The sequence below is a fragment of the Halopiger djelfimassiliensis genome, assembly GCF_000455365.1.
Classification (GTDB): domain Archaea; phylum Halobacteriota; class Halobacteria; order Halobacteriales; family Natrialbaceae; genus Halopiger_B; species Halopiger_B djelfimassiliensis.
Genome location: NZ_HG315686.1, coordinates 259,288 through 316,958 on the forward strand (window position 1 = coordinate 259,288; position 57,671 = coordinate 316,958).

A 57,671-nucleotide genomic window follows, 5' to 3' on the forward strand; every position below is an offset into this window, starting at 1 on the left:
TGTAACTCGGTTTCAGGCCCCGACGCAGCGAAAGGCAATCCAGCGAGCGACCCAGCGACGGCTACGACTGTGTCGGCGAGACGTCGGCAGGTCTTTATTTCGCCAGCGCCAATGGTGGATTGCTCCCGCTTCGCGGGGGTGACAGCGAGCCGGAGTGTATGGGTGGTGCTGTGCACTCCGGCTCTGCGCACTTTCGTGCGCGTCTCTGTGGTGCGCAATCTATCCTAAAGAACGTTAGGATATTGACCGGTTGGTACAGGAAGTGTTGCTCCGAGACGAGCCCCCCACGGAGCTAAATCGGGCGGTTCGATCAGAAACCAGCCAGCATTCGTCAGAGTGACGTGTAACCGTGAAGGGCTTCGATAGCGTCTGCGACGAGCGAGTTCGCTAGCTTCCCTTGCTGATCGTCGAGGTTTCGCCGTTTGATCGTCGTCACGTACCAGGGAGAAACGTACGCTTGCTTCTTCGATCCCCCTGAATCCACGCCTCGTCAGGAACAGCGATTCCGTTCGGATGGTTCTGGATCGTCATCCCGACGACGATACACTCTTCAGTCGAAACCGGGTGCGACGTGTCGCTTATTACGCAGCATCGGATTTGTGCGGCGCTGGCCCCCACCACACCTCCCCTTGGTTGCCGATCATCTACTGGTTCTCGCTCGCCGTATCGACGCCGGAGCCCCACTCATCAGGGTCTTCCGAACCGAGTCGATCCGTCGCCGCACGAGCGGTTGCCATCGCGCTGAGTGTCTTCTCGATGTCCTCGACGTCGGCAATTGCCCAGTACTCTCCGCGGTGTCGGACGAGTCCGCGGTCTTCCAACCGAGACAGAACGACGCCGACGCTACCGCGTGCAACGTCGGTCGCTTCGTGGATTTCCTTCGGCGTGAACGCACGATCAGGGGATGATGCGAGGAAGGAGAGGATTTCCTCCGCGTTCGTTTGTCCGCTCGCCCGAAGCTCCTGGACCGGATCTTCCTCGAAACGCTCGATGTCGATGGGCATACTCGACGCTATGTAACCCGATGTAATAGATGTAACTGCGAAGATCCGGCGATACTGACCCCAGTTTCAGGGGCTCTTCGAACAAAAACCGCGTTCCCACCGACTGTTATTCTTGGGCCTGCGCCGCTTCGATCCACTCCTCGGCGCGGTCCTCCGAAATCTCCGCGGCCGAGGCGACTGTGTGTGCCTGCGCGTCGGCGAGATCGCCGACGGTCTCGATGCCCTGATCGGCCAGTCGGTCGGCGTAGGTCTGGCCGACGCCCTCGAGCGCCTGCAGGTTCTCCTGTGAGACGTCCATCCCCTGTTCGGCGGCCGTCTCGATCGCGTCGGTCGTTTCGACGGCGACCTCCTCGGTCGCTTCGGCGGCTTCGCCGACCAGATCCTGTGCGCTTTGCTGGGTGGTCTCCGCGACCGCTTCGGTCTGTTGCTGGGTCGTCTGGACGGCGGCTTCGGTCTGCTGTTGGACCGTCTCGGCGGCGTCCTCGGCGCGGCGGACCCCTTCGATGGTCTGCTGTTCGGTCTCCTGCTGGGCCTCGAGCATCGACTCGGTCGACTCCGCGAGGAGTTCCCGCTGCTGGTCGGTTAGCTCGCCGACCGCTTCGAGAAACTCCGCTTCGAACTCGTCCCACGCTTCGTCCTGTGTCCGTTCGAACTCCTCGAACTGTTCGTCGACGGTCGACTGGACGTCGAACCCGTCGCCGTTCATCGCCGACTCGAGTGCGTCGAACTGTGCGTGCAGCAGTTGCTGGACGAGGTCGGCGGACTGCTCGAACTGCTCGTTCAGCAGTTGCTGCGTGTGGGCCGTTCCGTCCTCGAACTGCTCGTCGACGGTCGACCGGACGTCGAACCGGTCCTCGTCGAGCGCCGACGAGATCGCCTCGAGCTGTGCGTTGAGGAACTGCCGGGCGAGTTCGGTGCCCTGACGCTGTGCGCTTCGTTGGGCTGCCAGTCCGTTGCGAAGGACCGTCTCCGTCGCGTTCTCCTGAAACTCGATACTCCGCTCGAACATTCGCTGGCCCTGTCTGATCGACTGGCGTTGCATCTCAAACGTGGCTTCGATCGGTGTCGTTGCGTTAGTCATGGATGGAATGGTCGCAGTGACGAAACGCCGTGAACGCTTCGCCGCTGGTTCTATCCCGACGAACAGGATACAACGGGATAAGTGTCCCCCCTAAATGGTTTGAGATGGTATTGAATACCTTCTAGTGGTAAACAGTGTTCGGTCAGCTGGACGACCGCCGAAACGGGGCGGTTTGGGGTCGTCCGCACTCGATTTGGGTCGACAGCCGGTTGCATCCGCTCGAGATGGCCGTCGCTGGCGCTTTGTTGACGACAAAACGGTTGCGGCCGCTCAGCGGCCGAGCCCGCCGCGCTCGTTGACTTCGAGAATGAACTTGACGTTGCGGACGATCTCCTCGGGGGTCGTCTCCTCGTCCGCGTCGTAGAGGTCGCTGGTCCGGTAGAGGATGTTCGCGAGCTGTTTGCTCTCGCTGGTTTCCCCGCGGACGTCGTCGGCGACCTCGCGGAGGGCGGCGACCCGCTCGGGATCGGGTTCGAAGCTGTCCCCCTCGTCGCCCGCGTCGTCGGTAGTCGTCCGTCGGTCCGCCGTCGCGTTCGTCGATTCGTGGGGTGCCGATTGGTCGTTGTTCGTCATGGTCGGATCACCGGTCGGAAGAGATCGCTTCGTTACGTCGACCCTGCGAGACGCTGCGCCGGTGGACGATGCCGGTGTTGTTCGCGACGTTCTCGGTGATCGTCCGGAACGCCTCGCCGGTCGCGCTGTCGTCCTCGAGGACGGTCGGTTCGCCGCCGTCGCCGCCTTCTCGGACGGCCGGATCAAGCGGGATCGAGCCGAGGAACGGCAGTTCGTGGGTGTCGGCGAACTCCTCCCCGCCGCCGGAGCCGAAGATGTCGTGTTCGCCGCCGCAGTCGGGGCAGGCGAACGTCGACATGTTCTCGGCGATGCCAAGGACGACGGTGTCGTGTTTGGCGAACATCTCGAGGCCCTTCCGGGCGTCGTCCAGTGCGACGTCCTGTGGCGTCGTGACGATGACGGCACCCGTGACGGGCATCGTCTGGAGCATCGTCAGCTGCGTGTCGCCGGTGCCCGGCGGGAGGTCGACCACGAGGTAATCGAGGTGGCCCCACTCGACGTCCTCGGTCAGTTGCGTGATGACCTTGTGGACCATCGGGCCGCGCCAGATAACCGGATCGTCCTCGCCGGTAAGGAAGGCCATGCTCATCAGCTTCACACCGTACTTCTCGGGGGGGACCAGCGTTTCGTCCTCGGTGGCCATCGGCGGCTCGTCGGCGTCGACCATCCGGGGGACGTTCGGCCCGTACACGTCGGCGTCGAACAGCCCGACGCGAGCGCCGAGCTGGGAGAGCCCGGCCGCGAGGTTGACCGCGACGGTCGACTTGCCGACGCCGCCTTTCCCGGAGGCGACGGCGATGACGTTTTTGACGTTCGGCAGGACCTGTTCGTCGGTCGTGAGGTCGTCGCGATCGGGAACGCTCGCCGAGAGGTCCGGCTCGAGTCCAGCGTCCTCGAGCAGTTCGCGGACCGTCGCCGCGATGTCCGATTCGGTTGGTGAGTACGGCGCTCCGAGCGCGAGATCGATGTCGACTCGATCGCCATCGACGGTGATCTCGTTGACGAGCCCGAGCGACACGATATCGTCGCCGAGTTCCGGGTCCTCGACCGTCCGGAGGCGGTCGCGAACGGCGTCTTCGTCCATGTCAGTAGGTACTTCCGGGCGTCGAAAAGGGTTGTGTTCGATCCAACAGCCGGGCCGAAGCGCTGCGCCTTCGTTCGACCGGGGATCACGTTCGGCGAACGCCCTGTCGCGTCACCGGATCGTCAATCCGGTACAGCTCCAGCGACGCCCCGTCACGGTCCTGTGACCGCACCGCGAGCGAGCGCAGTTCCCGATCCGATCGCACCGCGTCCGGACGGTCCCGATCGGACGGCCGGAGTCGTCGACCACCCGAGCGACCGATTACGCGTTGAAATCGAACCGCGGTCCGCCGTAGGTCGGGGGGTCCGGCTCGAGTTCGACCCCCTGTTCGTAGCGGACGAAGTTGAGGTAGAAGGGGCGGCCACAGCCTTCGATCTCGGTTCCGTCGCGGTCGGTGACGGGACCGTCCTCGCCACAGACGAATTCGATCCCGTCCGCGGCCTCGAGATCGTCGTCGGTCGGCTGGGCGTACTCCCAGCCCGGCTGGGGCCGCGTCGTAACCGACCGATCCGCGAGGTCGGGTGTCCGAGCGACGCTGACGACGGCTCCGCAGTGCGGACAGGTGTACCGGACGGTGACGCTCATCGACGGCCCTAGGGACGGCGGCGACGTAAGCGTACGGGAACCGGGGACTCGAGGGGACCGACCGCCGCCGGCACCGCCTCGAAAGCGTCAGTTCACGACGTCGCCGCCCTTGACGACGGTCTCGACGAGGTTGACGTCGTAGTTGTAGGGGAGATGCCGGTACGAGGGGGCGTCGATCACGACGAGGTCGGCCGGCGCGCCCTCCGAGAGCGTGCCGAGTCCGTCGTCGCGTTCGAGCGCCGCTGCGCCACAGCGGGTCGTTCCGAGGATCGCCTCGCCGGGGGTCATCCCGACGCCGACACACGCGAGCGTCGCCGCAAAGCCCATGCTCTGTGCGTGACAGTTGGGGTTGAAGTCGGTGGCGACCGCCGGAACCACGCCGCGTTCGCGGTAAGGCTCGAGGTCCGGATACTCGCCGCCGAGTCCGAACGCGGTTCCGGGCAGCAACACGGGCGTCACGCCGGCGTCGACGAGCGCGTCGATATCCTCGTCGGTCGACTGGAGGAGGTGATCGGCGCTTGCGGCCGACAGCTCCGCTGCCAGTTGCGAGCCGCCCAGCCGGGCGAACTCGTCGGCGTGGATCTTCGGCGTGAGTCCGTGTTCGGTCCCCGCTTCGAGGATCCGCCGCGATTGGGCGACCGAGAAGACGTCCTCCTCGCAGAAGACGTCACAGAACGTCGCGATCCCCTGCTCGGCGACGGCCGGAAGCTGTTCGTCGACGACCCGCTCCGTGTACGCCTCCGTCGTCGTCCCCTCGGGGACCGCGTGTGCCCCCATGAACGTCGGGACGACGTCGATCGGATGCGTCTCGGCGACGCGGTCGATCACCGAGAGCATCTCGAGTTCGGTCTCCGTGTCCAGCCCGTAGCCGGACTTTACCTCGACCGTCGTCGTCCCGTGTGCGAGCATCGTATCGAGGTGGGATCGGAGCCGCTCGGCGAGGGCGTCGGTGCTCGCCTCCCGAACGCTGTCGACGGTCCGGAGGATCCCGCCGCCGTCGGCGAGGATCTCCTGATAGGATTTCCCGCGGAGTTTGGCTTCGAACTCGTCGGATCGATCCCCGGCGAACAGCGCGTGGGTGTGACAGTCGACGAACCCGGGGAGGACACACCGTCCGTTCGCGTCGATGGCGGTGCCGGCGTTCTCGACCGGATAGGTTCGGGTAACGTCGTCGCTCGGTCCGGCCGCGACGACCGTCCCGTCTTCGACGACGACCGCGGCGTCGGATGCGGTCTCGAGCACGGGTTCGTCCGGCGGGCCGGACGACCGATCCGCGGCGTCGGTTCCGGTCGGCTCGTTCGACGTCCCGATACTCGTCGAAGTCGACGGTCCGATGACGACTTCCCTCGCGTCGTGGATGATGGTGTAGCTCATGCTGTTACGTAGCCTGTCAGTGCGTGAGCGATCGTTCGTGCTGCGGCGTCGACGGTTCGGCCCTGTTCGTCAAGCGGCGGCGAGCACTCGACGACTTCGAACCCCGCGAGCCGTTCGTCTCCGGCCATCGCTCTGACGAACGCGAACAGTTCGCGGGTCGTCAGTCCGCCGGGCGTCGGCGCGCTGACGCCCGGGGCCGCCGTCGCGTCGAGGACGTCACAGTCGACGCTGACGTAGAGCAGGTCGACGTCGGCCATCGCCTCACGGACCCGTTCGACGACGGCGTCGGTCCCGCCGTCGAACGCCTCCGCGGGGACGATCGTCCCGTCCTGCCGGTCGACGTACTCGACGTACGGCCCGGACGTCTCGAAGTGGCGCGCCCCGACACAGACGTACGTCTCGAGGCCGTCGTTCAACAGCTGTCGGTACGGCGTGCCGCTGGTCGGGCCGTCGTCCTCGCGGACTTCTCTGCAGTCGAGATGGGCATCGAGGTTCACGACGCCGACGCGGCCCCGCTCGAGCAGCGGGGCGACGTTCGGATACGTGAGGGAGTTGTCCCCGCCGAGGAAGACGGGCAGCGGCTCCCGATCGTGGACGTCGGCGACGGCTCGATGGACGTGGTCCTGAACCGAGGCGACGCCGGCGTCCGGCAGCTCGAGGTCGCCGCGGTCGCCGATCCGAAACGCCGGATCGGCGTCCGATCCGTCGGTCACGCAGCGGGCCGTTTTGACCCCGGCGAGCGAGTGCCGGATCGCGACCGGCGCGTGCCGTGCGCCGCGGCGGCCGATCACGGCTCCGTCGTACGGCTCCCCGACCAGAACGGCATCGACGTCGTCGCTCGAGCCCTCGAGCGGCGTCACGACGTCGCCGAACTGGCGGTCGTTGGGGTCACCGGACGGACCGTGCCAGCCGTCCCAGTCCGGTCGTTCGAACGGTGCAGCGTCGTCGGGCGAGTGCCGGGCCGTCATTCGTCTTCCATCGGAATCGTGACGTCCGATTCGCGGGCCTCGTCGATCGCGTCCTCGTAGCCGGCGTCGGCGTGTCGGACCACGCCCATCCCGGGATCGGTCGTGAACACCGCCTTGGCCTTTCGTGCCGCAAGCTCGGACCCGTCGAGGACGACGTGGTTGTTCGCGTGCAACGCGTTGCCGATCCCGACGCCGCCGCCGTCGTGGACGCTGACGATGTCGGCACCGGCGGCGCAGTTGAGGAGGGCGTTGAGGAGCGGCCAGTCCGCGACGGCGTCGGTGCCGTCCTTCATGGCTTCGGTCTCGCGGAACGGACTCGCGACGCTGCCGGCGTCGAGGTGGTCGCGGGTGACCACGATCGGCGCGGCGATCTCGCCTTCGGCGACCAGTTCGTTGATCCGAAGCGCAAAGCGGGCGCGCTCGGTCAGTTCCTCGTCGCCTTCGCCCTCGGTGTTGTAGCCGAGCCAGCAGACGCGGCTCGGCAGTCCCTGGAACTGGACCTGCTCCTGTGCGAGTTCGATCCAGCGCCGGAGGTGGTCCTTCTCGGGGAACAGCTCCAGCACGGCTTCGTCGGTGCGATAGATGTCCTCCGGATCGCCGGACAGGGCCACCCAGCGGAACGGTCCCTTGCCGCGACAGAACTGTGGCCGGATGTACTCCGGCACGAACCCGGGGAACTCGAAGGCGTCGTCCCTGTCGCGGTGTTCGGCCACCTGCCCCCGGATGTTGTTGCCGTACTCGAAGGCGATTGCGCCGCGCTCTTGCAGTTCGAGGATCGCGTCGACGTGGCGCTCCATCGTCTCGAGACTCTCCGAGCGGTACGCGTCGGGGTCCGAATCACGGAGCGCGTCGGCCTCCTCGACGGTGTAGCCGGACGGGTAGTACCCTTCGAGGGCGTCGTGGGCGCTCGTCTGATCGGTGACGACGTCGGGGACGAAATCGCGCTCGAGCAGCCGTTCGAGCATGTCCGCGGCGTTTACCTGCACGCCGACGCTGTAGGGCTCGCCGGCGTCGGCGGCCTCGAGCGCCCGTTCGATCGCGTCGTCGACGCCGTCGGCTTTCTCCATGCAGTAGCCGGTTTCGATGCGGCGGTCGATTCGCTCCTCGTCGACCTCGGCGGCGATACAGACGCCCCGGTTCATCGTGACGGCAAGCGGCTGTGCACCGCCCATTCCGCCCAGCCCCGCCGTGGCGACGATCTTGCCGGCGAGGTCGCCGTCGTAGTGGCGACGGGCGAGTTCCGCGAGCGTCTCGAAAGTCCCCTGAATGATCCCCTGCGTACCGATGTAGGCCCACGATCCGGCGGTCATCTGGCCGTACATGATCTTCCCGTCGGCCTCGAGTTCGTGGAAGTGCTCCCAGTTGTCCCACTTCCCGACGAGGTTGGAGTTCGCGATGAGCACCCGCGGCGCGCGCTCGTGAGTCCGAAACCGGCCGACCGGCTTGCCGGACTGGACCAGGAGGGTTTCGTCGTCCGCGAGCGTTCGTAACTCCTCGAGGATCGCGTCGTAGGCGTCCCACGATCGGGCGGCGCGCCCGGTGCCGCCGTACACGACGAGCGATTCCGGATCCTCCGCGACCTCCGGGTCGAGATTGTTGTTGAGCATCCTGAGGGCGGCCTCCTGTCGCCACCCCTGACACTCGAGGTCCGTTCCGGTCGGGGCACCCTGATACTCGCGCCACTGGCTGCTCGGCGTCGATCGGTCGCTCGACTGACTTCGTTCCGTTCCCATGTGAAAACGAAGCACGGGGAAACCCAATATCGGGAATGTTCCATTCGGTGCATGTTTTATAAGGAGTCGTCCCAAAGGGCGATCGTGTACGAGGCCACGTTCAGTATCGCCGACACGAGCGCCTACGCCGAGCCGACGGCGGAGTCCGACTGCCGGATCGAACTCTGGTGTAACGACCACTCCGATCTACTGTACGTTCGCGGCGAGGCGGTCGAGCGGGTTCTGGCGCAGGTCGAATCGGATATCGGGATCGCCGAGCAGCTCCGCGGCGACTCCGAGGCGGTCGTCATCACGAACGCCTGTCTGAAGTCCCGCGAGACGACCACCATCGAGAAGTACCTCGAGCGACACAACTGCCTTCTCCTGCCGCCGTTGCGGTACGAAGCGGGAGCGAAACACTGTCGCATCCTCGCGCTGGACTCGGGGAGCCTGACCGAAGTCTACACGGAGTTGCTCGCCGACGACTTCGCGATCGACGTCCGCTCGAAACGCGAGATCGAAACGCCGGTTCACTCCGCGCCGCTGGTGACGCTTGACGAGGTGTTCCCGGAACTGACCGCCCGCCAGCGAACGGTCCTCCGGACCGCCGTCGAGAACGGCTACTACGAACTCCCCAGAGCGACGACGACCGAAGCGATCGCCGACGAACTCGGCGTGAGTCGCCGCACGGCCGAAGACCACCTTCGGCGCGCGGAACAGAAGTTGATTCCGCCGCTTGTCTCCTATCTCTACTGATCGGATACTTCAGAGGAGCCCGGCAGCCGCCACGACGTGCGTTATCGCCGCGATCACGGGGACGAGAACGATCGTTCGCAGCACGAACAGCGCCACGAGATCGCGGAACCTGATCGGCACGTCGTGGAACATATCCAGCATCATCGGCCCGACCGCCGAGAAGAAGATCAGCTGGGAGATCGAGAGTACGGCCACGAAAAACCGCGCCATCGCGTCGGCTTCGGCGACCAGCAGTGCCGGAATGAACATCTCGGTGATGCCGATGATCGTCGCCGGCGCGACGACCTCGGCGTCCGGGATACCGAGCGCCGACACGATCGGCACCAGCGGACGGGAGATGATCTCGAACGTCGGCGTATACTCCGCGATGACCACGGCTGCCAGCCCGATCGACAGGATCGTTCCGAGGATGAGCACCGCAAGCTTGAGCCCGTCGACGAACCCGCGGACCGCCGAGCCGACGATCGTATTCCCCGATTCGGCCTTTGCCACCGCTTCCGACAGCCCGAACCGGACGTAATCGCCGGGGGTACCACGGAACGGCGTTTCCGGGTTCGGTTCCGTGATGTACTCGTCGGGGACGGTACTGAGCGGCGGGATCCGAACGAGGATGACCCCCGAAACTGCGATACAGATCAGATACGACAGGAAAATGATCGGGAACAGCTCGAGCAGATCGACGGTGGCGGCGACGACGCCGACGAACCCGATCGACACCGTCGCGAAACACGTACAGATCACGTAGACGTCCCGTTTCGAGTACTCCCCGCGGTCGAAGACGTTGCGCGTGACGTACAGCCCGACGCTGTACGAGCCGACCCACGACGCGACGCTGTCGAGTGCGGCCCGGCCCGGGATCTTGAACAGCGGACGCATGATCGGGCGGGCCATGGTACCCACGAACTCGAGACCGCCGAGTTCGACGAAGAGGTTGACGAAGATCGCACCGACGGGGATGATGACCGCGACGCTGAGGATGAGCGTTCCCCAGACGAGTCCGCCGGTTCCGGGTGCGAGAAGCCAGTCGGGGCCGATCTCGAGGAACACCAGCGGTGCGAGGACGGCACCGACGACCCGGAAGAACCAGAACGGGGCCGACGTCTCCCAGTACGGCAGCGCTAGCCTAGCTGCGATGTCGTCGTTCAGCGCGATCACGCCGCGGTCGCGAAGCTCCGCAAGCGTCGTCAAGAGTCCGCCCGCGACGATGAGAGCGAGCGCGTAGACACCTGCCATCGTCGGGAACGAATCCGTGAGCCAGCTGACCACGATGTCGAACGGCACCGTCACCTGTCCGTCCCAGGGGACCGGCACGAGGAAGAAGCTGAAGCCGACGAGAAACGCGAGCAGGAACTTCGCGACCGGTTTCGCTCGGATCGCCGTCAGCTCGACCTCGTCGATCGTCTTCGGCTCCGGCTCGGTTTCGATCCGTTTGGTTGACTGCTCGTCGCTCGACCAGACAGTTTCGTCGAACATGAGTGAAGATGTGTGGTACCAATGAACAAGGCACGGCTAGCCCCATACGGTGCCATATTTATACTGTTCGATAGGGAAGGACGGGGAATCGTCTGTCCCTCTTCGTTCGTGCTCGAGAACCGGGTGGCGTCGAGATGGCCGGGCTTTCGAGGAGTCGGCCGCCCCGTCCTCGAGCGCAGCCGAGTCGCTACTCGAACGGTTGCGTGTTGGGGGCTCGCCCTCTCGGTCGTTTCACGTCCGGAACTGGTTGGTTCCAATACTGATAACCGATTCTAATAAGAACGGGTTAGAACCATCTTTAATCAGCGAGGGAACCCCGGCCTTTAGGCCGGGTGGGGAATCGCGTCACTTGACTACGCTGTCCACCGCTCAATCGGCACTGCCGGAATCCAACTCCTTCTGGGCGTGGAGTAGCATCCCCCGCCACGTCAGCCCGTGGCGCTTCTTTGTCTCTTTCAGGCTCTCGTACTGCGATTCGTCCTCGAACTCTATCTTGACGTACTTCATGTATGGTGTTACACTAAAGTTACGTTTATGTGTGTCGGTCGCCTACCGGGTAGTGTGTCCGAGACGGTAACGAAAACGCTACAGGCCACGCTCGCAACGCCCACCGCGGGCAAAGAGCAACGCCTCCAGTGGCTCTTGGACACCTACCGCGACGCACTCCACGACGCCTTCGACGACGAGGCCGACACGATGGCCGCCGTCAACGACATCGTGACGCCCTACGACCTGCCCTACCAGGCCAAGGACGCGCTCAAGTCCTACGTCCCCAAACTCCGCGACACGTACGACGCCGAGGAGTTGGACGACGAGCATCCGGTTCGGCTGGTCAATCGGGCGGCCAAGTTCGACTACTCCGACGAGCGCGACTACGGCTTCGTGTGGCAGGTCCCGCAACCCGGACGCGGGACGAACTTCTGGATTCCGCTACGGATTAACCCCGAACAGGAATCGCTCTGGTTCGGCCTGCTTGACGAGGACGTGACGGCCGGCGAACTGCGCCTCCAGAGACACCGCACGTCGTGGGAGTTGCACGTCACCGTCGAATACCCGGTCGAAGAACCGACCGAATCGGACGACGAGACGTACATCGGCTTCGACGTAGGCGAGAGCGCGTTGATAACGGGCTGTGCCCTCAAACGCGACGTACCACGGAAGCCGATGCTCATCAGTGGCAGTCGAGCGCGACACCTCCGCAAAGAGATGCACACCACGCTCCAACGGCTCCAAGAGCGTGACGCCGCCGAGTGGCGTGTGGACGAACGATTCGACCACTACCAGAACGCCCTGACGGATATTGTCGAGAAGGCGTCTCGGCAAGCCGTTGAGTACGCTCGTTCCTTCGAGACTCCGGTTATCGTTCTCGAAGACCTGTCGTACATCCGCGAGCATCTCGACTACGGCAAGTGGATGAACAGGCGGCTTCACAACTGGGCGTTCGCCCGTGTTCACGCTCGAATCGAAGACAAGGCCACCGAGGCAGGGATTCGCGTCGAGTACGTCAACGCGGCGTACACCTCGCAGACGTGCCACGCTTGCGGCCGTCTCGGTCGGCGGACCGAACAAGCGGAGTTCGTGTGTCCACACGACGACTGCCACGTAACAGAGTTCCAAGCAGACATCAACGCGGCGGTGAATATCGCTCGTCGCGCTAACCCGTGGGGAGAGAGCGTCCGTTGGGAACCCGGCCGCGATGACTCGCCACGGGATGGGAGCGCCCGTGACAGCGCCACAGTCCACCGTGAGACGAGCGAGAAATCCTCGCAGATGACGCTCGCGGCCTACACGGACTGAAACCTGCCAGCCCGGATTCCCCTCGTAGGGGAAGCCCCGCCGTTCGTGGCGGGGAGGATGTCACGAGACGGAGAACGTTCATCAGGACTGGCGCGAGTATCGGCGTCCCTGCTCTCGGCGCTCTCACCACGGCGTCGACGGCATCAGCGCGGGCGGAAGCGAGTGCGACGGCCGCCACCGATCGGTTCGTGGTCGACACGGCGTCGGTCGATGGCGGCGACATCGAGGTCCTCCACCGTCTCGAACCGGTCGATCTGGCGGTGGTCCGCGGACGCGAACGCGATGTCGAGGCGCTGCACGCGTCGTTCGCTCGCGACGTCGAATGCCGACTCGAGATGCCGACCGAACAGCGATCGCTCGCGACCGATCCGGGAACGAACGGCTCCGACACGGCCGAGTCGTTGTACGAATACCAGTGGGACAAGCAAGACCAGGGAATCCGTGACGTCCACGAGTCGTATACGCGCGGCGAGGGCACCCGGGTTGCCGTCATCGATGGCGGGGTCGCGGCGACCCACCCGGCGCTCGAACACGCGGTCGACGAGGACCTGTCGAAGAACTTCACCGAGGACGAGTACGGCGTGCCCGGCCCGTACGCCGGCGGACACGGGACACACGTCGCGGGAATCGTAGCCGCCTCCGACGACGGGAACGGTCGCGTCGTCGGGACGGCACCCGACGCCGAGATCGTCGACTGCCGCGTGTTCTCGCCGATCCACGACCCGGACCAGTTCGTGTTCCTCGGGGACGTCCTCGCTGCGATCGTTCACTGTGTCGAACACGACGTGGACGTCGCGAACCTGAGTCTCGGCGCGTACCTCCGCCGCCGCGAGGAGGGCGTCGGACGGTTTTGGGGGCGGTCGATCCAGCGGACGACCACGTACGCAACCCGTGAGGGCGTGGTCCTGACCCACGCCTGTGGGAACTGGGGCGGAGATCTCACGAAGAACAAGGACTACGTCGACACCAGCATGAGCGCGGGCGGACTCACGGTAAGCGCCACGGGACCGGTCGGCTACATGTGGGGCAACGACGGACTCGAGGAGCCGGTTTACCGCCCGGCCTCCTATACGAACTACGGCGTTTCCGCCGTCGATCTCGCCGCGCCGGGTGGGGATTCCGTAGCCGATGATCACCAGTCCGACATGGTTCTCAACTGCCTCGCTGAACCCGAATTCGACGACGACGGAACGTATCTGGGTGCGAGCTACGAGTACGGGTATCTGGCCGGCACATCGATGGCATCGCCACAGGCTGCCGGCGCGGCCGCACTGATCCGAAGCGTCGCCCCCGGATCGAACGCGAATCAGGTGAAAAACACCCTCCAGCGAACCGCGACGGTTCCGACGGAATACGGAAAACAGTACTACGGCTCCGGCTACCTCGATACGCTGGCTGCAGTCGAGTCGGTCCGCTAGGGATTGGATTCCGGACGGGAGGGTGGCACGATTCGAGCACTACCCGGAACACCTTTTGCCCTCTCGGGAATCCATGCAGGTATGATCGACGAGACGGTCGAGGAGATCCAGGAGATGCAGACACACAGCTCCTCGGTAGTCGCCGTAAACGCGACGCGTGCGCTCGAGGAACTGCTCGATCGGGAGTTCGCCACCGTCGAGGAGTACGTCCGTGACCTCGAGCGAAACGGATCGGTGTTGCGCCGGGCAAATCCCTCGCACGCGTCGCTGCAAAACGCGGTTCGGGAGGTCGTCGAGGACGTTGCCGACGCCGATCCCGACAGCGTCGCGGAGGCGAAACGCCTGACACAGGACCGGATCGACGCAGTCGTCTCCCGGGTCGAGTCCGGCAAGCGGCTAGCGGCCGAAAACGCCGTCGACTATCTCGAGGACGGCGCGACGCTGCTGACACACGACTACTCGTCGACGGTGCTCGAGGCCCTCGAGCAGGCGACAGACGAGGGCAAGTCCTTCGAGGTGTACGTCACGGAGGCCCGACCGCGGTACATCGGTCGCAAGATGGCCCGAAGTCTCGCGGCGATGGACGGCGTCGAGCCGACGTTGATCACCGACAGCGCGAACGGCGTCTATCTGGCGGAGTGTGACCGCGTCGTCGTCGGGATGGACTGTATCGTCGAGGATACCCTCTACAACCGTGTTGGCACGTTTCCGATCGCGGCGACGGCAGCGCACCTCGAGGTCCCCGTCACCGTCCTCGGGTCGGCGTCGAAAGTCGTCGGTGAAGGGTTCGTCTTCGAAAACGAGTTTCGCACCGGGAGCGAAGTGATGCCCGAGCCCGCCGAAGGGTTCGCCGTCGAAAACCCCGCCTACGACGCGACGCCGGTGTCGCTGCTCGAGAGCGTCATCACGGACGAAGGCCGACAGGAGTTCTGATTCTGCCGCCCGATCGCTGGAACGGCTATCCTCGGTTCCGTCGTCCGGGTGTTCGTGACCGAACCCGGTCGCGGTCACTCCCGCTCGCCGAACGTCCGCGGTGCGCCCTCGGTCGGGCTGGCCCAGTCGACAGCGTTGCGAAGTACCCGCCGAACCGCATCGTCCTCGTAGATCGGATACGTCTCGTGCCCCGGCCGGAAGTAGAAGATCCGTCCGTTTCCGCGCCGGTAACAACAGCCGCTTCGGAACACCTCGCCGCCCTCGAACCAGCTGACGAACACCAGCCGGTCGGGTTCGGGCACGTCGAACGGTTCGCCGTACATCTCGGTTTCCGGTAGTTCGATCGATTCCTTGAGTCCGTCGGCGATGGGGTGGCCGGGATCGACGATCCAGAGCCGCTCGGTGTTGCCGTCTTCCCTGTACTGTAGACTACAGCTGGTTCCCATGAGCCGCTTGAAAACCTTCGCGTAGTGGCCGGAGTGGAGGACGAGCAACCCCATTCCCTCGAGCACACGCTCGTGGACGCGGTCGACGACTGCGTCGGATACCTCGTCGTGTGCCCGGTGGCCCCACCACAACAGGACGTCCGTCTCCTCAAGGACTTCCGCAGTGAGCCCGTGCTCGGGTTCGTCGAGCGTTGCAGTGCGCACTTCGTAGCTGTGGCTGTCGAACGCGTCGGCAATCGTCGTCTGGATGCCGTCGGGGTACACGGCCGCGACGTCGTCGTCCTCGCGCTCGTGGCGGAACTCGTTCCAGATCGTCACTGCAGGTTCGCTCATCGGGAACGCATCCACGCTCGATACGTTTAGCTCGGCTGGTCACCACCCGTGACAGACATAGGTGAATATTAAATTCATCCAACTAATACTTGCAGTTGCAAGGTAAATCCATCATGAGTGGTGAAAGACAAAACGTTTGTATAGATTAATCGGTCACAACCCTTATTTTGGTCGCCGACTGCCTGTCTCTATGGACTGGGATCGTACGCAAACGACACTGAAATGGTTCGTTTCTCACTGCTCGTCCGCCACCATCAGTAAGAAATCAGGTGTTTCACGATGATCGGTGCCGGCATCGGCGTCGGCATCGTCGGGCTCGGCGGGATGGGACACCTCCACGCTCGGAGCATCGAGGACCTCGGTGCCGAGGTCGTCGCCGGGGCGGACCTCGTGCCCGAGAAACGACGGCAGTTCGCCGACGAGTTCGGCGCTCAACCCTTCGAAACCCACGACGAACTCGTCGTCGACGACAACGTCGACGCGGTGATCGTGACGACGCCCAACCGGTTTCACGAACCGATCACCGTCGCTGCTCTCGAGGCGGGGTGTGACGTGCTCGTCGAGAAACCCCTCGCACACACGCTCGAGAGCGCACAGCGGATCGCCGACGCCGCAGCCAGCGCCGACGGGATCTGTATGGTGGGCTTTCACAACCGCCACGCGGCGTCGATGGCGATGTTCGACGAATACAACGCTCGCGGGCGGTTCGGCGACATCACCCACGTCGAGGCCAACTACGTTCGACGGCGCGGCGTCCCCGGTCCGGGCTCGTGGTTTACCGATCCCGAACTCGCCGGCGGCGGTGCGTTGCTCGATATCGGCGTCCACGCACTCGATCTCGCCCTCTATACCCTCGATTTCCCCGAGATCACCGAGGTCTCCGGCGTCACCAGAACGACGTTCGGGACCGAACCGGAGGTTGCCGATCCCGAGGGGTTCGGCGACAACTGGGACGCCGAAAGCGAGACCTACGAGGTCGACGATTCCGTCAGCGCCTTCATCCGGTGTGCGGACGGCCGGACGATCTCGCTCGAGGCCGCCTGGGCGACGAACCGGGAAGAGAGCATGGACTTCAGGATTCGCGGGACGCAGGCCGGAGCCCAGTTCGACATCGGGGACACCGACATGACGATTCTCGAGGCGGGCACGGCGGGCTGTGATCACTACGCCGATGCCGCGCTCAGTGGCGACTCGTCGGTGACCGGATACAGGGAACAGGACGAGCAGTTCCTCGAAGCCGTCGCCGCGGGCCGATCCCCGGAGACCAACACGATCGAGGAGGCACTGACGGTCCAGCGCGTGATCGACGCGATCTACCGCTCGAGCGAGACGGGGCGGGCCGAGCAACTCGCCAGCCCCGAAACCGACGGGACCCGGGCGGACGAACGCGAACAGGAACTGCGCTCACCGCTCGAGTAGCGCGGTTCGACTCGAGTTCTTCTGGCGGTGCTGTTCGAACGACGGAGAAAAACGAGACACGGCCGCTGCCGGCGATTAGATGACTTCGTCGAAGTCGTGGTGGCCGTGGATGTCGACGCCCTCGTCGGTGATCTCACAGAGGAAGACGCCGTTGCCGGAGCCGGTGTCGCGCTCGGCTGCGGACTTGATACCGCGGGCGGCGACCGTCGTCGCCTCGTCGTTGGACATGTCCTCCTCGTAGGCCTGTTCCAGGTGGCCGTACGCGAGTTGCATTCCGGAGCCGGTGACGGTGTAATCGTCCTCCATGACGCCGCCGGCGGGGTCGATACTGTAAACGTGGCTCCCCTCCTCGTCGACGCCACCCAGAATCGGGTGGATGGCGAAGAACGGGCCGCCGCGGGCGAAGTTACCCGCAAGCGTCGCCAGCGCATCGATGCTCATCCCTTCCCCGCGCCGGGATTCGTAGAGGTTGACCTCGGCACGGAGGCTCGAGATGAACGACTGGGCGCCGCCGACGCTGCCGACCATCGTCAGGGCGGCGGTGGGGTGGATCTGTTCGACCTTCTGGACGTTCTTGTTCGAGACGAACCGGCCCCCGAGGCTCGCGCGCATGTCCGTCGCGATGACGACGCCGTCGGCGGTGGAGATGCCGATCGTCGTCGTTCCGGTCTTGTTGACGTTGTCGAGATCGGCGCGCGTGAGATCGTTTCGGGGCATCGAACCCACTTCGGGCTCGTAGGGGTTCGGATTATCGGCCAGCTGGTCGACCGTACGGGAGAAATCCGAGTCGTGTTGCGGTGCTCGCATTGACCGAAGGGTACGACCGGCACGATATAAAACACCGGCGGTCACTGTCTTCGTTTCCGCTTCCGACGGTGGTCGTCCGTGCGCCGCTCGAGCGGCCTCAGCTACCGTGTCCGCGGCCGACTCCGGCGGCTCGACGGCTATCGGGATCGAGAAATCGAGTTACTTCATGGCTGGGCGGCTTCGTAGGCACCCTCGACGTTCTCGAGGAGCCGGTGGACGGGCAGGGTGAACCCGGCTTGCCGGGCGGCGATTGCGAGTGGCATTGCGGCGATACCGACCACAATGCACAGCTGGTACAGTGCGAACAGGGTCGCGCGGTACACGCGGGTTATCATCAGCGTACAGCCGTGGGTCAGACGCAGGGCGTATATAAGCTTTCTTGAAGCTCGATATTTATAATGTTTATTAATTATGTATTGGGACGACGCCGTCGTGCGATTCAAATCCAGTTTCGACCCGGACAACTGCAGGTGCACTCGCGGCGAAATCCGGCTATGCAGGCGGCAATCGACACGCCCGATTCCCGTAACTTATGCTAATTATTCGACTCGCGTGCGCGCTCCGCCGGACTGCTCGCCGACGTGTTCGATACCCAACCGGTATCGCCACCTCGAGGCGGGGACGAACCGCAAAGCAGGAAACCCCCCAGACCGACCACGACGTATGGGCAATTATCTCGTCGCGATGGAAGCTGCATGGCTCGTTCGTGACGTCGAGGAGATCGACGACGCGATCGGCGTCGCCGTCAGCGAAGCCGGGAAACGACTCAACAGCGAAGACATGGACTACGTCGAGGTCGAGGTCGGCGCGACGGGCTGTCCCGCCTGTGGCGAACCCTTCGACTCCGCATTTATCGCGGCCGACACCGCGCTCGTCGGACTCGCGCTCGAGATGGAAGTCTTCAACGCCGACGGCGAGGAACACGCCTCGCGGATCGCAAAGAGCGAAGTCGGCGGCGCGCTTCGGGACGTCCCCCTGACGGTCGTCGAAGTCGTCGAAGTCCCCGACGACGAGTAACGGCGGCCGGTTCGGGGATCGAACGCGACCCAAAGCTCTTTCTATAACCCGTGGTTATTGACACGTATGGAACTCCCAACGCCTGCCGACCTCCGTCAGCGCCGCACCGAACTCGGGCTGACCCAGAGCGAACTCGCCGATAAGGCCGACGTCTCCCAGCCGTTGATCGCCCGTATCGAAGGCGGTGACGTCGACCCACGCCTCTCGACGCTCCGGCGGATCGTCAACGCCCTGGAGAAAGCCGAAAGCGACGTCATCCGCGCCGCTGACCTGATGAACGAGGCGGTCGTGAGCGTCTCTCCCGACGATCCGGTTAGCGAAGCCGCCCGGAAGATGGAGGCGGAAGCCTACTCGCAACTGGCCGTCATTCAGGACGGGATCCCCGTGGGCTCGATCAGCCAGAGCGACCTCGTTCATCTCGACTCGGAAGCGCGGGACGAACCCGTCGAGGAACACATGAGCGAGAGCTTTCCGACCGTCTCGAAAGACGCCACGCTAGACGAGATCAGTAACCTGCTCGAGCACTACAAGGCCGTGATGATCACCGAAGCCGGTGAAACCGTCGGGATCATCACCGAAGCCGACATCGCCTCGCGATTCTCCTGAGCGTCGACCCCGTCCCAATACTGTCACGTTTCGGTTATCGGTCGAGAAGAGTGGTGCTTTTATCGATCACGGTATGGATTCGGCAGATAGAACTCGGCCGACGAAACGTCCTGTCTCCCGCGGAAGTACTTTTGCGGCGAGTGCCGGCGGTTGAGGGACGACGGCCGACCAACGCCGCTCGAGTTTCCAGCACTGAACCGCAGCGGTTCGTTCACTACTGGTGCTCGCAACGATAGTGTTGGTCGGCACCGTCGCGGTCGCGAGTATGGCTGTTCGGCGCGGACTCGAGCGACGCGACGCCGTTCGCCGCAATCTCCACTTTTTTCCACTCGTCGCGTCAAGTAGGCCCAGATGACCCAGTCCCTTGCAGAGATCGACCTCGACTTCGTCCCGCTCGGTCGTACCGGTATCCAGACGAGCGAACTCCAGTTCGGAACGTGGCGCTTCGGCCGGACGACGGAGGAGGGAACCCTCGAGATCAGCGAGGACAGGGCTCACGACCTGCTCGATACCTACGCCGAGGCCGGTGGCCGGTACATCGACACCGCGGACGTCTACGGTGGCGGTGACAGCGAACGATGGATCGGCGACTGGCTTGCCGACCGCGACCGAGAACGCTACACGATCGCCTCGAAACTGTACTGGCAGATCCGCGACGGCGACCCGAACAGTCGCGGCACCAACCGCAAGAACGTTCGCCACCGCGTCGACGCCGTTCTCGATCGACTCGATACCGAGTACATCGACGTCCTCTATATCCACCGGTGGGACGACGAGACGCCGACTCGAGAGCTGATGAAAACCCTGAACGGGATCGTCGAATCGGGGAACGTCCACTACCTCGGTGCCTCCACGCTGCGTCCGAACGCGTGGAAAGTCGCCCGCGCGAACGCGATCGCCGAGGCCAACGGCTGGGAGCCGTTTACCGTCCTGCAGCCGCGGTACAACCTCGTCGACCGCGAGATCGAGGGCGATTACCTCGAATTCGCTCGCCAGCGCAACCTCGCGGTCTGTCCGTGGAGCCCGCTCGGGCAGGGCTTTTTGACCGGCAAGTACGCCCGCGACGAGGACCTCCCGGACGAGTCGAAGGCCGCCGAATCGAGCCGGTTCAGGGACTCCTACCTGACCGACGAGAACTTCGACGTCCACGACGAACTCGAGGCGGTCGCCGAGGAGGTCGACGCCTCGCCCGCACAGGTCGCGCTCGCGTGGCACCTGCATCGGGACGGCATCTCCGCACCGATCGTGGGCGCACGGACCGTCGAGCAGCTTACGGAGAACCTCGCGGCCGCGACGATCGACCTCTCGCCGGCACAGGTCGACCGGTTGACGGCGGCGAAGCCGGGACCGTACGACACCCTGTAGACGCTCGCGGCGCTCGGCTGACACACAGCGACGCCGTTGCTCGAGCCAGAAGCAGACGCGACCGTGATTTCCTTCTGTTTTCGACTCGCGTCGTTACGCGTGTTGTTCGATCAGGCCCTCGAGCGTCGCCCGGTCCTGTGCGCCGACCACCCGCTCGACCGGCTGGCCGTCGGCGGAGAGGACGAGCGTCGGGACGCCGCGAGCGCCCAACTGCTGGGCGAGGCGCTGGTGGTGATCGACGTCGACTTCGGCGACCGCGGCGTCAGTGTCCGCAGCGAGGGCGTCGATCGTCCCCTCGAGAATCTGACAGGTATCACACCAGCCGGTATAGCAGTCCACGAGGACCACGTCGTGGTCGCCGATCATCTCGTCTAGGTGGCCCCAACTAATAAAACATATTTGACATAGAGGTCATCTCAATCATCGGCGCTTACGCCTACGAACAGATAATATACGGCGAGGAAGTAACCAAAATAAAAAATAATCGTCATAACAGTAGATAGTAGCGCAATCTCTTTATTCAGATACAGCGTTGAACTGAATCGGACGATTCGGTAACGACAGATGCGGTACTGAACGCACTGTTAGTGATGGACGAGCGGCGGTCATCGAACCGTCTCGTGGTTGGGCCAGTGAAATGGTTGATGACCGCCACTCTCTGAGAGGGGCTGGAGCCAGATGTGGGTCAGGGTTGTATGCACTACCACTTCCTACCGACAGTAGAATTCGACTACTCCAAACGGATGCTGAACGCTCCAGTCAAATATTCCGACACAAAGAAAGAATCGGGAAGCCGGTTGCAACCGGGACGATTCACCTGAGTGGGCGGAACTCTTCAGCTCCACATTCACAGGATTGGACTCCGATCGGGCGGATTCGTCCATCTGCGAGCACTCTCGCTGCGTATGCTGAATCACAGCATCTACAGACAGCCACAATCCGATTGTGGTCGCCCATGGCGATCACCCCACTATCTAAAGAGGGAGCGACATCTTCAACCCCCTCTGCTAAGTCCTACGGAGGTCGTCTGCGGAAGACATTCGTCTCCACACGCTATACGGGTACTGAACAATTCGATCTTAGCCAGCCAGATGAACACTCTGTCTGTGAACGTATCAAGTAATGGGTTCACTTCATCGTCACTAGTATCGAATACGCTTTTGCCTCCGAAGAGCTGAAAAATTGGTACTAGTATTTAAGTGCGAGTAGGAGTGTGCTCGGGGGTATCGGCCCTGTTGTTAGCGTAGGCATTATAGGCCGAGAGGGCAGCCGTAATCAGTCCGCCGGCGGCGGTGGTTGTCGCAAGTACGCCGCTTCCCATGTCGATGACCGCCGGCGAGACGAGCGCCCAGAGCCCGAGTAGCGTGGTCAGCGAGGCGATGCCGACGCTCGCCAGCCGGTCCCGCGACAGACGGACGAAATTGTAGCCGGCGAGCAGGAAGATTGCCGTGCCGGTGAGGGTATCGTTCCAGATCGCCGCCTCTGTGGCCTCGAACATGAACGGATAGGCGACGAGTCCCAGTCCGGCTAGGGCGACAATCGCGCTCACCCACTGCATCGTGTCCGTGTTGAGGGTGTTGTGGCGACGGTCGGTCTCAGTGGTCCGATTCGCTTCTGAATCGGTCGGTGTGTCACTCATAGTGGCCTCTACAACTCGTGAATCGGCTGGCAAACAAAGGGGCAGTGGCTGCGCTCGCCGGGACCACCCGCTAGTCGATTGTGCCTGCTGATCAATTCTTCACCTGTCTCTGAACGATACCTAGACGTGTGTATATACTGAGAAACCACCCAGATTTTGTTGACATCCAGGGTTTGTTCCCGTACCCTCTGGCCGTGATGATTCCCTCATTGTACTCTTCTGCCCACTCTATGAGGACGTGAAAGGTGGCAAACGACTGCTGAGATTCGTCGAGAACTGTAGCCTCAAGCAGTTCTGTATCGTACCCCGTGTCAATGAGCGACGCGTAGCCGCCGGCGATTACTCCGATCGCGTAGAGTGACCCAGTTTCGGTACGAGCCGGTTGCACAAACTCCAGTTCGAGTACTTTCCCCTCGCCGTGTGGTTCGTTTTCGATCACCTCAACATCCTCGCGCTCGATCTCTAACTTCTCCTCGATGATGGGCGTCGAAAATCTCGTCGTACCGGATCGTCGGCCGTTTCGCACTGCCGTTGTCCTCGAGTTCGACGAGTCCGTAATCAGCAAACTCGTTCCCAGTGGTTTATATTATTAGACACGGAGCGGGCGCGATACCATGACCTTCAGGCCGTGGGGGATGTCAATACGGGTGGCGCTACGAACGACGGTCTGAAAACGGCTCGGGAACCGGAAGCGGCGAGCCACACCCTCATTCACGGGTTCAGAGAACTCGGAACACCCGCACCGTGTCGCGCTTACCGGGTTCGCAGAGGAGTTGGGCGACGTTCAGGTCCGAGAACTCGTTTTTCCAGTCGCAGTGGTAAAGTGGGAAGTCGTCGTTGATTAGACTCACTTCGTGCCCCTCGCGGCCACACTGGGGGCTGTTGCCCTCGTTCTCGGCGGTTATCAGTAGCTCGGAAGAGACCCGCGCCAACTCCTTGAACACCCACTTGTTGTCGGGGTGGACGTGCTGGAGCGTCTCGACCGAGTAGATCACGTCGAACGCGTCGTCCGGGAACTCGGGCAGGAGGTCTTCGATAGCGCCGGTGTGGAAGGCTCCAGTCCGGGCCAGCCGGGGGTAGTGGTCGGCCATTACGTCAAACGACTCGTCGTTGATGTCGATGCCGGACAAGTTTTCGTACCCACAGTCCAAGAGGTGCGCGAGGTGGCGACCGGAGCTACACCCCACTTCCAGAATTTCGGCGTCGCTGGCCATGTAGTGGTCGAGCACTGCCGCGAGAGTTTCTGTGATCTCGTTCTGTCCGATTCCGGCGTAGTAGCCCGGCGAGAACTCACCGGAGCGGTTGGCCCAGTACTCGTGGTTCTCCTCGGGGACCACGGCTTCGTCGGTATCGTCTCCCGGTTTCATACGTGAACCCACGCGGTCGGCGAGTAAAGGGTTCGCGATACCGTCAGACGAGATTCCGATAACTCCCGTGGTCAGAAAATGTGCCTCAACGACCGTGTTCATGATCGACTTCGTCTCCGCCCCGCTCGCTCGGACTGCTCTCGTACCGTGAAGAGCTGAGGCAACCGAAACCGGCAGCGTGACTGAGAAGGGGGGTTTACCGCTCGAGTCGGCCGACGCACGTGAACTGCTTGCTGAGATCAGTGCAACCCGCAGCTGGGACGCAAACAGCTACGTCCAGCGGGTTCGCTCGCTTCTCGAGGATACCTGACAGCGACCGCGCCCCGACTCATCCGGTTGTCGAACCGGAGACCCTTCTCACGCGAGGCAACCGATTTCGCAGCGCGGATCTCACCCAACAAATCATGCGGTCGGTAGCTGTGTTGGGTACTACACGGAAGCGGGTCCCATCACACCTACTCCGGGCGTCGAGGGAGTCGTCTGGAACACTGCGAAGGTAACGACGTTCTCAGCAACTCAATATTTCAATCTCATAAGAGTTCGGTCGAACCCATGCAGGGACTCCGGACCGTTGGCCATATTGACATCCTCCCGCGCCTAAAGTCGCGGGAATCCGCAAAGCGGAGTCCAAGGTTGTGCGTTTCCTCGGGAGCGAAGTACGCTTTCGCGTCCTCCCTTCGACGGTGCCCGCCCAATTATTACCGAAGGCGTGGTGTACAGCGCGTACAGCCCTGTCAACGGGGCCTTCCCCCGGACGCGCCGGGCACTTCAACACGGAACACCGCGTTCCGTTCCACGGCAGGGTGTTCAGCCTGCTGGGTACCGCCATTCGCGTCCGACCCGTGGCGGGCTGGTTCGGTCGGATTTGTTACCACGCGAGAAGTCAGAGCGAAGCTCTGGTGTGGTCGAAGACCGCATTTCTCGACGTGGGAACTCCGGTACTGGCGTCTACGGGATACAGCCCAATCATGCTTACGCACGTATCCACGGTCTGAAGGCCGTGGCATTGTGCTGTTCCTCCTGTAACAGGATACAACTACTGTCCGACAACATTAGTAACGTTCATTTCTTTTTCTCTGAAGGAAGCTGGTGGCTATGAAGCTCAACCGACGACGGTTCCTCGAGACCGGACTTGTGGTAAGCGGAGTCGGACTCACGAAGACGGTGGGTGCGCAGGATGAGGACCACTACCGACCTGGCGGTCCATGGGCACCGAACGAGCAGGCTATCAATTACAACGGCTATCTCACCAACGACGAGCTCGGCAAGCGACTCCAACAAATCGACAAGCGTAGCGACCGTATCGCTCTCGAGCAAATCGGCGCGTCCGCGGGACGTGGTGATCCAATCTGGGAAGTGACTGTCGGCGATGGGAACGAGAACGTTCACATTATCAACCAGATTCACGGCGACGAGCCGACTGGTGCAGCGGCGATGGTGAAAATCCTACAGACACTCGCGAACGGCTCTGCACCAGCGATCGAAACGATTCTGGATAACCTAACGATCACGATCATCCCGCGGGTGAATCCCGACGGCGCGAACTTCGTCGGCGATGACGGAGTCGGAACGGATGGCGAACTCCGGCAGCGACGCCAGAACACGACGGAGTGGACCGAGGGGGATTCGCGGTATATCAATGCCAACTCCTACGGGCACGGTTTGGAGGTCCCCGGATACGATCTGAACCGGAGCTTCAGTATCGACCCAGACTACACGCCGTTCGACGAACCGGAAGAGTGGTGGTCGGTCCGCGATGAGGAAGCAAACCTCGCTGCGCTGAATATGCCCGTCGATGAGGTGCCGCTCGAGCCCGAGGACGGGATGCCCTACGATGAGCTCTGGAACGTCGGTCTGAACATCAATCCGGAGACGCAGGCGGTAACGAAGTCCTTCCTCGAAGCCGACCCCGACTGGGCGATCACGCACCATCACCAGAACGCGACCATCGATCCAGAGTCGGCTGCCCAGGGCGGCCCCGAATGGCAGTCGATCATGAGCGTGATGGCTCCGTTCGGACCGACGTACGCTGGGCTCGATGGCGTTGACTATCGATCGTACGTTGGGGAGGGGAATCCGTTCCTGTCCGTCGACACACAGACGCGCTCCCTGCAGCTTAGCGGGTTGGTTGCCGATCAGATGGAGCAATTCGGTCGGGGCCGATTCAATACGATCACGCGGTACGGCTACGGTCCCCTCTGGGGATCGTACCTCGACTCGCTCTGCCCGCAGACCGACGCTGCGGGGGCGCTCTATGAAGTCTCACATCAGAGTGACAGCCGCGGACACAAGGCCCGCGGGACGATGGTGAAGGTAACCGTCGAAGGGATCATGGCCACGTTCGAACGGATCGCAGACGGATCGATCCACGACGTCGACGAGATGACGTACTTCGATCTCCCGCTCAGCGAAGGGATCGAAAACCCACACGACAACCGCTAACGACCGTTCCACAAGGTTCGGCTGAAACTCCGGTTTCTTAGACCAGCACAGCCTGCACACGAATCGATTTCCGTCGACCGCCAATAGCCCTCTCCCCTCCCGGAGTCGACGGAACAGGAGAGCGAACGGATACTCGAGCCAGAATTACGGGCACCATGAGAGCATCGACAGGACTGCGTTTGGGAGTCGGGTGGGCCATCGTCGGTGGCTCGTTGTACGGAGCGTACGCGCTTCTCCCACCCCTCAAGGGGTGGGTTTCCGCGCTGTGCGACTGTGATCGCACGATCGTATTGAAAATAGCTGAAACGTGCTCGACGACTCGAGAACGCCGAATCCCCCTACTGAAAGACTTCACAGAGGGATCGAGGATCAGTAAGCGGCTCGATTCGGCCGGCGATCTCGCCGCCGGGATTCGCCTCAGTATGAACGTTGACGAACGCTTCGCCGGCTTCGATCTTGGCGAACAGGTCTTCGACGGTCTCCGATTCGGCCTCCGAAGCTCGCCCGGTGGCGATGGTGTCGTCGGTAATCGTACCGACGTCCAGCAGGCCCGAGAACTCGCCCTCGAGGAGCTGCTGGTCCTGTGTCGCGAAGTCATGGAGCCAGACGGCGATCGGGCCGAGCGGTTCGTCCTCGTGAATGTGGGCCTGGAATACGTTTTCGATCTCGACAACGGTAACGACGAACTTCAACGCCTCCGCTCGTCGCTGAAAGACCGCAAACCCGCGCGCGTCGGTCGGTACGCTCTCCTGTGGGACGAGGTCAGCCGCGTACAGTGCAGCCGAGTCACGGTCCTGAAACTCGTCGGGTCCATCGTCCTGCATACCAGCCGACGCAATACCGGTTCCTGCGGTTCCAGCGACGCCGATACCCAGCGCTTTGAGGGCGGTTCGACGGGTCGGGTGCTCGTCTGTCATCCGGATCACCTCGACAAGGGATGTCGCGTTGCTACCATAACTCGGTGGGACCGTCCACTGAAATATCAGCCAATATTTGAAATTACGTCTAGGTATTGAACGGTACTCAACGCCAAATAACGAAATCGCGCTGCTATCTCCTGCTCTGCCAAGAGTTGCGAGAACCCTGAACCAACTCGGACACGTGGGCGGTCCGCACGGCGATCGACTGAGACGCTTTTTCGCTCGCGGCGCGACGAGCAGCTACGGAGTCGGGTGGAACGCATCCCGACCGAAACCATTGAGGCCAGTGGTACAACGTAGCGTCCGATGGCGGCTGGACGGATGGTCGTGCCAAATCCGGCGGGGGGACCATCGATACGGTATCAGCACGACACACGCTCGTTCGGTTGAAGTGCGTGTGTATGCTCCGTGCATTTCGGCCCGCCCTTCATTACGGTCGGGGTCTCAGGTCGGGCCATGGAGGAATACGACTTCGTGGTCGTCGGGTCAGGGTCAGGACTGGACGTCGCGAACGCGGCCGCACAGCGCGGCCAGTCAGTCGCCGTCGTCGAGAAGGGACGCCTCGGCGGAACCTGTCTCAACCGCGGCTGTATTCCTTCGAAGCAGTTGCTGTACCGCGCTGAGGTCCTCGAGACGGTCGAGCGCGCCGAGGAGTTCGGCATCGACGCGTCGGTAACCGACGTTGCCTTCGCCGAAATCGTCCGAGAGGTCACCGAGGACGTGACCGAGAGCTCCGAATCGATCCGTCGCGGCCTCGAGTCCGCCTCGAACCGCGACCTCTACCAAGCGGAGGGGACGTTCGTCGACGACCGGACCGTCGAACTCTCGGGTGGCGATCACGACGGTGAGCGTCTCACCGGGGAGACGGTCCTCGTCGCCGCCGGGACCCGACCCGGCGTGCCGCCGATCGACGGCATCGGGGATGTCGACTACCTGACGAGCAGGGAGGCGCTCCGGCTCGAGGAGCGGCCGGGTCACCTCGTTATCGTCGGCGGCGGCTACATCGCGGCGGAACTGGGACACTTCTTCGGGGCGTTCGGCAGCGACGTCTCGATTATTGGACGGCGGCCACACCTGTTGCCCGACGCCGACGAGGAGGCCGCTGTGGAGTTTACCGAGCGAGTAGCCGACCGATACGACGTGTCCACGGGCTACGAGGCGACGGCGGTCTCCGAGTCGGACGGCGAGGTGACCGTCGACGCGCGACCGTATCAGGCGGCCGAATCCGATCCGATCTCCGTTACCGGGGACGAACTACTCGTCGCGACGGGACGGGTTCCGAACACCGACACGCTGAACGTGAGTGCAGCGGGGATCGAGACCGACGAACTGGGGTTCATCGAGACCGACGAATACCTGCGAACCAGCGCCGACGATGTCTGGGCGCTGGGGGATATCGTCGGCGAGTACCTGCTCAAGCACAATGCCAACCACGAGGCTCAGGCCGTCGTGCGCAATCTCTTCGGCGACGAACTGCAACCGGTCGACTACAGCGCGATGCCCGTCGCCGTCTTCTCCTCGCCCGAGGTGGCCGGCGTCGGCGCGACCGAATCGGAACTGCAAGCGGCGGATCGCGATTACGCCAAGCGAACGTACCGATACGAGGAGACCGCCCGCGGTTCGGCGATGAAAGCCGACGGATTCGTCAAGCCCCTGATCTCCCTCGAGGGGGATATCCTGGGCTGTCACATCGTCGGCCCGGAGGCGTCGAACCTGATCGAAGAGGTCGTCGTCGCGATGACGGCCGGTTCCGGCACGGTGCGGGATATCCGCGAGTCGGTTCACATCCATCCGGCCCTCTCGGAAGTCGTCCAGCGAGCCTTCGCCGGGAGTTTTACCCGCGGCGGGCACGACCACTGACAGTCGCGGGGAAACGATCGCCGCCAACCTCGCACCACCTTTCTCGATGACGGCGTCGGTGGTGCACGGCACGCACACGTTGGCCGTTCGGTTTTATACGAGCGTCCAGTGAATCCATGTGCAATGGTAAACACAGCCATCGTTATTCTCGCGGGCACCGAATCACAGTCGGATACCGCTCGAATGGTCAACGGACTCGAAGCCGCCAAGGAGTTCGTCGAGAACGACGAGGACGACCTCGAACTGATCTTCGACGGCGCCGGCACGCAGTGGGTCGAGGAACTCGAGGACGAGGCCCACGACTACCACGACCTCTACACGTCGGTGCAGGACGAAGCGGCCGTCTGTGACTACTGTGCCGGCTCGTTCGGCGTCGACGACACCGTCGAGGATCAGGGACTCGTCCGCATCGACGAGAACGAGGGCCACCCCAGCATCCGGTCGCTGGTCAACGACGACTACGAGATCATCACGTTCTGAGACCCCGACGAGAGTTCCGTGTCCGGAACTGGGAGTCGAACCGCCGAACTGAGACACTGCCGTCGTGTGCTTCCGTCGCGTCGATCGCATTGGGTCCCAGGTCGCCCGATCGACCGGTGACCCCGATCCCGTTCAGTCAGTCCGCGTCGTGGCCTATTCAGGCGAGACTCGGGACGCGTTCGGAGTTCGTCGCCCTCGTCGGTCAGGCAGTATTCGACTCGAGGGGTCCAGTATACCGGCTCACCGAGCCGGTCGCGGCCTTGCTCTCGGCATCGATGGCCCCCGCTCGAGGCCGCATTCGATCGACAGCGGTCCTGTCGACCCGCTCGGGGGTTGCACGACGGTCTCGAACGGAAGTGGAACGCGTCTGTCCCCGGGCCGAAACCAGTATACTGACTGCTAGCGGCGATTTCTGACGCGATAAAGCCGGATTAGGAAGCGGTAATGCGAAAGAGAGTCGAGGCTGTGCGCGAGTCGAGCGGAAGCCGCTACTAAAACGTTACGGGAATGAGGGTTTGTCGTGCCACAACGATCGCCCGGTTATTCTCCCGAATCGGCCCATCAGTACGTGTGGTAACAAATGACGCATAACAGTGGATCGACTTCCCGATTCGGACGGCGGTCACTGCTGGCGGCCGGCGGCGCGACGACAGTCGGAGCGCTCGTGGGTCGCGTCGGCGCGAAACCGAACGGATTCCTTCAGGACGATCAGGAAGCCAACGGTGACACACCCGACTCGGGACGCGACGTCACGGTGCGACAGGAGCCCGAAAACGCCTTCTACTGGGTGCTCCCCGGGGAACGGCGGTTAAGCCCGCAAGTGTTCGGTACGGCGGAGAACCCGCGGTTCGGAAACGACCTGCTCGAGTCCCGCATCGAACAGGCGAAAGAGCTTCCCGGGCCGCTCAGCGACGCGATTCCCCAGTTGCTCGAGGATCTCCCGCTGCTCGTGGCCGCGCCGGAGGAAGCACGCGAACCGATCGAGGACGATGAGGACGCCGGAGTCGCCGAACAGAAATTCGTCGAACCGAACCTCTACAGCGACGAGGCCGAGGTCACGAGTGGCTCGTTCGAGATCACCTATCGGGACCGCCAGCCGTACGACACGCCCGGCGAACCGGGAGACACGGCCGACGAGGTCGACCTCGAGACGCAGTTCACCGATCCGGCGGGCAACGAGTACGAACTCGACTTCGATCACGTCGTCAAGCCGCCGATCCCCGGCTACGAGACCGGCGGTGGCGTCCGCGTCGGTGCCTGGCACCACGGACAGACCGGGACCGGCTCGCCGTTGATGGCCCAGCTATACGATTACGCCGCCTGCTGGGGCGTCGGTGACGTGATCGTCAACGGCGAGCAGGCCACCGAGGACGGCTTCCGGGTCATCCACTTCATGACGACGCAGACCGTCCGCGACGAGCGCTATCGGCTCGCGATCGACGAGGAACTCCCGCTCGCGCCCGACGAGACGATCGCAGGGCAGATCCACCACACCCACGGCGTGGTGTTGCCGATCCGGCCGACCGACGAGGGTCCCGTCTACGATCCGGTTCCGACCGCGATGGAGCTGCCGAACGGCGAGACCCAGCCGTTCATCCACGCGATGTGGGAACAAGACGAGATCGTCGACGGACCGTTCGACGAGTGGGAGTTCCCCGGGCAAGAAGAGGCGGAAGCCGAAGCCGAGGACGGCGACGGATCGGCGAACGTGGATGCTGACTTCCGTCTGTTGGGCGAAGCACCGGGCTGGCAGGGCGCGGCTCCCGACGCGATCGCGGACGAGGAGAATCCGACGCTGGAACTCGAGGCGGATACCGAGTACACTCTGTTCTGGGAGAACGCCGACGGCCTCCAGCATAATTTCGCGATCGCGGACGAAAGCGGAGCGGACCTTCAGGCGTCCGACCTCGTCGGCGAGGAGGGGGCCACGCAGACGGTCACGTTCACCGCCACCGAAGAGATGACCGAGTATTACTGCCAGGTTCATCCAGACTCGATGCGCGGCTCGATCGAAGTCGAGACCTGATTCTCCGAGATCGGTCAAAGAGTACTCGACGCGATCCAGATCGAGAGCGGACAGTTCTCGCTGGACGGGAGGGAAGTCACGCGAATCCGAGCATCCGGGACGAACTCTCAAACAGGTATCAACGGTCACGGGGTACGAAAGTGGTTTCAGGCGAGGTACCTAGCTGAGACGCATCATCCGGCGGTAGATCGCGGTCACCGCTTCGGGTTCGCCCTTCTCGACTGAATAGCATTCCACAGAAGATTCGCACCCGCGAGCAAGCAGCCGACGCCGAGAAGAGCCACTTCCTTCCGGTGTGTCGTCACCCACAGCTGATAGCTCCGCTGTGTCGCCCGCTCGTCGAACGGCCCGTGGGCCCCGTGATCGCCGCTCACTGGTTCCCAGAGGTTGGACTCACTGTCCGGATCAGCGGGTTCGTCCGTCAGTTGGCCGGCATAGCCTTCCTTCGCTAGGGCGCGGTCGAGATACCACGGGACGAGCTTTTCGCCGAGAATCGTTTTGAGCGTCGGTTTGCCCACGTAGAGTTCACGCCGGTTGTGGTGTGTGGCCCAGATGATGGCATCGGCGGCCACTTCCGGCTGGTAGATCGGCGGAACGGGTTGGGGTTTCTTCGGCAGCCGATTTTCGACCCACGTAAACTGTGTCGTATTCATTCCCGGAAGATGCACCATGGTTACGTCGATATTGCTGTCGTCGTGGATCAGTTCCGTGCGCAGCGACTCCGTGAATCCCTTGATAGCGTGCTTCGACGCGCAGTAGGCGGATTGCAGCGGGATTCCCCGGTAGGCGAGTGCCGATCCGACCTGAACGATCGTCCCCTCGTCCCGCGGACGCATTCGCTCGAGCGCAGCCATCGTTCCGTGGACATAGCCGAGGTACGTCACCTCGGTCACGCGACGGTACTCGTCGGCGTCCATCTCTTTCACCTCCGAGAATACCGTCGTCATCGCACAGTTGACCCAGACGTCGATCGGGCCGAACTCCGCTGTGACGATCTCAGCGGCGTTCTCGACCTGCGACATCTCCGCGACATCGGTCGGAACCGTCACGGCCTCGCCGCCGGACCTCTCGATCTCTCGCTTGGCTTCTTCAAGTCCGTCTTCGCCTCGTGCAAGCAGTCCGACCTTCGCCCCTCGTTCGCCGAACGCTCGTGCAGTCGCCCGTCCGATACCCGCCGATGCCCCCGTGATGATCACGGTTTCCGGTTCGGTAGATTCGCTCATCGATAGCAACTCTGCGTTATCTGGACGCCTGTTCGGGGACGACGTCGTCCTCGGAGACGTGATCGCTGACCGGCGGATCCCTGCTGAGTACGTTCGAGACGATATCACGGTTGTTTGAAAGCGTGTGATACGTTTTCTCGCGTAGCCATCCGTACGTCTTGAACCGTCGCAGGAATTCGATCAGGCGTCTGGGAAGCACGCCGGCGATGACGAGCGATTCTTCGGTCGCGGCACCGCACGAGTACACCGCATTCTCGGTGATCAACTGCGCGCACTCCTCGAAGTCGTCCGGAAGGTGCGCCCGTTCGAAGTCACCGAGTCGTGAGTGACCCTCTTGGACTTCTGAAAGCCTGATCGGCTGGATGTTCCCCCGGCGAACGGCGAACGTCGCGGACCACGTACAGAAGTGACAGTCGTCGTCGTAGACGAGTTTTGGAACGTCGTCCATCCTCCGATAATTTGCGATAGTGAGGCCTGTGAACGTTCGGGCTACGATAGTTTTCAAGAATGAGTACCGCTAGTATTTGGTCGTTGCGTGCTCCGCTTTTTTCCTGCTAGTCCCCGAATAGTGCAGTATGTGTCTCTCCTCTCCTTGGGGATGCTCCCCGTTGGCCGCCTCCGTTCGCGGGGCGGGTGATATCGGTGACTGAATCCGACACGTATCCGCCGATCGAAGCCTACGGCATCGTCGGCAACCTCGAGACGTGCGCGCTCGTCGCGCCGGACGGCTCGGTCGACTGGTTCCCGTTCCCCCATCTCGAGTCCCCGAGCATCCTCGCGGCGATCCTCGACGCCAAACGCGGCGGACAGTTCCGGATCACCCCGACCGACCCGTTCGAAACCGAGCGGCGGTACGTCGACGACACGAACGTCCTCGAGACGACCTTCGACACCGACGGTGGAACGGTAACGATGATTGACTTCCTTCCGCCGGCCGGTCGAACTACCCACCCGAAGAAAGTCCTCTACCGCAAGCTGTCCTGTACGGACGGCTCCGTCGACCTCGAAGTCGAACTCGACCCGCGGTTCGATTACGGGCGTGCGGAGACGGCGATCGAATACACGGAGCGGGGGATTCTCGCCGAAGGAAAGGACGAACGGACGCTGCTCGAGAGTCCGATCATCCTCGAAATCGACGACGAGCGCCTCACCGGCGAACTACCGCTCGAGGCGGGAGAAACCGAGTGGTTCCTGCTCCGGTGTACGGGTGCGGAGGACGCGAACACGGAACCGGATGCCGCGTTAGAAGAGACGCTTGCGTACTGGTCCGACTGGGCACACAGCTGTGGTCCGGAAGACGACTGTGCCTTCGAGGGTCCCTGGCACGAGCACGTCGTCCGCTCAGAACTCGTTCTCAAGCTCCTCACCCACGCCGAATCTGGAGCGATCGCGGCCGCACCGACCACCTCGTTGCCCGAGACCATCGGCGGCGTCCGGAACTGGGATTATCGGTTCAACTGGCTTCGAGACGCCGGGTTCACTGTGCAGGCGCTGATGAACCTCGGGACCACCGAGGAGGCGAGCGATTACTTCGATTGGTTCATGGATCTCTGCCAGGCCGCTGAGCCGGAAGCGATCAAGCCGCTATATAGCCTTCACGGCGAGCCCGACCTCGAGGAACGAGAACTCGATCATTTCGAGGGGTATCGTGGCTCACGACCGGTCCGAATCGGAAACGAAGCGGCGGAGCAGCGACAGCACGATATTTACGGGGAACTCCTGTTGGCCGTCGACGAGATACACCACCGCGGGCGGGAACTGGATGACGAGGAGTGGAAGCGAGTCCGTGATATCGTCGACTACGTTCGTGAGATCTGGGACGAACCGGACGCGGGCATCTGGGAGGTCCGCGGCGAGAACGAACACTTCGTCTATTCGAAAGTGATGTGTTGGGTCGCCCTCGATCGCGGCATCGCGATCGCGACCGACGGAGCCCACGACGCGCCGCTCGAGGCGTGGCGGGAAACCCGCGAGATGATCCGATCGGACGTCCTCGAGAACGGCTACAACGATGCTGTCGGCGCATTTGTACAGTCCTACGGAACCGACACGTTGGACGCGACGGGGCTATTGCTCCCGATCGTCGGCTTTCTTCCCTTCGACGATGAGCGCGTTCAGGGGACGATCGGGGCGATCGAGGAAACGTTAGTCGAGGACGACGTTTTCGTGTCCCGATACGACGGTGACGACGGCCTTCCGGGCGAAGAGGGTGCGTTCGTCCTCTGTTCGTGCTGGCTCGTCGATGCGCTCGCACTCTCCGGGCGCGTCGAAGATGCGCGGTCCCGATTCGAATCGCTCCTGCAGCGCCTGAATCCGCTGGGACTTGTCGCGGAAGAAATAGACCCGGAGACCGGTGCACACCTCGGAAACTACCCGCAGGCGTTCAGTCACATCGGGATCCTCAACACCGCCCTCTATCTCGGCTATCTGCAAGGCAACGAGACGCCCGGACCGGCACCGATGGGAATCCGGCTCGGCGAGCCGATCACGCTCTCCGAGAATTGACACTCCCACGGGGCTTCGAGCCGTGGAATCCCGGACGCTGGGGAACCGTGCCGGCAGAGCCGACTGGCGAGAACCGGAGCAGGATCACGACGACCGCCAGCAGAACGCCGTAACCGATTCCGAGACCGACCGCCGGGCCGGCGCGACATCAGGAGCTGCCGTCCCGATCGACGATGACCTGACCGGGGTTCGTCTCGGTGTCCTCGCCGTCGACCAGCAGCGCGATCTTCTCTTCGCTGAGATCGTCGATCACGTCGACGGCGTCGATCATCCACGTGTAGAGTCCGAGCTTGAACTGTCGACGGACCGCGTCCACCGACCGGTGCGAGTAGACGTTGACGCGCCCGCCGTCGGAGAGGACCCGCGACCGTTTCTCGACGAGTCCGAGATCGACGAGGTGAGTGAGGTGTCTGGTGACGACGCTCCGATCGCGGTCGACCATCTCCGTGAGTTCCTTGATCGTGATCTCCGGTTCGGCCATCAGACACCGACAGACCTCGAGTTCGGTCTCGGAGATATCGAAGACGGTTTGCATGAGTTTCGCTTCATCCGGGGACCCGACCGGAACGTCGTCGTCATCGACTTCCGCCATCGCGTCGCCACAGCACGTCATCACTGCGGTTCCCAGCCGGTAGTCGCCACACGACTCGCAGCGGTAGACCGCGAGTTCCACGTCGGTGGATGCCATCGATGCCGGTACACGGTCCCCGAAGTAAAGCCTTTCAGCCCCGACGAAGACCGAGCGTTAGCGTCCGAGATCGGGGGACGGTTCGGACGGCCGGTTCGTCGATGACCGATCCGTCGTCCCCGCCGGTGTTTCGGCGCTCAGGAGTGCCCCGACACTGTAACCGGTTCGTACGGTTCCTCGAGATACGCGATATCTGACGCCGACAGGGAGATATCGAGCGCCTCGACGGCCTGCTCGAGGTGGTCGACGCTGGTCGTCCCGATGATCGGCGCGTCGACCCAGTCCTTGTGGAGCAGCCACGAGAGGGCGATCTGGGCCATCGTCACGCCCTTCTCTGCGGCCAGTTCCGCGACGCGCTCGTTGATCTCCCGCCCGCCGCCTTCCCGATAGGGATGTTCGTACAGGTACTCCTCGGTCTCGCCGCGGGCCGTCGCGTCGATTTCCTCGTGTGGGCGCGTTAGATAGCCGCGGGCCAGCGGCGACCACGGCAACACGCCGATGTCTTCCTTTTCGCAGAAGGGGAGCATCTCGCGTTCCTCCTCCCGGTAGACGAGGTTGTAGTGGTTTTGCATCGTGGCGAACCGCTCGAGCCCCAGTCGGTCGCTCGTGTACAGCGACTCGGCGAACTGGTAGGTCCACATCGACGAGGCCCCGATGTACCGGACGTGTCCCCGGCGAACGGCGTCGTCTAACGCGCGTAGGGTCGTCTCGATCGGCGTGTCGTCGTCCCAGCGGTGGATCTGGTAGAGATCGACGGTGTCCATGCCCAGCCGCTCGCGGCTGGCCGCGAGTTCCTGTTCGATCGCTTTCCGGGAGAGTCCGCCCGAGTTGGGGTCGTCCTCGCGCATCCGGAAGTATCCCTTCGTCGCGACGACCGACTCCTCGCGGTGTCCTTCCAGGGCCTCGCCGAGGATGCGCTCGGATTCGCCCTTCGAGTACATGTTCGCCGTATCGAAGAAGTTGATTCCGAGGTCGATCGCCCGCTCGATGATCTCCGTGCTTTCCTCCTCCTCCAAGACCCACTCGCGCCAGTCGCTCGAGCCGAAGCTCATACAGCCGAGACAGAGCCGGCTGACCTCGAGTCCCGTCCCGCCGAGGGTCGTATACTCCATGGCGACGGCTACGAGGGCCGGCGGAAAAACTGTACGTGGAGCGGCAATCGAAACGGCCCCGCCCGATATTTTTTAGTAATCGGAGTCGGTATTCACTACTGACGTATGACGGACGAACGCAACGACCGAGACGCAAAGCGCAACGACGAGAGTGGCATCGTCTCGCGCATCAAGAGCGTGTTCAGCCGCGACTGAACGCGTCCACCGACGTCACGGCCGTTTTTATCCGTCATCGCCGTTTTTTCGCGTTGCCGACCCACGGCGGGAGCCGTCGGTCCCGTCTCGAGGCGGCGACCGGTTCACCGGCGACTCAGACCGCGCCACGGACGAGCGACCCGAACACCGGGAGGCCGATCGCGCTGGCGACGGGAACGAAGACGACCGGCCGCATCTCGAGGACGAACCACGCAGAGCGGCCGAGCGAGAGCGCGAAGACGATCAAGACGAGCACTCCAAACCCCAGTGCGGTCAGGATTCCGCGCCGCAGGCCCGGCGAGACGAGGCCGACGAGTGCGCCGGCGACGACGAGTCCGACCCAGTGAAGCCACGCGAGCACCAGTCCGAGGCAGACGGCGACCGCGAGCGCGGCGGCGTGCGTTCGGGGCTCCGTTCTGACGCGCTCGAGGACGGACGCCGGCGCTGTCCCGATCACGTCGGCCGAGCCGGTCCGATCGGGCGGGCTCGAGGTCACGACGACCCCTCCTCGAACGTGACGTCCGGGTCGCCGTCGGCGATCGGTCGAACCATCGGCTTTTGCTCGCCCTCGAGCCACTGCTCGAACTGGTCGTCGTAGTGCTCGGAGAAGTAATCGCCCGAGTTGCCGCCGGGAAGGATCGCCGTCGCGTCCCCGCCCGGTTCGACGACCATGCGCCAACTCGAGCCGATGGCGTCGTCGACGCGGTAGTTTTTCACCGTCGCCCGCGAGCCGTCCGCCGGTTGCGTCGCGTAGTCGAGAAACGGTGCCCGGTCGCCGAAGGGGTGTTCGATCGCGCCCGTCGTGTTCCAGTCGCCGTAGGTTTCCCAGCCCTGCTCGTCGATCTCGTCGAGGGCGTCCTCGAGCGCCGCGACCATCGTCTCCGCGCGCGACCGCTCGCCGAACAGGTCGCTGTCCGCCGGGAGCGTCGCGACGTTCCAGTCGTTCGGATAGTACGACTCGTCCAGTCCCGCGTCCCCGAATTCGGGCTCGACGATCCGTCGGCGGAACGAGTCCATCCAGCGGGCAAACAGCAACGCTCCGCGTGACTCCCGGTCCATCCGGTACTCCCACGACTCGAGCGTCGCCGCTGTGTCCGCGAGTGCCACCGAGCCGTCGGCGGACGCTTCGATCGCATCGAGGAGGTCGGGAACCAACTGTTCGGCACGACCGTCGTAGGTGTCGGTCTGGAGGTCACGATGGAAGTCGGCCCCCGCGGGCGCGTCCGACTCGACTCGAGCGTCCAGCCGATCGTAGATGCGCGCCCCGCGGTAGGGCATCGAGTAGCCGACGCCGACGTAGTGGTCGGGATCGTCGACGACGCGCTGGTTCGCCGTCGCGAGGACGTCGGGATCGATCGCGTGCGGTTTCTCCTCGAAGGGGACGAACCCGTCCCACGAGGACCGATCGAACGGCGTAAACCCCTCCCACTCGCCCTCGCCCGCGGAGCCGTCGAAAATTCGGTTGCCCGAGACCGGCTGGCCGTCGATCGTCCGGATCGGCAGCTTCCCCGTCACGTAGTACAGCGTCCGCCCGTCGTCGTCCGCGTAGACGAGGTTCTGCGTCGGCAGGTCGAACTTCCGGGTCGCCTCGAGGAACGCCTCGAGCCCGTCGCTTCGTTCGAACCCGTAGATCGCTTCGGTCGTCCGGGTGGCGGTGTGGCCGGTCCAGGCGACGCCGACCGTCCGCCCTTCGCGTTCGAGTACCGGCCCGTGGACGGTTTTCCTGACGGTGACCGTTCGGTTCTCGCCGTCCGCAACGGCGATCTCGCGGTCCTCGGTCTCGAACTCGCGCCACTCGCCGCGGTACCGGTATCGCTCGCCCGCGTCGTCGATCTCGTACCGATAACAGTCGAGGACGTCCGCGCCGACGTTCGTGAACGACCACGTCCCGGTCTCGTTCGCGCCGGTGATGATAAACGGGACGCCGGGAAAGGTCGCCCCGCGAACGGACGTCTCTGGCGTCTCGACGCCCTGTTCGTACCACAGCGGCGGCGTCAGCAGCGTGAGGTGTGGATCGTAGGCGACGATCGGCGTCCCGCTGTCGGTGTGCTCGCCCGAAACCACCCAGCTGTTCGAACCGGTTCCGGTCGGCGACTCGAACCGCGACAGCCAGTTCGTCAGCTCCGGATCGACCGGGGCGGCCGCGGCGACTTCGTCGCGATCCTCGCCCTCGTCCGTACCTGCGACCGCTTTGCCGGTGTCGTCTCCGCGAACCGAATCCCGGAGGATCGGCACGTCGTGGTCCATCCGCTCCGGATACAGCGCCTCGAGGGTATCCTCGCCGAGCCGGTCCGCGATCAGCGCCCGGCGAAGCTCGCCGAAGTCGCCGGTCAGGTCCCACGCGATCTGTTTTTCCATCAGCATCGAGTCGACCGGCGTCCACGGCTCGGGTTCGTACCCCAGCAGTTCGAACTCGAGGGGAAGCTGCTCGCGCTCGATCGCCGCGGTGACGCCGTCCGCGTAGGCCTCGACCAGCGGTCCCGCGGGAGTGTCGGAAACGAGGTCCCAGGTCGCCTCGGCGGCCCCCGCGAAGTCCATGGCGACGTGAAACTCGTCGTCCTCGACGGTCGCTTCGCCGGCGAGTTCGGAGACCCGGCCGCGCATCACCCGCCGCTGGAGGTCGAGCTGGAAGAGCCGGTCGAACGCCTGGACGTAGCCGACGGCGAAGTACGCGGCCGCCTCGTCGTCGGCTCCGACGGTCGGCACGCCGTACTCGTCGTAGCGAACGCTCGCCTCGCCGTACGGGCTCGGAACCGTCCCCGAGAGCGACCGATCGGCCGCGTCCCAGGCCGAACCCGAAAGCGGCGCGAACCGCTCGAGGAGATCCCCGGCGGACGACAGCGTGAGTCCCCCGACGCCCGCGGCCAGGACGCCGGCCAGCGCGCCGCGTCGTGTGGTGTCGCGTGTCACTATGCACGGTTGTCTCTCTCGAGACACATAATCGCCCTGAATCTAGCGGCCGGACGGCGGCTCACAGCGCGTCGGGATCGAGTCGCGAAACGGCCGCTTTGACCGCTGCGAACGCGCCGACGCCGACGAGACAGTACGCGACAAGCGACAGCCAGGAGATCACGGTCGGGTTGCCGACCGCGAACTTCGCGACGGTGTTTGCCGGGTGCTCGGGGAGCACGCTCGCGACGACCAGCGCGCCGACGATCCCGATCGAGTAGAGCAACTGCGCCTGCCGTCGGTCCGGGGCGTACAGCGAGACGGCCACTCCGATCCCGACGACGAGCAGCGAGAGGGCGGCCACCAGGACGATCAGTGCCGTCGGCGACGCGATCGCGGTTCCGTTGGCCACGAGCAAGCCGAGCCAGGCGATCGCCTGTAACGGTGCTAACGCCGCCGTCGCGAGGAGTTTGGACTCGACGATCTCCCCGAGAGACAGCGGGGCGACCCGGAGCAACTCGAGGGTGCCCCGCTGGCGCTCCTCGATCAGCGAATCGACGACGATCGAGCCGCTGATGAACACCGGAAGAAACAGCAACAGCGGCACCAGAACGGTGTATGTGAAACCAACGTAGGGGCTGGCCTCGACCTCCGGCGGCACGAAAAGCGGCGTCTCCTCGAGCCGATCGGCGTTCCCCTTTCGTTCGACGTACTCGACGTGCTCCAGCGTGTCCCGTAGCTGGACGACGAGCAGGGTCGTCTCGAGTCCCGCATCCGGTGCAGTGACCCTGACGATGAGTCTGTCCTCGTCGTCTCTGGTCGCATCGAGGACGGCGGCGACCCGGTTGTCCTCGAACGCGCTATAGGCCGAGCCGCGGTCGTCGTAGTGGCGGGCGCTGAGGCCGTCCCGCTGGTTCGCGACCGCCCGGAGCCGATCCGCGTCGTCGCCGGTGACCGCAACCTCGGTCTCGTAGCCGTCGACCGCGCCGGGATCGTACAGTGAGACAAGTCCAACGACGAGAAACGACGAGAAAGCGGCGATAAACAGTTGGATCGAGATCACGAGGATGATCGTCTTCTCGGAGCGCAGCGACCGGAGCTCTCGCCGGGCGATCGCCCAGCGTGCGCCCAGCGTCGAATCGGACGATCCCCCGTCGGCTCGCGTGCGCGGACCGCCATCACGCGACAAGGGCGATCACCCCGAGGTTGTAGCCGGCGTGAACCAGCGTCGCCACGACGAACGCGAGCGCGTACGTCGTTCGTCCGCGGCTCGCACCGACTGCCGAGATGCTCGCCGTGCCGACGTGCAAGCAAAGCGGCGCGAGAACAACCGCGAGCACGACGAGCGGATCGCCCGAGAGCCGCGGGCCGAACGCCGCGGCACCGAGGGTCAGGTCGGGAAGCCCCACGAACTGAACGACGTGGGTGAGCTTCTCCCCGACGAAAAAGCCGATGCCCGAGAGGATGCCGAGGACGGCGGCGGCCCGCAGCGACGAATCAAACCGCGAGCGGGCGATACCGGCGTAGACGTGGATGCTCTTGGCGAACTCCTCGATGGCCGCCGCGATGACGACGATAATCGGCAACGCGATCGCCTCGGGGACGGCAAACAGGAGCGCGACCGCGAGCAACTGTCCGGCGAAGACGAACGGGATGAAAAGCATCGACAGCAAGGGAACGCTCCGGGTCCCGTGCAGTCGACTCGCGACGGCGTCGATCACCTTCGTCGGGAGCGGCTTCTGGGCGAACATGTCCTCCTCGCGGTAGAGTCCGACGCCGAACAGGAAGAGGACGGCCGCGCTGAGATAGAACGGTCCGGTCGAGAAGAGGTACTCCCCGAACCGGACCGACTCGCCTTGCAGATCCATCACCACGAGCGTAAGCGGCGAGATCAGGGCGACCGGATTCACCTCCGTGAAGATCGCCGGGATGAACGTGTAGGTCGTCAGGAAGACGCTGATCGTGACCGTGACGAAGGTGAGTTCCTTGAACGACCGGGCGAGCATCGCACCGGCGAACGTCGCCGCGAGAAACAGCAGCGCGATCGGAACCGCCGCCGCGACCGAGAGCGGCCCGCCGTCGATTGCGACCGCGGTCCCGACGACGACGCCGACGAGACCGAACAGGTACGGGAGCGTCTTTCCGGCAACGATCTCGTGACGCGAAGCGGGCGAGACAAGCAGCAACTCGCCGCGGCGCTTGATCCGTTCGTTCATGATCGTACTCCCGTAGGCCTGGATAACGACGTTCATCGGAACGACGAACAGGAACGCGAGCACGAGCGACCGGAACGGAAACGGCGGCGAGAGCGAACTCGGCGATCCGGGACCAGACCCGTCGTCGAGCGACCCACCGCCGACGTTGGGGACCTGCAACTCGCCGTCCTCGCCGCCGCCATCCGCCCCACCACCGGCCGGCTCGCCGTTTCCATCGGCGGCGTCGGTCGCCGATTCGCCGTCGCCGTCTTTCCCACCGGTACTCCCGTCGGCAGCACCGTCGTCGTCGGTCGTTCCCGCTCCCTCGGGGTCGTTGGCCGGGGTTCGTTCCTGATACTCGAGGGTGACGAGAACCGGATACGCGGCCGCCTCGTCCGCTTCGTGTGCCATCAGCTGCTCGTTGTACGATTCGACCGCGTCGCGGAACGCGTCGTAGGCCGGCTTGCCGTTCTCGCCGACGTATCCGATCTCGCCGTCCGCGGTGATCACCACGTCGACGTTCGCGTCGGCTCCGCGTTCGTCGAACTCGACATCCTCGAGCGAAAGCGGCCTGAACCGGTCGCTCGCTTCGGCGACGTCGTGGTACGGGCTGTCCTCGTCGACGCCGATGACGTAGATCCCGTCGTCGAGGCCGGGACCGTCGTCGATGACCGTGTATCCGACGGTGCCGACCGCAAGGAGCATGACCGCGAGGACGATGGCCGTCGTCCTGTCGACGGTGCCGGCGCTTCTGGAGATCTCCCAGCGCGCGATCCGTGTCGTTCGCAGACACCCCTTACGGAGTCGCGCGCCGAGCGAGGCATCGCCGGCGTCGTCGCGGTCGTCATCACGAACCCGTCGAGCGGAAGGCTCATCGCTCACGTTTCGGCCTCCGGCTCGCTCGCGATCTCGAGGAAGATATCCTCGAGACTCGGCGTCTTCGTCTGGATGTCGGTCACGCGGCCGTCGGCCGCCTCGACGGCTTCCCGTATCGTCTCGACGTCGGCCAGGTCTTCGACGGCGTGTCGGACGCGGTCGCCCTCGTGGGTGACCTCGACGGGTCGTCCCGCATCGACGACTGCGTCGCTGGCGTCGACCGTCGCCTCGACGTGATACTCGGTGCCGCCGTGTGCATCGCGGATCTCCTCGAGGGTCCCGCGGGCGATGATGCGCCCGTCGTTCATCACGGCGACCCGGTCACAGATGCTCTCGACGTGAAAGAGGTTGTGTGCGCTGAAGACGATCGTCTTCCCCTCGTCGCTCAGTTCCTGGGTGAACTCGATGATGTAGTTCGTCGTCAACGGGTCGAGTCCCGACGCCGGCTCGTCGAAGATGAGCACATCGGGATCGTTCACCAGTGCTCGCGCGATCGCGACCTTGCGTTTCATTCCCTTCGACATGTTGCCGATCCGCCGGTCGCGGTGTTCGAGGTCCAACCGGTCGAGCGAGCGAGTGATCCGCTCGCGTGCAACGTCGTCGGGAACGTCGTAGAGGTCGGCGAAGAACTCGAGGTAGTCAGTGGCGGTCATGTCCTCGTACAGCGGAGATTCCTCGGGGAGAAACCCGAGTCGTCGTTGCATCGCCGGCTCGCCGGGAGTGTGGCCGGCGACGACCGCGGTCCCGTCGGTCGGCTCGACGAGTCCGGCGAGCATCTTCAGCGTCGTCGTCTTTCCCGCGCCGTTCGGGCCGACGACGCCGAACACTTCGCCGCGATCGATCGAGAACGTACTGCCCTCGACGGCGGTAAACCCTCCGTACTCCTTCCGGAGGTTCGCCACTTCGAGTATCGCCATTCGTTAGCTCGAGCCTGCACGCCACCCCAGTAAAGTCTAGCGGCCGGCGACCGTCGTCGACTCTGACGGGTCCCAAGTCGGTATATTCGTGTCAGCGGCTAACGTCGTGTTAGCTAGTTCGCTTCCGAACTGCTATAACGGTGTAGTTCGTAGGGAGGATAGAGACCAATGGCGACGACACCGACACAACAGGAGGACTCCGACGCCTGTCCCGTCATCAAGTCCATCGAGCAGATCGGCTCACAGTGGCGACTGGCAGTGCTTCACGAACTCCTCTCCGGCGAACAGCGGTTCAACGAACTCAAGCGCTCGACCGGGGCAAACGCCCGAACCCTCTCGCGTGTACTGGACGATCTCGGCGAGATGGGGTTCGTCGAGCGCCGGATCGAGGAGGACTCCCCGATCGCTACCTACTACAGCCTCTCGGAGAAAGGGGAATCGCTCGAGCCGGTGTTCGACGAAATCGAGTGCTGGGCCGGATCGTGGCTCGAGGACGACGCCTAGCCCGGCCCGTCGATCCGACCTCGAAACGCGGCTCTCGAGGCACCTCTCGCTCTCGCTGCGTCCGACGACGGGGTTATTTTTCTCGCGCACACCACTAGAAAGCCTCTCTGGGTGATAGTTCTCGCCGGAAGTCATCGTCTCCAGAACTGTCGCAGGGGGCATGCGCTGAAATGCCCCGGGTGATGGCCCACCCGAGACGCGGCTTCCAACCCGGAAAGGTCTGAAGCCATGATAGCGTATCCGCTCCCGAGACATAAACGTCTCGCACGACATTCAGTTCGCTCGATACGGAGAGCGACGCGTCCGAGATGGGTTTTTGGACCGCGTTCGTCGCGGAGCCACGTCTGCGGCGAATCGGTTCGCTCGAGAGCGGCGCGGGGGTCGATGGGGGATTCCCGCGAGGTCGCATCTCGCCGCGCTCGCTCGAGCGGCTGCGTCGTGGCGGCGACCGATCCGGACCGATGCGCTGGACCGCGAGTCACGACCGGAGCGGGCCGACCGCCCGCCGGGATCGATTCCGGTCGTGACGGTATCGGGGTTTCCAGCCCGTCCCCGCCGTCGCCCGCTCGAGTCTCGATTTTTGCCACGTGACGGGAACGGCTGTTCACATCGTTTCGAACCCGCGTTCGTCAGCGTTCCGTATCGAGTTCGACCAACTCGAGCGACCGGTCGAGGTGACAGACCTCGTGTGGTGGTTCGCCGACGATTTCGTCGATGCGGTACTCCTCGTCGAACTCGACCCCGTCGGGTTCGCAGAACTCGTGGCTCGGACACTCGACGTACGGACAGGGACCGGGAAGGCTCGTCTTGCTGCCGGCGAAGGCTCCCTTCGACGTGATGTTCGCGCGCACGGGAGCGGGTTCGACCTCGACGGCGCGAACGCCGCCGTCGTGCATCGCACACTCGAGGGTCTGTGCGTTCTCGCGGACCGACGTGACGCGGTACTTGGTGCCGGGCGAGAGGTTGAGACACTGGCTGCGATAGGGACAGCCGGCACAGCCGTCGGCTTCCCCCTCATAGACGAACTCGGTTCCCGGCTCGGCCAGACGGGTTCCGACGAGCGTAACGGTCGACATGGCCACGAGTAGTTGCCACGCGCGGTTAAGCCTCACGTACGGCCGGCCCACCCGTTCAGTTGTCGGCTTCGGTCTCGCTTTTGCGGCCCGTCAACTCGTCCAGTCGCTCGAAATACGTCTGTCGGGGGACCTGATACAGCGCCCGATAATCGATCTCGCCGGCGTCGAACCGGGCGGCGAGATCGCGGGCGTACTCGAGGGCCTGCTCACGCGTCGAAAATCGGTGCCCCCCCTCGAGGGTGATCTCGGGTTCGAGATAGAGGGTGACGAACCAGTCGTCGGCCGCGGTCGTGTCGGTCGGGTTGTGCCCCGGTCGTCGGGTCCGACGCCCGTGAGTCAGGTACAGCGTCGGGAGGCAGGGCGCGGGAAACTCGGCGGCGTTGAAGACGTCCGGCCGATACGCGAGAACGAGGCGGCCGTCCTCGCCCTCGGACCAGACGTCCCAGGCGTCGGGAAGGTCCGCGAAGCCGGTCATGTCGGCGGCTACGAGTGGCGTTCCTAAAGCCCCGTCGTTGCGGATCGACGTTCGATCGATGGCGGTGAGGGTGTCTCGACTGCCGATATCGTCTCTCTCGGAAGACTGTTCAGTGCCCGGTAACGAGCGCGCGCGACGGACCCACGGCAATGCAGGCCGGGGATTTATGGAATTGAACTTCAAAAACGTGCCATGATACCACGTGACAATATACGATACTGGCAGATCTTACCCGGAATTAATTGCTGGTAAATATTTTTTGGGGCTAAGGTTAAGTGGCTGGATTACTCACTCATTAAATACTATCGGTATCCGTTCGCCGAACCGATCCACTCTGCGCCCGTCCCCGGCGCACCGTCACGCGAGATCGTCGATACGATTCTCGCACGTCGAGGAGTGGTGATCGCTCACACATGGCACGAAATATCGCCGCCCGTGGGGGCTCGCACGTTCCGCGAGAGCCCGCCTCTCGAGGACCGCCGAGCACGATGCGTGTGCGCCGTGACGACGCAGTTCGCCGAACGGTTCGGCCACGAGACGACAGCGCTGGTCGACCGACGTCCACACCACCCCCACGCGATCACGGAGGACGACCGACGGGGAGACCACAACTGGCAATGATACTATGACCGGTGACATCGAGACGCTCGAGGAACTCAGTACGGATTACAAGGAATCGATGCCCGCGGATCTGCGGGAAACCAAACCCTTCGACTGGTACCTAGAGGAGGTGTACGAGGAGCCGAAGATCGCCCGCAACGCCCACCAGCGGGTCGCGGATATGTTCGATTACTACGGCACTACCTACGACGAGACCGAAGGCATGGTCGAGTACCGCCTCGCGAGCGAGGATCCGCTGAACGACGGCGAAAACACCTTCTACGGGAAGGTGATCCACCAGTCGATCCACGAGTTCGTGAACAAGGTGAAATCGGGTGCCAGACGGCTCGGACCCGAACGGCGTATCAAACTCCTGCTCGGGCCGGTCGGCTCCGGGAAGTCCCACTTCGACAAACAGGTTCGCAGGTACTTCGAGGACTACACCCTCCGCGAAGACGGACGGATGTACACGTTCCGGTGGACCAACCTCTGTGACGTCATTCAGGATCAGGACCCCGCGGACGATACCGTTCGATCACCGATGAACCAGGACCCGCTGGTCTTGCTCCCGCTGGAGCAGCGCCAGCGCGTGATCGATGATTTGAACGAGAACCTCGATGCGCCGTACACCATCCAGAACGAACAGGCGCTGGACCCCGAAAGCGAGTTCTACATGGACAGGCTGTTGGCCTACTACGAGGACGATCTCCAGCAAGTCCTCGAGAACCACATCGAGATCGTCCGGTTCGTCGCCGACGAGAACAAGCGCCAGGGGCTGGAGACCTTCGAGCCCAAGGACAAGAAAAACCAGGACGAAACCGAACTCACCGGCGACGTCAACTACTCGAAAATCGCTATCTACGGCGAGTCCGACCCCCGCGCGTTCGACTACTCGGGAGCGTTCTGTAACGCCAACCGTGGGATCTTCTCCGGGGAAGAGCTCCTGAAACTCCAGCGTGAATTCCTCTATGACTTCCTGCACGCGACCCAAGAGCAGACGATCAAACCCAAGAACAACCCCCGTATCGACATCGACCAGGTGATCGTCGGACGGACGAACATGCCCGAGTACAAGGACAAGAAGGGCGACGAGAAGATGGAGGCGTTCAACGACCGCACCAAGCGGATCGACTTCCCGTACGTGTTGAGCTACGAGGACGAAGCCCAGATCTACGAGAAGATGCTCAACAACGCCGACGTGCCGGATATCAACGTCGAGCCACACACCCTGGAGATGGCGGGGCTTTTCGGCGTGTTGACCCGCATCGAAGAGCCCGACACCGAGACGGTCGACCTCCTCTCGAAGGCCAAGGCGTACAACGGCGAGATCGACGAAGGCGACGACATCGACGTCAAAAAGCTCCGCGAGGAGGCCGAAGGGAAAGCCGAGATCGGCGAGGGAATGGTCGGCGTCTCGCCGCGGTTCATCGGCGACGAGATCGCTGAGGCGATCATGGACTCGAAACACCGCCAGCGCGGCTTCCTCTCGCCGCTTACGGTGTTCAACTTCTTCGAGGAGAACCTCGAACACCACGGCTCGATCCCCGAGGAGAACTTCGAGGAGTACTACCGCTATCTCGAGACGGTCCGCGAGGAGTACCGCGAACGCGCTATCGAGGACGTCCGGCACGCGCTGGCCTACGACATCGACGAGATCCAGCGTCAGGGCGAGAAGTACATGGACCACGTCATGGCCTACATCGACGACGACACCATCGAGGACGACCTCACGGGACGGGAACAGGAACCCGACGAGACGTTCCTGCGCTCGGTCGAGGAGAAACTCGCCATTCCCGAGGACCGCAAGGAGGACTTCCGTCAGGAGGTGTCGAACTGGGTCTCCCGTCGTGCCCGGGAAGGCGAGGCGTTCAACCCGCAGGACAACGAGCGCCTGCGCCGCGCTCTGGAGCGCAAACTCTGGGAGGACAAGAAACACAACATCAACTTCTCCGCACTGGTCAGCGCAAACGAGTTCGACGACGACGAACGCTCGGCGTGGATCGACGCGCTGATCGAGCAGGGCTACTCCGAATCGGGAGCCAAGGAGGTCCTCGAGTTCGCCGGCGCGGAGGTCGCCAAAGCCGAGATGGAAGACTAACATGAACGGCAACGACTACGTCACCGAGGCCGATCGCGCCCTCGAGGAGACGTACGAGGAACCGATGAGCCTCGCGGCGTACGTCGATCGGATCTTCGAGAACCCGACGATCGCCTCCCACGCATCGAAGTACCTGCTCGAGGCGATCGAAGCCGCCGGGACCCGGACCGTGGTCGAGGAAGGCGAGGAGAAAGAGCGGTACCGCTTTTTCGATGACCCGTACAACGACGGCGAACACGCGATCCTCGGCAACACCGAGGTCCTGAACGGGTTCGTCGACGATCTGCGGTCGATCGCCGCGGGCCGGGCGAAAGACGAGAAGATCATCTGGTTCGAGGGGCCGACGGCGACCGGCAAATCCGAGCTCAAGCGGTGTCTGGTCAACGGTCTCCGGGAGTACTCGAAGACGCCCGAGGGTCGCCGATATACGGTCGAGTGGAACGTCACGACCGCCGAGGCCGGCGACCGCGGGTTGAGCTACGGCGGCGATCCGACGGCGACGGACGAACAGAACTGGTACGAAAGTCCCGTCCAGTCCCACCCGCTCTCGGTGTTTCCCGACCCGGTCCGCGAGCGGCTCCTGGCGGATCTCAACGACGAACTCGAGGATCACGTTCCCGTCCGGGTCGAGGCGGAACTCGACCCGTTCTCGCGGGAAGCGTACGAGTTCCTCGAAGAGCGCTACCGCCGCGAGGGCGAGGCGGACCTGTTCTCGGCGATCACCGACGAGACCCACCTCCGGGTGAAAAACTACGTCGTAGACGTCGGTCAGGGCGTCGGCGTCCTCCACTCGGAGGACGAGGGCCGACCCAAGGAACGACTCGTCGGGTCGTGGATGCACGGGATGCTTCAGGAACTGGATTCACGCGGGCGAAAGAACCCGCAAGCGTTTAGCTACGACGGCGTCCTCTCGCAGGGCAACGGCGTCCTCACCGTCGTCGAGGACGCGGCCCAACACGCCGACCTCTTGCAGAAGCTGTTGAACGTCCCCGACGAACAGTCGGTGAAACTCGACAAGGGAATCGGGATGGACGTCGACACCCAGATGCTGATTATCTCCAACCCCGATCTGGAAGCCCAACTCAATCAACACGCCGACCGGAACGGTATGGACCCGCTGAAGGCGCTCAAACGCCGGCTCGACAAACACCGCTTTGGCTACCTGACGAACCTCTCGCTCGAGGCCGAACTGATCCGCCGCGAGTTGACCAACGAGACGGCGGTCTGGGAGGCCGAAAGCTACGACGAACTCGAGGATCGGATCCGGGAGCCGGTGACGGTGACGGTCAAAGGCCAGGACGGGCGGACGCGAACCCAGGAGTTCGCGCCGCATGCGATCGAGGCGGCCGCGCTGTATGCGGTCGTCACGAGGCTCGACGAAACCGATCTGCCGAACGGGCTGGATCTGGTCGACAAGGCGTTGATCTTCGATCAGGGGTTCCTTCAGGAGGGGGACACCCGGCGGGAGAAAGACGAGTTCGATTTCAACGGCGACGGCGACGACGGCGGCCACGGGATTCCGGTCACCTACACCCGGGATACGCTGGCCGAACTGCTCCAGACGGACCGCGAGCGCCACCACCACGACCTCCCCGTCGAGGACGTCGTCATGCCGCGGGACGTGCTGAACACGATGGCCGAGGGACTCGCGGCGGCACCCGTCTTCTCGACGGGCGAGCGATCGGAGTTCGAGAACCGGGTCGTGTCGGTGAAAAACTACATCTTCGATCGACAGGAGTCCGACGTCATCGAGGCGATCATGCACGACAAACGCGTCGACGAGGAGACCGTCGCCGAGTACGTCGAACACGTCTACGCCTGGGAGACCGACGAGCCGCTGTACAACGACCGCGGCGAGCGCGTCGAACCCGATCCGCTGAAGATGAAACTGTTCGAGATCGAACACCTGGGCCGGTTCACCGAAGAGGATTACGAGGGCAACCTCCCCAGAGAGCGGGTCCGGAACTTCCGGCGCGAGAAGGTCATCACGTCGCTGAACCGCCACGCCTGGGAGCACCGCGACGAGGACTTCGCCGTCGAAGACGTCGATCTCACCGCGATTCCGGTTATCAAGACCGTCCTCGAGAGCCACGACTGGGACGACGTCCAGCGGACCTTCGAGGACTTCGATCCGCGCCAGTGGGACGATCCACCGAGCGGCACCGAGACGGCCGCTGTCAAGGAGAGTACGATCGAAACGATGGTCGACCTCTTCGATTACTCGGAGGCGTCGGCCGAGCTAACCAGCAGACACGTCATGGGACAGGTGTCTTACAGATGGGACTGAGAGACGACCTCGAACGATTCCGTGAGGTCGGCGAGCAACGCCGTGAGGACCTCGCCGACTTCATCCAGTACGGCGACCTCGGCCGGAGCAAGCCGGGCGAGATCAACATTCCGGTCAAGATCATCTCGCTGCCGGAGTTCGAGTACGACCAGCGGGATCAGGGCGGAGTGGGACAGGGCGACGGCGGCACGCCCGACGTCGGCCAGCCGGTCGGCCAACCCCAGCCACAGCCGGGCGACGACGGCGACGGCGACGAACCCGGCGAGGAAGGGGGCGAACACGACTACTACGAGATGGATCCCGAGGAGTTCGCCGCGGAACTCGACGAGGAACTCGGTCTTGACCTCGACCCGAAGGGCAAGAAGGTCATCGAGGAGAAAGAGGGTCCGTTCACCGACATGACTCGAACGGGGCCGGACAGCACCCTCGATTTCGAGCGGATGTTCAAGGAAGGCCTCAAGCGAAAGCTCGCGATGGATTTCGACGAGGACTTCCTGCGCGAGTTGTGCAAGGTCGAGGGCATCGAGCCGCGGGAGGTCTTCGAGTGGGCCCGCGGCGAGAACCTCCCCGTCTCGATGGCCTGGATCGAGGAGGCATACGCCGACATTCCGGAAGCGGAACGCGGGACGTGGGCCTCCATCGAGGCGGTCGAGGAAAACGTCGAACGCGAGTCGGTCCAGCAGAAGATCCGCCGCGAGGGGATCAAACACGTCCCCTTCCGCCGCGAGGACGAGCGATACCGCTATCCCGAAATCATCGAGGAAAAGGAGAAAAACGTCGTCGTCGTCAACATCCGCGACGTCTCCGGCTCGATGCGCGAGAAGAAACGCGAACTCGTCGAGCGGACGTTCACGCCGCTTGACTGGTATCTCCAGGGCAAGTACGACAACGCCGAGTTCGTCTACATCGCCCACGACGCCGACGCCTGGGAGGTCGAGCGCGACGAGTTCTTCGGCATCCGCTCGGGCGGCGGCACTAAAATCTCGAGCGCGTACGAACTCGCCGCCGAGTTGCTCGAGGAGTACCCCTGGAGCGACTGGAACCGCTACGTCTTCGCGGCCGGCGACTCCGAGAACTCCTCGAACGACACCGAAGAGCGGGTCGTCCCGATGATGGAGGAGATTCCGGCGAACCTTCATGCGTACGTCGAAACCCAGCCGAGCGGCAACGCCATCAACGCCACCCACGCCGAGGAACTCGAGCGTCACTTCGGTACCGATGCCGACGACGTCGCGGTGGCCTACGTCAACGACAAGGAAGACGTGACCGACGCGATCTACGAGATTCTCTCGACGGAGAGTGATGCAGATGAGTAAACGCAACTCCAACGCGGACCGCTTCCGCAAACAGGCGATCGCGGGCGATCTCGAGGAACCGGTCGAAGAGGCCCGCAATTTGGCCGAAACGCTCGGTCTCGAGCCCTACCCGGTGAAGTACTGGATCATCGACTACGACGAGATGAACGAACTCATCGCCTACGGCGGGTTCCAGTCGCGGTACCCCCACTGGCGGTGGGGCATGCAGTACGACAAACAACGCAAACAGGGCCAGTACGGCGGCGGGAAGGCCTTCGAGATCGTCAACAACGACAATCCGGCCCACGCGTTTCTGCAGGAGTCGAATACGATCGCCGATCAGAAGGCGGTCATCACCCACGTCGAGGCCCACTCGGACTTCTTCGCGAACAACGAGTGGTTCGGCCTGTTTACCGACGGCCGGGCCGACGAGGAACAGGTCAACGCCGCCGCGATGCTAGAGCGTCACGCGCGGGCGATCGACGACTACATGTCCGATCCCGAGATCGACCGCGCCGAGGTCGAGAAGTGGATCGATCACTGCCTCTCGCTCGAGGACAACATCGACCAGCATCAGGTGTTCAAACGCCGTCTCGACGTCGACGGCCCCGTCGACGAGATCGACGAGGATCTGGCCGCGAAACTGGACGAACTCGAACTCTCCGACGAGATCAAGGGCGAAGTCTTCGACGACGAGTGGGTCGAGAAACTCGAGGGCGAGGACGGAGCCGTGACCTTCCCCGAGGAGCCCCAGAAGGACGTGCTGGCGTTCGTCCGCGAACACGGCAAGCAGTACGACGACGAGGCGGAACGCGCCGTCGAGATGACGGAGTGGCAACGCGACGTGCTCGATATGATGCGGGCGGAGGCGTACTACTTCGCCGCCCAGAAGATGACGAAGGTGATGAACGAGGGGTGGGCCGCTTACTGGGAGTCGACGATGATGACCGACGAGGCCTTCGCCGGCGACGACGAGTTCCTCAACTACGCCGACCACATGGCGAAAGTGCTCGCCTCCGGCGGGCTCAACCCCTACAGCCTCGGAATGGAACTGTGGGAGTACGTCGAGAACCGGACGAACCGCCGCGAGGTGCTGGAGCGGCTGCTCCGCGTGGAAGGGATCACCTGGCGCAACCTCACCGACGTCGTCGACTTCGACGAGGTGCTTGCGGCGCTTGAACCCCCGGATGCGGTCGCCACGATTACGCCGGGGGCGCTCGACTCGCTCGAGGAGGTCCCTGACGAGTGGATCGATCGTGCGGCCCTCGAGCGTGCCCGCGACGGCGAGATCGACGTCGAACGATACCCCTGGAAGGTGTTGAGCTACGAGGGGCTGGCCAGACGACACTACTCGCTGGTCAAACGCCAGCATCGTGGCTTTCTCTCCCGGGTGAGCCAGAACGATCTGGAACAGATCGGGCGCTATCTCTTCGACGACGCCCGCTACGGGAGCGTCGACGAAGCGCTCGCGGACGTCGATTTCGCCGCGGGCTGGGACCGGATGTTCGACGTTCGGGAGAGCCACAACGACGTGACCTTCCTCGATGAGTTCCTCACCGAGGAGTTCATCACCGAGAACAACTACTTCACCTACGAACACTCCCAGGCGACCGGTCAGTTCCACGTCGCCAGCGACGCCGCGGAAGACGTCAAAAAGAAGCTCCTCCTGCAGTTTACCAACTTCGGGAAACCGACGATCGCGGTCTACGACGGCAACTACAACAACGCCAACGAACTCCTGTTGGGCCACCAGTACAACGGCGTCATGCTCGATCTCGGGCAGGCCCGGGAGACGCTAAAGCGGATCTTCGAACTGTGGGGGCGGCCGGTGAACCTGCTGACGATCGTCAAGGAGATCGACGAACACGACATCGAAGTGGCGAAGCGTCGCAACCGGGAGCCGGAACCCGAAGAGCGCGGGAAGTTGCTCCGGTACGACGGCGACGAGGTGACCGTCGAGGACGTCCCCTGGGAGGAGGTCGAACATCTCGCGGCCGACGACGTCGATTACGACACGAAGCCCGACGATTGGCTCGCCTGAACGTTCGTTCTCCGGTGACGGTCACTCTCGCAAGGCTTTTACCCGTTATCGAAGATAACGTGGATACATGAATAGGGATGGGGACGGGGCCGAAGCGCTCGAGCAACCCCGCGAATCCGCCGCGCTCGAGTTACCATCGGTTCTCGCCCGACTGGACGACCGCGATCCGACCGCTCAACGGGAGGCCGTACGGACGATCCGTAACGCCATCGACGACGATCCGTCGGTCTGTATGCCGACCGTTCCGAAACTCCGGTCGCTACTCGAGCGGCCGGCGATCGACGTCCACGACGAGGTCGCCTACTGCCTCGCGGAACTGGCCGCGCAGTCGCCCGCGGACGTCGCACCCTCGACCGACGAGATCGTCTCGTTCGTCGCCGAGCACGAGACCCACGCGGCGACGCCGGAACTGTTTCGCTGTCTCGCCGCGATCGCCACGGAGCGTCCCGGCGTTCTTCGCGAACACGTCGAGACGATCGCCGACGTCCTCGACGAACGCGACGGCTACGATCGGTGGGGGATCGAGGCGCTGACGATCCTCTCGAGGGTCACACCCGGTGCGATCGAACCGGCTGCGCCGGTGCTTGCGGACGCGCTGGCGGCGAACCCGGAAGCGAACGGCGTCACCGTCCTCGCCGCACTCGGTCGACTCGCACGGTCCGACGCCTCGCTTCCGTCGCTTGCCTTCGTCGATCGTACCGTCTCGCTCGTCGATCACGATGATGACTCGCTGCGGAACGCGGCGATCGCCTGTCTCGGCGACGTCGCTTCTCAGGCCCCATCTGCGGTCGTCCCCGCGTGTCCGAGGCTCGCGACGGCACTCGAGAACGAGGAACCGAACACGCGGGCCACCGCCGCGGTGACGCTCGCACGGATCGCCGACGGAGCCGACTCGAGCGCGGCCGCGGTCGATCCCGCACGCGAACAGTTGCTCGAGCTTCTCGAGGACGACCACGCCCACGTCCGGGCCAACGCCTGTCTCGCGCTCGGTCACGGAACCGTCGGGTCGGCGCGGGAGCGGCTGGCGACCCTGGCGAACGAGGACCCGGACCCCAACGTTCGCACCCGGGCCGCGTGGGCGGTCGATCGGCTCTCGTAGCCGGACTTCGACCCGGATACTGGACGGCCGATCGCAAAACAGTCCAGTCAGGCGCACGTACAGCCCCGTATGACGTTTTCCGTCGAGACCGAATCGCGGCTCGAGACCGTCGACGTGACGGAGCGGGTTGCCGACGCCGTCCCGGACGACCTCGCGTCCGGAACCTGCACCGCGTTCGTCGAACACACGACCGCCGGACTCGTCGTTCAGGAAAACGAACCGCGGTTGCGAGGGGATCTCGAGTCGTTTCTCCGGGAACAGGTGCCGGACGAAGGTCACGCCCACGATCGGATCGACGACAACGCGGACGCACACCTCCGGGCGACGCTCGTCGGACCGTCGGCCGCGGTTCCGATCCGGGACGGCGAGCCGGCGCTTGGGACGTGGCAGTCGATCCTGCTGGTCGAGTGTGACGGCCCGCGAACGCGGACCGTGTCGGTGACCTCCGTCCCCGGTGACGGCCCGGACTGACCGCGAGGGCCACGCGTCAGACCCGAATCGGTCGGTCCCCGGAGACGCAGTCGACCCCGCGCAGCTCGAGTAGTTTGGCCGTGGATCGCCGTTCGATCGACCACGCGTGGACCTCGAGATCGACGGCAGCGGCCCGCGGGACCAGCGGCGTCGTCAGACAGCGCCAGTAGTTGGCCCCGATGACGTCGCAGTCGAGTTCGACCGCCGTCGTAACCGGCGTCTCGAGGCGGCGGCTGACCAGCAACCCCGTCGGCTGGTCCGGATCGCGGTCGCGGATCGCCCGGAGCTCGGGTGCGAGAAAGGACGTCGTGACGACCCTGTTGTCGACGTCGTCGAGCGCTGCGAGGACATCCGCGGCGACGCCGAGTTCTTTCAGTTCGAGGTTGCACTCCACGTCGGCCGGGACTGCGGCCAGCATCTCCTCGAGCGTGGGAATCCGTTCGCCGGAGTCCAGCACGGAGTGACGCTCGAGTTCCGCGAGCGTGCTGTCGCCGACGGTGCCCGTTCCGTCGGTGACGCGGTCGATCGTTTCGTCGTGGATGACGACGAGTTCGCCCGAGCCACACCGGCGGACGTCGAACTCGACGGCGTCGGCTCGATCGGCCGCGGATCGGACGGCGGCGATCGTGTTCTCGGGTGCCGTCGCGGCGAACCCACGGTGAGCGATCAGTCGCATTCAGCCGGAGTACCGCGGCGAGCGGCTTTAGCTTCTCGCCGGCCTGCGGTTTTCGATCGACCGCCGACATCGCTTCGCAAACGGCGACCTCATACTCCCAAACCCTTTAGCAAGTATTCTTAAACGGATTCCGTGACTAGAACGGGATGAGTACACTGCCCGATGGACGACCACCGACTACCGCTGTCCCGAACGAGGTGAGCGACCGTGAATAACCGCCCCGACGAACCGGTCGAGATCCTGCTCATCGAGGACAACCCGGGCGACATTCGACTCACTCGAGAGGCGTTTTCCGATCTCTCGACGGACGTGACGCTGTCGGTCTCGACCGACGGTGACGACGCCTTGGAGCTGCTCGCACGGCGCTACGCCGACGATACGGCCTCGGTTCCCGACCTCGTCCTCCTCGATCTCAACTTGCCCCGAATGAGCGGCTTCGAGTTCCTCGAGGCCGTCCAGGCGGACCCGACGCTGTCACGACTTCCGGTACTGGTGCTGACGAGTTCGAACGCCTACGAGGACGTCCTCGAGAGCTACGAACTCGCCGCGAACGCGTACCTGACGAAGCCGACCGATCCCGCGGAGTTCGCCTCGATAGCCGAAACGGTCGTGGAGTTTTGGTTCCGACAGGCTGCGCTCCCGCCGATCCCCTCGTAGCCCGTCGCATCACCGATCCCACGAACGACGCGCCGGTTTCACCCCCACCATTGATCAGGCCGGACAGTACACGTTCAGGCATGTCCCCGTCGACAGACGTCACGGTCGATCTCGACGGAACCGTTGCCGTGATCACGGGCGCAAGCGGCGCGCTCGGCAGTGCCGTCGTCGATCGCTTCCTGAACGCCGGTGCGACCGTCTGCGCCGTCGACGTCGTCGAACCCGACGACGAAGACAGCCTCCTCGAGTCAGACCCTGCCGGCGACTCGGCGGAGGGCCCTGCGTTCGAGTTCTACGAGGCCGATCT

52 protein-coding genes and 1 pseudogene (1 of these 53 running past the window's edge) are annotated in these 57,671 nt (G+C 63.8%); 24 read left to right on the forward strand and 29 right to left on the reverse strand.

Annotated elements, in window-relative coordinates; all coding sequences use genetic code 11:
- Positions 1-644 precede the first annotated feature (644 nt).
- From TX80_RS12415 to hutU, 8 genes are all read right to left on the reverse strand, one after another.
- Entirely contained in the window at positions 645-1,004 is a 360-nt protein-coding gene (locus TX80_RS12415; RefSeq protein ID WP_049923448.1) for a MarR family transcriptional regulator, read from the reverse strand.
- 106 nt (positions 1,005-1,110) lie between these two features.
- Positions 1,111-2,085 carry a helix-hairpin-helix domain-containing protein gene (locus tag TX80_RS12420; RefSeq protein WP_049923449.1) on the reverse strand — a complete coding sequence of 325 codons (975 nt, stop codon included), beginning with the start codon at positions 2,083-2,085 and terminating at the stop codon, positions 1,111-1,113.
- Positions 2,086-2,355: 270 nt separating this feature from the next.
- A complete protein-coding gene (locus tag TX80_RS12425; RefSeq protein ID WP_049923450.1) occupies positions 2,356-2,658 on the reverse strand; it encodes a hypothetical protein in 303 nt (100 codons plus the stop codon).
- A gap of 7 nt (positions 2,659-2,665) precedes the next feature.
- Positions 2,666-3,742 (reverse strand): Mrp/NBP35 family ATP-binding protein, encoded by a 1,077-nt coding sequence (locus tag TX80_RS12430; protein ID WP_049923451.1) that lies wholly within the window; start codon positions 3,740-3,742, stop codon positions 2,666-2,668.
- Positions 3,743-4,003: 261 nt separating this feature from the next.
- A complete protein-coding gene (locus tag TX80_RS12435) occupies positions 4,004-4,327 on the reverse strand; it encodes a hypothetical protein (RefSeq protein ID WP_049923452.1) in 324 nt (107 codons plus the stop codon).
- Between the two features lie 87 nt (positions 4,328-4,414).
- The gene (gene hutI, locus TX80_RS12440) at positions 4,415-5,701 is read right to left on the reverse strand and encodes an imidazolonepropionase (protein ID WP_081661589.1); all 1,287 of its coding nucleotides are present in this window, start codon (positions 5,699-5,701) and stop codon (positions 4,415-4,417) included.
- Positions 5,698-6,669: a formimidoylglutamase gene (gene hutG, locus TX80_RS12445; protein WP_049923453.1), complete on the reverse strand. Its 972-nt coding sequence runs from the start codon at positions 6,667-6,669 to the stop codon at positions 5,698-5,700. The genes hutI and hutG overlap by 4 nt, the downstream gene beginning before the upstream one ends.
- Positions 6,666-8,402, reverse strand: a complete 1,737-nt coding sequence (hutU, locus tag TX80_RS12450) for a urocanate hydratase (RefSeq protein WP_049923454.1) — start codon at positions 8,400-8,402, stop codon at positions 6,666-6,668. Before hutU ends, hutG begins: the two co-directional genes overlap by 4 nt.
- Positions 8,403-8,486: 84 nt before the next feature.
- On the opposite strand from hutU, the gene TX80_RS12455 reads away from it, so the two are divergent.
- Entirely contained in the window at positions 8,487-9,137 is a 651-nt protein-coding gene (locus TX80_RS12455) for a helix-turn-helix domain-containing protein (RefSeq protein WP_049924070.1), read from the forward strand.
- Between the two features lie 9 nt (positions 9,138-9,146).
- Here TX80_RS12455 and TX80_RS12460 read toward each other — a convergent pair whose 3' ends face one another.
- Together TX80_RS12460 and TX80_RS19465 are read right to left on the reverse strand one after the other, a co-directional pair.
- Complete coding sequence (locus tag TX80_RS12460) at positions 9,147-10,610, reverse strand: YjiH family protein (protein ID WP_049923455.1); 1,464 nt, start codon at positions 10,608-10,610, stop codon at positions 9,147-9,149.
- A 369-nt stretch (positions 10,611-10,979) separates the two neighbouring features.
- Positions 10,980-11,117: a hypothetical protein gene (locus tag TX80_RS19465; RefSeq protein ID WP_195893074.1), complete on the reverse strand. Its 138-nt coding sequence runs from the start codon at positions 11,115-11,117 to the stop codon at positions 10,980-10,982.
- A gap of 54 nt (positions 11,118-11,171) precedes the next feature.
- Here TX80_RS19465 and TX80_RS12465 point away from each other — a divergent pair, with 54 nt between their 5' ends.
- From TX80_RS12465 to TX80_RS12475, 3 genes are all read left to right on the forward strand, one after another.
- Positions 11,172-12,407 (forward strand): RNA-guided endonuclease TnpB family protein, encoded by a 1,236-nt coding sequence (locus TX80_RS12465; protein ID WP_049923456.1) that lies wholly within the window; start codon positions 11,172-11,174, stop codon positions 12,405-12,407.
- 188 nt (positions 12,408-12,595) lie between these two features.
- On the forward strand, positions 12,596-13,825 hold the full coding sequence (locus TX80_RS12470) for a S8 family peptidase (protein ID WP_230198730.1): 1,230 nt from the start codon (positions 12,596-12,598) through the stop codon (positions 13,823-13,825).
- Positions 13,826-13,906: 81 nt separating this feature from the next.
- On the forward strand, positions 13,907-14,758 hold the full coding sequence (locus TX80_RS12475; protein WP_049923458.1) for a translation initiation factor eIF-2B: 852 nt from the start codon (positions 13,907-13,909) through the stop codon (positions 14,756-14,758).
- A 74-nt stretch (positions 14,759-14,832) separates the two neighbouring features.
- On the opposite strand, the gene TX80_RS12480 is transcribed toward TX80_RS12475, so the two are convergent.
- On the reverse strand, positions 14,833-15,537 hold the full coding sequence (locus TX80_RS12480; RefSeq protein ID WP_049923459.1) for a ThuA domain-containing protein: 705 nt from the start codon (positions 15,535-15,537) through the stop codon (positions 14,833-14,835).
- Between the two features lie 279 nt (positions 15,538-15,816).
- On the opposite strand from TX80_RS12480, the gene TX80_RS12485 reads away from it, so the two are divergent.
- Positions 15,817-16,956, forward strand: coding sequence for a Gfo/Idh/MocA family protein (locus tag TX80_RS12485; RefSeq protein ID WP_049923460.1), 1,140 nt, complete (start codon positions 15,817-15,819; stop codon positions 16,954-16,956).
- 75 nt (positions 16,957-17,031) lie between these two features.
- On the opposite strand, the gene psmB is transcribed toward TX80_RS12485, so the two are convergent.
- Positions 17,032-17,763: an archaeal proteasome endopeptidase complex subunit beta gene (psmB, locus tag TX80_RS12490; protein WP_049923461.1), complete on the reverse strand. Its 732-nt coding sequence runs from the start codon at positions 17,761-17,763 to the stop codon at positions 17,032-17,034.
- 663 nt (positions 17,764-18,426) lie between these two features.
- Between psmB and TX80_RS12500 the strand changes: the two genes are divergently transcribed.
- From TX80_RS12500 to TX80_RS12510, 3 genes are all read left to right on the forward strand, one after another.
- Positions 18,427-18,780, forward strand: coding sequence for a DUF555 domain-containing protein (locus tag TX80_RS12500; RefSeq protein ID WP_049923463.1), 354 nt, complete (start codon positions 18,427-18,429; stop codon positions 18,778-18,780).
- A 66-nt stretch (positions 18,781-18,846) separates the two neighbouring features.
- Positions 18,847-19,386 (forward strand): CBS domain-containing protein, encoded by a 540-nt coding sequence (locus TX80_RS12505; protein WP_049923464.1) that lies wholly within the window; start codon positions 18,847-18,849, stop codon positions 19,384-19,386.
- A gap of 351 nt (positions 19,387-19,737) precedes the next feature.
- Positions 19,738-20,751, forward strand: a complete 1,014-nt coding sequence (locus TX80_RS12510; protein WP_049923465.1) for an aldo/keto reductase — start codon at positions 19,738-19,740, stop codon at positions 20,749-20,751.
- Positions 20,752-20,844: 93 nt separating this feature from the next.
- On the opposite strand, the pseudogene TX80_RS12515 reads toward TX80_RS12510, so the two are convergent.
- From TX80_RS12515 to TX80_RS12530, 4 genes and pseudogenes are all read right to left on the reverse strand, one after another.
- Positions 20,845-21,129 (reverse strand): annotated as a pseudogene (locus TX80_RS12515) (thioredoxin family protein); the annotation flags it as partial.
- 817 nt (positions 21,130-21,946) lie between these two features.
- Positions 21,947-22,390, reverse strand: coding sequence for an SPW repeat domain-containing protein (locus TX80_RS12520; RefSeq protein ID WP_049923466.1), 444 nt, complete (start codon positions 22,388-22,390; stop codon positions 21,947-21,949).
- Between the two features lie 91 nt (positions 22,391-22,481).
- On the reverse strand, positions 22,482-22,955 hold the full coding sequence (locus TX80_RS19025; RefSeq protein WP_154658643.1) for a hypothetical protein: 474 nt from the start codon (positions 22,953-22,955) through the stop codon (positions 22,482-22,484).
- Between the two features lie 154 nt (positions 22,956-23,109).
- Complete coding sequence (locus TX80_RS12530; RefSeq protein ID WP_081661593.1) at positions 23,110-23,757, reverse strand: class I SAM-dependent methyltransferase; 648 nt, start codon at positions 23,755-23,757, stop codon at positions 23,110-23,112.
- A 178-nt stretch (positions 23,758-23,935) separates the two neighbouring features.
- Between TX80_RS12530 and TX80_RS19995 the strand changes: the two genes are divergently transcribed.
- Both TX80_RS19995 and TX80_RS12535 read left to right on the forward strand, forming a co-directional pair.
- Entirely contained in the window at positions 23,936-24,067 is a 132-nt protein-coding gene (locus TX80_RS19995) for a hypothetical protein (RefSeq protein ID WP_268258152.1), read from the forward strand.
- Positions 24,068-24,852: 785 nt separating this feature from the next.
- A complete protein-coding gene (locus TX80_RS12535; RefSeq protein ID WP_049923468.1) occupies positions 24,853-26,199 on the forward strand; it encodes a M14 family zinc carboxypeptidase in 1,347 nt (448 codons plus the stop codon).
- Between the two features lie 338 nt (positions 26,200-26,537).
- Here the strand turns inward: TX80_RS12535 and TX80_RS12540 are convergent, their stop codons facing one another.
- Positions 26,538-27,116, reverse strand: a complete 579-nt coding sequence (locus tag TX80_RS12540) for a CHRD domain-containing protein (protein ID WP_049923469.1) — start codon at positions 27,114-27,116, stop codon at positions 26,538-26,540.
- Between the two features lie 459 nt (positions 27,117-27,575).
- On the opposite strand from TX80_RS12540, the gene TX80_RS12545 reads away from it, so the two are divergent.
- From TX80_RS12545 to TX80_RS12555, 3 genes are all read left to right on the forward strand, one after another.
- A complete protein-coding gene (locus tag TX80_RS12545; RefSeq protein WP_049923470.1) occupies positions 27,576-28,979 on the forward strand; it encodes a dihydrolipoyl dehydrogenase in 1,404 nt (467 codons plus the stop codon).
- A gap of 123 nt (positions 28,980-29,102) precedes the next feature.
- Positions 29,103-29,459, forward strand: a complete 357-nt coding sequence (locus TX80_RS12550; protein WP_049923471.1) for a DsrE family protein — start codon at positions 29,103-29,105, stop codon at positions 29,457-29,459.
- Positions 29,460-30,039: 580 nt separating this feature from the next.
- Positions 30,040-31,485, forward strand: coding sequence for a cupredoxin domain-containing protein (locus TX80_RS12555; RefSeq protein ID WP_049923472.1), 1,446 nt, complete (start codon positions 30,040-30,042; stop codon positions 31,483-31,485).
- 194 nt (positions 31,486-31,679) lie between these two features.
- Here TX80_RS12555 and TX80_RS12560 read toward each other — a convergent pair whose 3' ends face one another.
- Both TX80_RS12560 and TX80_RS12565 read right to left on the reverse strand, forming a co-directional pair.
- Entirely contained in the window at positions 31,680-32,708 is a 1,029-nt protein-coding gene (locus tag TX80_RS12560; RefSeq protein ID WP_049923473.1) for an SDR family oxidoreductase, read from the reverse strand.
- Between the two features lie 16 nt (positions 32,709-32,724).
- Positions 32,725-33,156 (reverse strand): DCC1-like thiol-disulfide oxidoreductase family protein, encoded by a 432-nt coding sequence (locus tag TX80_RS12565; protein ID WP_049923474.1) that lies wholly within the window; start codon positions 33,154-33,156, stop codon positions 32,725-32,727.
- Positions 33,157-33,350: 194 nt separating this feature from the next.
- Here TX80_RS12565 and TX80_RS12570 point away from each other — a divergent pair, with 194 nt between their 5' ends.
- Positions 33,351-35,213 carry a glycoside hydrolase family 15 protein gene (locus TX80_RS12570; RefSeq protein ID WP_049923475.1) on the forward strand — a complete coding sequence of 621 codons (1,863 nt, stop codon included), beginning with the start codon at positions 33,351-33,353 and terminating at the stop codon, positions 35,211-35,213.
- Between the two features lie 148 nt (positions 35,214-35,361).
- On the opposite strand, the gene TX80_RS12575 is transcribed toward TX80_RS12570, so the two are convergent.
- The 7 genes from TX80_RS12575 to TX80_RS12605 form a co-directional block, all read right to left on the reverse strand.
- The gene (locus TX80_RS12575) at positions 35,362-35,901 is read right to left on the reverse strand and encodes a MarR family transcriptional regulator (protein ID WP_049923476.1); all 540 of its coding nucleotides are present in this window, start codon (positions 35,899-35,901) and stop codon (positions 35,362-35,364) included.
- Positions 35,902-36,038: 137 nt separating this feature from the next.
- A complete protein-coding gene (locus TX80_RS12580; protein WP_049923477.1) occupies positions 36,039-37,013 on the reverse strand; it encodes an aldo/keto reductase in 975 nt (324 codons plus the stop codon).
- Positions 37,014-37,323: 310 nt separating this feature from the next.
- The gene (locus TX80_RS12585) at positions 37,324-37,704 is read right to left on the reverse strand and encodes a hypothetical protein (protein ID WP_049923478.1); all 381 of its coding nucleotides are present in this window, start codon (positions 37,702-37,704) and stop codon (positions 37,324-37,326) included.
- Positions 37,701-40,118 carry a penicillin acylase family protein gene (locus tag TX80_RS12590; protein WP_049923479.1) on the reverse strand — a complete coding sequence of 806 codons (2,418 nt, stop codon included), beginning with the start codon at positions 40,116-40,118 and terminating at the stop codon, positions 37,701-37,703. The genes TX80_RS12585 and TX80_RS12590 overlap by 4 nt, the downstream gene beginning before the upstream one ends.
- 61 nt (positions 40,119-40,179) lie before the next feature.
- Positions 40,180-41,286: an ABC transporter permease gene (locus tag TX80_RS12595; protein WP_081661594.1), complete on the reverse strand. Its 1,107-nt coding sequence runs from the start codon at positions 41,284-41,286 to the stop codon at positions 40,180-40,182.
- Positions 41,276-43,174: an ABC transporter permease gene (locus tag TX80_RS12600; protein WP_049923480.1), complete on the reverse strand. Its 1,899-nt coding sequence runs from the start codon at positions 43,172-43,174 to the stop codon at positions 41,276-41,278. The genes TX80_RS12595 and TX80_RS12600 overlap by 11 nt, the downstream gene beginning before the upstream one ends.
- The gene (locus TX80_RS12605) at positions 43,171-44,085 is read right to left on the reverse strand and encodes an ABC transporter ATP-binding protein (RefSeq protein ID WP_049923481.1); all 915 of its coding nucleotides are present in this window, start codon (positions 44,083-44,085) and stop codon (positions 43,171-43,173) included. The genes TX80_RS12600 and TX80_RS12605 overlap by 4 nt, the downstream gene beginning before the upstream one ends.
- A gap of 168 nt (positions 44,086-44,253) precedes the next feature.
- On the opposite strand from TX80_RS12605, the gene TX80_RS12610 reads away from it, so the two are divergent.
- On the forward strand, positions 44,254-44,589 hold the full coding sequence (locus tag TX80_RS12610; RefSeq protein ID WP_049923482.1) for a winged helix-turn-helix transcriptional regulator: 336 nt from the start codon (positions 44,254-44,256) through the stop codon (positions 44,587-44,589).
- Positions 44,590-45,218: 629 nt separating this feature from the next.
- Here TX80_RS12610 and TX80_RS12620 read toward each other — a convergent pair.
- Positions 45,219-45,665: a UPF0179 family protein gene (locus TX80_RS12620; protein WP_049923484.1), complete on the reverse strand. Its 447-nt coding sequence runs from the start codon at positions 45,663-45,665 to the stop codon at positions 45,219-45,221.
- Positions 45,666-45,720: 55 nt separating this feature from the next.
- On the reverse strand, positions 45,721-46,140 hold the full coding sequence (locus tag TX80_RS12625; RefSeq protein ID WP_049923485.1) for a DUF5820 family protein: 420 nt from the start codon (positions 46,138-46,140) through the stop codon (positions 45,721-45,723).
- Between the two features lie 501 nt (positions 46,141-46,641).
- Between TX80_RS12625 and TX80_RS19780 the strand changes: the two genes are divergently transcribed.
- The 7 genes from TX80_RS19780 (at position 46,642) to TX80_RS12655 (ending at position 56,031) form a co-directional block, all read left to right on the forward strand.
- Positions 46,642-46,761, forward strand: a complete 120-nt coding sequence (locus TX80_RS19780) for a PhoX family protein (RefSeq protein WP_230198731.1) — start codon at positions 46,642-46,644, stop codon at positions 46,759-46,761.
- Between the two features lie 4 nt (positions 46,762-46,765).
- The gene (locus TX80_RS12630) at positions 46,766-48,838 is read left to right on the forward strand and encodes a PrkA family serine protein kinase (RefSeq protein WP_049923486.1); all 2,073 of its coding nucleotides are present in this window, start codon (positions 46,766-46,768) and stop codon (positions 48,836-48,838) included.
- A gap of 1 nt (position 48,839) precedes the next feature.
- Positions 48,840-51,125, forward strand: coding sequence for a PrkA family serine protein kinase (locus TX80_RS12635; protein ID WP_049923487.1), 2,286 nt, complete (start codon positions 48,840-48,842; stop codon positions 51,123-51,125).
- A complete protein-coding gene (locus TX80_RS12640; protein WP_049923488.1) occupies positions 51,116-52,441 on the forward strand; it encodes a YeaH/YhbH family protein in 1,326 nt (441 codons plus the stop codon). Before TX80_RS12635 ends, TX80_RS12640 begins: the two co-directional genes overlap by 10 nt.
- A complete protein-coding gene (locus tag TX80_RS12645; RefSeq protein WP_049924073.1) occupies positions 52,434-54,461 on the forward strand; it encodes a SpoVR family protein in 2,028 nt (675 codons plus the stop codon). Before TX80_RS12640 ends, TX80_RS12645 begins: the two co-directional genes overlap by 8 nt.
- Before the next feature lie 67 nt (positions 54,462-54,528).
- The gene (locus TX80_RS12650; RefSeq protein ID WP_049923489.1) at positions 54,529-55,560 is read left to right on the forward strand and encodes a HEAT repeat domain-containing protein; all 1,032 of its coding nucleotides are present in this window, start codon (positions 54,529-54,531) and stop codon (positions 55,558-55,560) included.
- Between the two features lie 69 nt (positions 55,561-55,629).
- A complete protein-coding gene (locus TX80_RS12655; RefSeq protein WP_049923490.1) occupies positions 55,630-56,031 on the forward strand; it encodes a secondary thiamine-phosphate synthase enzyme YjbQ in 402 nt (133 codons plus the stop codon).
- A gap of 16 nt (positions 56,032-56,047) precedes the next feature.
- On the opposite strand, the gene TX80_RS12660 is transcribed toward TX80_RS12655, so the two are convergent.
- Complete coding sequence (locus TX80_RS12660) at positions 56,048-56,707, reverse strand: glycerophosphodiester phosphodiesterase (protein ID WP_049923491.1); 660 nt, start codon at positions 56,705-56,707, stop codon at positions 56,048-56,050.
- Between the two features lie 207 nt (positions 56,708-56,914).
- On the opposite strand from TX80_RS12660, the gene TX80_RS12665 reads away from it, so the two are divergent.
- Both TX80_RS12665 and TX80_RS12670 read left to right on the forward strand, forming a co-directional pair.
- Positions 56,915-57,364: a response regulator gene (locus TX80_RS12665; RefSeq protein WP_049923492.1), complete on the forward strand. Its 450-nt coding sequence runs from the start codon at positions 56,915-56,917 to the stop codon at positions 57,362-57,364.
- An 80-nt stretch (positions 57,365-57,444) separates the two neighbouring features.
- On the forward strand, positions 57,445-57,671 hold the beginning of the coding sequence (locus tag TX80_RS12670) for an SDR family oxidoreductase (protein ID WP_049923493.1). The gene runs 520 nt beyond the window's last position; only the first 227 of its 747 coding nucleotides appear in the window; the start codon lies at positions 57,445-57,447; its stop codon lies off the right edge, out of view.

Coding starts and splice junctions, on each gene's coding strand:
- TX80_RS12510 (WP_049923465.1), top strand. CDS start 19,738: ATGACCCAGTCCCTTGCAGAGATCGACCTCGACTTCGTCCCGCTCGGT.
- TX80_RS12550 (WP_049923471.1), top strand. CDS start 29,103: ATGGTAAACACAGCCATCGTTATTCTCGCGGGCACCGAATCACAGTCG.
- TX80_RS12545 (WP_049923470.1), top strand. CDS start 27,576: ATGGAGGAATACGACTTCGTGGTCGTCGGGTCAGGGTCAGGACTGGAC.
- TX80_RS12645 (WP_049924073.1), top strand. CDS start 52,434: ATGAGTAAACGCAACTCCAACGCGGACCGCTTCCGCAAACAGGCGATC.
- TX80_RS12580 (WP_049923477.1), bottom strand. CDS start 37,013: ATGGAGTATACGACCCTCGGCGGGACGGGACTCGAGGTCAGCCGGCTC.
- TX80_RS12575 (WP_049923476.1), bottom strand. CDS start 35,901: ATGGCATCCACCGACGTGGAACTCGCGGTCTACCGCTGCGAGTCGTGT.
- hutU (WP_049923454.1), bottom strand. CDS start 8,402: ATGGGAACGGAACGAAGTCAGTCGAGCGACCGATCGACGCCGAGCAGC.
- psmB (WP_049923461.1), bottom strand. CDS start 17,763: ATGCGAGCACCGCAACACGACTCGGATTTCTCCCGTACGGTCGACCAG.
- TX80_RS12660 (WP_049923491.1), bottom strand. CDS start 56,707: ATGCGACTGATCGCTCACCGTGGGTTCGCCGCGACGGCACCCGAGAAC.
- TX80_RS12505 (WP_049923464.1), top strand. CDS start 18,847: ATGGAACTCCCAACGCCTGCCGACCTCCGTCAGCGCCGCACCGAACTC.
- TX80_RS12435 (WP_049923452.1), bottom strand. CDS start 4,327: ATGAGCGTCACCGTCCGGTACACCTGTCCGCACTGCGGAGCCGTCGTC.
- TX80_RS12420 (WP_049923449.1), bottom strand. CDS start 2,085: ATGACTAACGCAACGACACCGATCGAAGCCACGTTTGAGATGCAACGC.
- TX80_RS12565 (WP_049923474.1), bottom strand. CDS start 33,156: ATGGACGACGTTCCAAAACTCGTCTACGACGACGACTGTCACTTCTGT.
- TX80_RS12475 (WP_049923458.1), top strand. CDS start 13,907: ATGATCGACGAGACGGTCGAGGAGATCCAGGAGATGCAGACACACAGC.
- TX80_RS12430 (WP_049923451.1), bottom strand. CDS start 3,742: ATGGACGAAGACGCCGTTCGCGACCGCCTCCGGACGGTCGAGGACCCG.
- TX80_RS12605 (WP_049923481.1), bottom strand. CDS start 44,085: ATGGCGATACTCGAAGTGGCGAACCTCCGGAAGGAGTACGGAGGGTTT.
- TX80_RS12635 (WP_049923487.1), top strand. CDS start 48,840: ATGAACGGCAACGACTACGTCACCGAGGCCGATCGCGCCCTCGAGGAG.
- TX80_RS12640 (WP_049923488.1), top strand. CDS start 51,116: ATGGGACTGAGAGACGACCTCGAACGATTCCGTGAGGTCGGCGAGCAA.
- TX80_RS12560 (WP_049923473.1), bottom strand. CDS start 32,708: ATGAGCGAATCTACCGAACCGGAAACCGTGATCATCACGGGGGCATCG.
- TX80_RS12415 (WP_049923448.1), bottom strand. CDS start 1,004: ATGCCCATCGACATCGAGCGTTTCGAGGAAGATCCGGTCCAGGAGCTT.
- TX80_RS12480 (WP_049923459.1), bottom strand. CDS start 15,537: ATGAGCGAACCTGCAGTGACGATCTGGAACGAGTTCCGCCACGAGCGC.
- TX80_RS12485 (WP_049923460.1), top strand. CDS start 15,817: ATGATCGGTGCCGGCATCGGCGTCGGCATCGTCGGGCTCGGCGGGATG.
- TX80_RS12530 (WP_081661593.1), bottom strand. CDS start 23,757: ATGAAACCGGGAGACGATACCGACGAAGCCGTGGTCCCCGAGGAGAAC.
- TX80_RS12520 (WP_049923466.1), bottom strand. CDS start 22,390: ATGAGTGACACACCGACCGATTCAGAAGCGAATCGGACCACTGAGACC.
- TX80_RS12460 (WP_049923455.1), bottom strand. CDS start 10,610: ATGTTCGACGAAACTGTCTGGTCGAGCGACGAGCAGTCAACCAAACGG.
- TX80_RS12540 (WP_049923469.1), bottom strand. CDS start 27,116: ATGACAGACGAGCACCCGACCCGTCGAACCGCCCTCAAAGCGCTGGGT.
- hutG (WP_049923453.1), bottom strand. CDS start 6,669: ATGACGGCCCGGCACTCGCCCGACGACGCTGCACCGTTCGAACGACCG.
- TX80_RS12500 (WP_049923463.1), top strand. CDS start 18,427: ATGGGCAATTATCTCGTCGCGATGGAAGCTGCATGGCTCGTTCGTGAC.
- TX80_RS12620 (WP_049923484.1), bottom strand. CDS start 45,665: ATGTCGACCGTTACGCTCGTCGGAACCCGTCTGGCCGAGCCGGGAACC.
- TX80_RS12625 (WP_049923485.1), bottom strand. CDS start 46,140: ATGACCGGCTTCGCGGACCTTCCCGACGCCTGGGACGTCTGGTCCGAG.
- TX80_RS12655 (WP_049923490.1), top strand. CDS start 55,630: ATGACGTTTTCCGTCGAGACCGAATCGCGGCTCGAGACCGTCGACGTG.
- TX80_RS19465 (WP_195893074.1), bottom strand. CDS start 11,117: ATGAAGTACGTCAAGATAGAGTTCGAGGACGAATCGCAGTACGAGAGC.
- TX80_RS12425 (WP_049923450.1), bottom strand. CDS start 2,658: ATGACGAACAACGACCAATCGGCACCCCACGAATCGACGAACGCGACG.
- TX80_RS12610 (WP_049923482.1), top strand. CDS start 44,254: ATGGCGACGACACCGACACAACAGGAGGACTCCGACGCCTGTCCCGTC.
- TX80_RS12535 (WP_049923468.1), top strand. CDS start 24,853: ATGAAGCTCAACCGACGACGGTTCCTCGAGACCGGACTTGTGGTAAGC.
- TX80_RS12555 (WP_049923472.1), top strand. CDS start 30,040: ATGACGCATAACAGTGGATCGACTTCCCGATTCGGACGGCGGTCACTG.
- TX80_RS12630 (WP_049923486.1), top strand. CDS start 46,766: ATGACCGGTGACATCGAGACGCTCGAGGAACTCAGTACGGATTACAAG.
- hutI (WP_081661589.1), bottom strand. CDS start 5,701: ATGAGCTACACCATCATCCACGACGCGAGGGAAGTCGTCATCGGACCG.
- TX80_RS12650 (WP_049923489.1), top strand. CDS start 54,529: ATGAATAGGGATGGGGACGGGGCCGAAGCGCTCGAGCAACCCCGCGAA.